Here is a 57671-nt window from a genome sequence, read left to right as displayed (position 1 = left end):
TGGCGCGCGAACTGAGAGACAAGATCCCGTACACCGTCTGGCGCGACCAAGGATTCATACACGCGCCCCAGGGCGAAAATATCAATTACCGGCACGTCGCTCAGACGTTGGCCGAGGACGCCGAGAAGTTCAGCCTGCAGTTGATCGCATACGACCGCTATGCATTCAAACGGTTTGAGGAGGCCGTCGCAGAGATTGGGCTCGCCCTGGAGTTTCTCGAGCACCCACAGGGCGGGACCAAGAAAGGCCAACCCAGCGAGGCGATGAAGAAGGCGGCAGAGGCCAAAAAGGAAAAGCCTGAAGGCCTGTGGATGCCTGGCTCGCTCAGGCTCCTGGAAGACGCGCTGCTGGAGGGCCGGATCAGGCTGAGGCGCAATCCCGTGCTCATCTCCGCAATGATGTCAGCTGTCACGGAAGAGGACAAATGGGGTAACCGCTGGCTCGCGAAAACGCGGTCCATCAACAAGATCGACGCTGCGGTGGCGCTGTGCATGGCATTCGGAGCGGCAAACGCAATCGTGGACAAGCCGCGAAAAAAAGCACCAGCTGATCATCATCTAAACAGGCCCGCCATGTGCGGTCCGCTTCATTCGTTTGGCTGGCCGAGCACCATGAGCCGCCCCAGCTTCCGCGGAGGCTGGTTGGTTTAAGTCACCCATCGGTGCTGTCCTGTAGAGCGTGATCGTATTTTTCGACGCTCCTCATGAGGGAAACGCTTCCCGGCCTCTGTCCTACCTTCCCCGTCGGACATGCCCCACCAGTCGCGTTGGGCGTCTGGCGCGAAATATGCGCAAGGGCACACCGCCCGATTCAACGGAGCGACACATGACCAACATTCAGCCGATGCACCAAGAGCAGGTGGACCACCAACAAGTCCCGGAATCGTCCGAGGAAGGAAAACGCCCGCCCCTGGTCCAGCAATCACCACACGCGGAGGTGCACTTCCCGCCCCATCCCGCGCCCTTCGATCCAGTTGCTGATGAGCTGGACGATCCGGTCGGAGATCGAAGCGGACGCGGCTGAAGATCTCGCGCGCCCCGCTCCCAAGTCCATGAGCCCGCACTGCGCGGGCCTTTTTTCATTCCGGCCCGCCATGAGCGGGCTTTTCTCTTTCTGGAGCTCCGCATGGAACGTGCGTACTCGACCCTTGTTATCAAAGCCCTCAGCGACGAGGGAGGCAAGCGCACCTTCAAGGGTGTTGCTTCAACGCCGACCACCGATCGAACCGGCGACATCGTGGAGCCGAAGGGGGCCCAGTTCAAGTTGCCCATTCCGTTTTTATGGCAGCACGACAGCAACGATCCCATCGGCTGGATCACCGCGGCGCGCGTGACCGAGAAGGGGATCGAGGTCGAAGGCGAGGTGGCCGACGTGGAGGAAAAAGGCCCGCTGAAGGAGCGCCTCGCCACCGCATGGCAGATGCTGAAGGCCAAGCTGGTGCGCGGCCTTTCGGTCGGCCTCAAGCCGCTGGAGGCAGCCCGCATCGAGGGCACCTACGGCATGCGCTACACGAAATGGCTGTGGTTCGAGCTGTCTGCAGTCACGGTGCCGGCCAACGCCGACGCATCGATCACCACCATCAAGTCTCTCGACAACGCGCTGCTGGCCGCGACAGGCCGCAAGCAGGACCGTGTCGTGCGCTTGCTGCCCCCCGGCGTCTCGGGACACCTAGAAGCCCGCAAGGGCGTCGTTTTTCTCAAGTAATCCCGAAAGGACACCCAATGAACCTGCAAGAACAAATCAAACGCCTCATGGAGACGCGCACCGCCAAGGCCCTGGAGCTGGAAGGCGTGCAAAAGAAAGCCCTCGATGAGGGTCGTACCAAGGACGAGAGCGAGCGCGAGGCGTTCAAGGGTTTGACTGCCGACATCTCGCAGATCGACGCCGAACTGGAAGACCTTCGCGCCCTGGAGGCCCTGCAGTTGACCAAGGCTGTGCCCGCTGCTGGCGGCGCTGGCGCGGCACCTGGTTCTGTTGCCCGCGGCGCCATCGCCACCGGCGCCGGCCCAGCCATCCACGTCAACAAGGATGCGGACGAGAAGTTCAAGGGGCAGAACTACACCCGCATCGTCATCGCCAAGGCTTTGTCCCGCCTGAGCGACGGCGACGTGTCGGCGCTCGCCATCGCGGAAGCTCGCTGGGGCAAGACCAATCCCACGCTGATCAACGTCATGAAGGCCGCGGTGCCAGGCGGCGGAACCGGCACGGGCGAGTGGGGCGCCGAGCTGGCTGCCATCGATCAGCGCTACACCGGCGACTTCATCGACTTCCTGTACTCGCAGACCGTGTACGACAAGCTGCCGCTGCGCCAGATCCCTGCGAACGTGCAGATCAAAGGCCAGGACGGCGCGGCGACCGCCTACTGGGTGGGGCAGTCCAAGGCTATCCCTGCGACCACTGCTGACTTCATGAACGTGACGCTGACACCTCTGAAGGTGGCCGCGCTGGCTGTGGTCTCCAACGAGCTGCTGCGCGATTCCAGCACATCGGCCGAGCAACTGGTGCGCGATGCCCTGGTGGAAGCCAGCTCGCAGCGCGTGGACACCACGTTCCTGAGCGCAGCCGCTGGTGTCGCTGGCGTGTCGCCGGCCGGCATTCTGAACGGCGTGACCGGCATCCCATCCGCCGGCACCGATGGCGCGGGCCTGCGGGCCGACATCAAGGCCCTGTACGCGCAGTTCATCGCCGCGAAGAACGTGAACGGCCTGCACCTGGTGACCACGCCGTCGCTGGCGAAGTCTGTCCAGCTGATGACCAACGCTCTCGGCCTGGTGGAGTTCCCTGGGATCAATGCATCCGGCGGCACGCTGTTGGGTGACACCGTGACCACGGGTGACAACGTCGGCGCAGGTCTGCTGATGATGCTGAAGCCCTCGGACATCTACCGCATCGGCGATTCCGGCGTGCAGGTCTCGATCTCTCGCGAGGCAATGATCGAGCAGGACAACGTCCCAACGGGCGCAACCGACACACCCACTGGCGCGTCTGCGAACTTCACGTCGATGTTCCAGAGCGAATCCACCGCCATCAAGGTGGTGCGCTCCATCAACTTCGCCAAGCGCCGCGCATCGGCAGTGGCGGTTATCACCGGGGCCGACTACGGCGCGGTGGACGCAGGCTAAACAGCTGACCCAGTGCCGGGCCTTCGGGCCCGGCACTACCCGAATCCAAGGAGCAGCCATGCGAGAAAACCTGAAAGCTACCAAGTCGTTCACCTACGCCGGCCGAGCGCTGAAAGCAGGAGACGGCTTTCCCGCTTCTCGCGGTGATGCGCGCGTGCTGCAGGCGATCGGCCGGGCTGTTCCTGCTGAGACATACCAGACTGCGGTCGCGACGCCCGAGGTGACGAAGACGGTCAGTCAATCCGCCCCGGCCCAAGCCGCGAACGGTGGCCCCAAGCCTTCCGATGGCCTGAAAGTGGCCGACCTAAAGGCGGCGCTCGCCGCCAAGGCGGTCGAGATCCCTGAAGGTGTGACGCTCAAGGCCGATCTGGCCGAACTGCTGGACGCCGCGTTTGAAAAGGCTGACCACCAATGATTCGCTTTCTTCGAAATCTCGTCGGCCGCGGGGCGACGCCCGCCAGTGACGGCGAGGTGCAGAAGGGCATCGTGACGGCCAAGCCGCGGGGTTTGGTGTCGCCGCATGCCGATGGTGTGTGGCACGACATCACGCCAGCCCAACCGCCTGGCTACTTCCAGATGGACATCAACGTCCGCCCGGAGACCGTGCTGTCGTACCCGGCCGTGTTCTCGTGCTGCTCCTTGATCTACAACGACATCGGCAAGTTGCGCACGCGCCTGATGGAGTTGCAGCCGAGCGGCATCTGGAAGGAGTCCGCCAATCCGGCCTATTCGCCGGTGCTGCGCCGGCCCAACCATTACCAGAACCAGATCCAGTTCAAGCAATGGTGGATCTGCTCGAAGTTGACTTGGGGTAATACCTACGCGCTCAAGGTTCGAGATGGCCGCGGTGTGGTGACAGCCCTTTACATCCTCGACCCGGGTCTGGTGCAGCCGCTGATCTCGCCTGATGGGTCGATCTTCTATCAACTGGGCCAGGACAATCTGTCTGGCCTTCAGGAGTCCACGGTGTACGTGCCGGCCTCCGAGATCATCCACGACCGGATGAATTGCATGTTCCACCCGCTGGTTGGCGTTTCGCCGCTGTTTGCGGCCAGCCTGCCGGCCTCCGGCGGATTGGAAATGTTGCGGGACTCGCGGCGCTTCTTCAACCAGGGCGCCAAGCCCAGCGGCCTCCTGGTTGCTCCCGGTGAGATCGATGATGCCGATGCCAAGCGACTGCAGGCCTACTGGAACGACAACTTCACCGGGCCCAACTCGGGAAAGGTGGCGGTGGTGGGTGACGGGCTCAAGTACGAGCCCATCCGCATGACGGCGTCGGACGCCCAGACGAAAGAGCAGATCACGCTCACCTCCGAGATGGTGGCGCAGGTGTTCCATGTGCCGGCGTTCAAAGTCGGCGGTCCGATCCCCGCCGGCCAGAAGGTCGGCGATCTGAACCAGATCTATTTCAACGACGCACTGCACTCCCTCATCGAGGAGATGGAGTTGTGCTTTGACGACGGGCTTTCACTGCCTGCTGGCTACCGCACGGAGCTGGAGTTGGAAAACCTGCTGCGCATGGACCCTGCCACTAACGCCGAGGTGATCGTGAAACTCGTTGGCGGGGGTGTGAAGACGCCGAACGAAGGCCGCCGCGAATTGAATCTCGCCCCATTGCTGGGTGGGGACACCGTGTACATGCAACAGCAAGACATGCCACTTGACCAAGTGCGTCTCAACCGGGTCGCTTTGGTTGATCCGCCGGCGCCACCTCCCGCGCCTGCGCCGCAGCCAGAGCCTGACGAGATCAGCGAAGACGATGTGAAGGCCCTGACCGAATACATCGAAAAGGGACTGGAATGCGAACTGACCTGAAAGCACTGGCCGATGCCGTAATCCAAATCGTGCGCACCAAGCTGGCACCGCTGGCCAAACGCCTGGACGAAATGGAAACCGCGATCAAGGCACTGCCCGGCTTGGTGACGAAGGAGCTGGATGAGCGGGTCCAGGCCGCCGTGGCTGAGCTGCCGCATCCCAAGGATGGCGAGCCCGGTGCAAGCGTGACCGCTGAAGACCTGGCGCCCATGGTCGCTGAGCAGGTCGCGCAGCAGGTTGCAAAGGCGATCCAGGAGATTCCAGCGCCGAAGGACGGCGCGAGCATCACGCTTGATGATGTGGCACCGATGTTGACCGAGCTGGTGATCAAGGCGGTGGCTGAGATTCCTGCTCCGAAGGACGGAAAAGACGCCGACCCCAAAGAGGTCGCCGCACTTGTCGCCAAGGCTGTGGCTGCGATTCCTCGGCCACAAGATGGCCGCAGCATCACTGCTGACGATGTGGCACCGCTGGTGGCGGCAGAGGTCGCCAAGGCGGTGGCTGAGTTGCCGCGTCCCAAGGACGGCGAATCTGTGCCCGCCGACGAGGTGCAGCGCATGGTGGATGAGGCTGTGACCAAAGCGCTGAGCGCGGTGGTCGCGCCGAAGGACGGCGAGCCGGGCCGCGATGCCCTGCAGCTGGAACTGCAGCCCGCCATCGACTTGGAGAAGACCTACCCCCGCGGCACATACGCGCGGCACGCCGGTGGCCTGTGGCGAGCATTCGAGGCCACGAAGGGGCTGCACGGTTGGGAGTGCGTGGTAGACGGCATCTCGCATCTGCAGATCGAGCAGGATGGCCGCGAATTCACGCTCGTGGCCAAGACATCCAGCGGCGACGAGGTGCGCAAGAGCGTCAAGGTGGCTGCGCTGGTGGACCGGGGCGTGTTCAAAGCGGGGACGGAGTACGAGGCCGGCGACGGGGTGACATGGGGCGGCTCGTTCTTCATCGCCCAGAAGGATGCGCCGCGCGGCCACCCGGGCGAGCCCGGCTGCGATGGCTGGCGCTTGGCGGTGAAGCGCGGCCGCGATGGGACAAAGGGGATTTCGGTATGACTCCATTCGCCACACTGGACGAGGTGAAGCAGCATCTGCGCATCGACGGATCGGACGCCGACGGCGACCTGACGCTCAAGCTGGAGGCGGCATCCGAGCGAATCGCGCTCCACCTCAACGGTGTGTCTCCGTTCCTGCCGGTGGTGGAGGGCACGACCGCCCAGGTGCGACCCATCGTGCGGGCCGCGGTACTGCTGCTGGTCGGCTACCTCTACCGCTACCCGAGCGGCGACGAGAAGAAGGCGTTCGATGACGGCCGGCTGCCGGCGCCTATCACCGCGTTGCTCGCACCGCTGCGCAGAAGGGTTCTCGCATGACGCTCGATGCAGGATCACTCAATCGACGGATCACCATCCAGAAGCCGGGCCAACTGCACGACGAGTGGGGCTCCACAATCCCGGGCTCCGAGAACTGGGTCGAGGTGGCCAAACCCTGGGCCAGCATCAAGAACCTGAGCGGCCTGGGAGCCATCAAGGCCGACGCGCAGGCCTCGGTCGTGAAGACGTCCATCCGCATCCGCTACCGCACCGACATCACCGCCGGCATGCGGGCGCTGCACGGCTCCACGGTGTACGACATCAAGGCGGTGCTGCCCGACGAGGTTCGGCGCGAGCATGTCGATCTGGTTTGCGAGGCGAAGAAATGACGCTCACCGGCGCGAAGACGTTCAGTGCCGCGGTGGATACCGCAGGCCTCGATTCCTTGCTCGATCAGCTGGGTGAAGTGGCAGACGATGCGGTGCGCCCCTCGGCCCAGGCAGGCTCCCAGGTGCTGTACGACGAGGTAAAGCGCAACGTCGCCGGCCTTGGCCGAAAGACCGGCAATCTGGATGCATCGATCTACCAGAAATTCAGCCCGGAGAAGTCTGTGGACGGCAAGGCGGTCTACAACATCAGCTGGAACCACAAGAAGGCGCCGCACGGCCATCTGGTGGAGTACGGCTATCTGCAGCGCTACCGCTACCGGCCGGACGGAATGGGCCCAATGGTCCGGCCGGGCATGGATGGCCGAAAGAAGCCCAGCCGCCGGGCGTCGCAGGCCGAGAAGGACGCGTACTACGTCACGCTGCCGACTCCGAAGCAGGTGTCAGCGAAAGCGTTCGTGCGGCGCGCGCAGAGCGCGTTTGATCGGGCCTATCAGGCAGCAGAAGAAGAACTGGCCCGCCGCCTGGCGGAGAAAGCCGGGGCTGCATGAGCCTTGAAACCGACTTCATCGCCATCCTGCAGGCGCGCTGCCCGCGGGTGCATCTCGGAACTGCACCCTACGACACGCCGACGCCTTACCTGACCTGGCAGCACATCGGAGGTGATTCGCTTCGCTTCCTGGACAACACCGCGCCCAGCACTCGCAATGCCTTCATCCAGCTTAATGCCTGGGCGGCCACGCCGAAGGCGGCGCTGGATCTGCTGCGCCAGATCGAGGACGACCTGTGCGCGGCGACCACGCTGACCGCTTCGCCCCAGGGCGAGCCGGTCGGAGCCTATGACGACGGCGACACGCTGAAGGGCGCGCTGCAGAGCTTTTCCATATGGGGAAACCGATGACTCCACACACCAAGACCCTGCACGAAGCGCTGATACGCCTCGCCAAGGGCGCCATCACAGCGTGGGAAGCCTGGCTGCAAAAGCAGGCCTGATTCCCCCATCTCTCACCCTGCCTCGCAGGTCTGCCACTCCCCCGGGACTCGCAGCCATCACGCCTCGCAGAAATCGGCCCCGCAAGGGGCTTTTTTCATCGCGAAAGGCCCAACATGGCTGTATCTCTCCCCGACGGCGCAACCGTCGCAATCGCAACGGCCTACGGCGCCGTGAAGGCGGTCTCCGCCATCAGCAACGCGGACCCTGGCGTCATCACCTCGCCGGCCCACGGACTCCTGAACGGCGCGTTCTACGAACTGAAGACCGGCTGGCAAAAGATCAGCGAGCGGATCTTCAAGGCCGCCAACGTGGCAGCCAACGTGCTGGACGTGTCTGGCATCAACACCACGGACGCTAATCGCTTCCCGGTGGGTTCTTCGGCGGGCTCCCTGCGCGAGATCATGGCCTGGACGCAGATCCCGCAGATTCTGGAGTTCACGACCAACGGCGGCGACCAGCAGTTCGCGAACTTCTCCTTCCTGGAAGAGGACTACGAACGCCAACTGCCCACCGTGACGAGCGCCCAGTCCATCCAGATCGGCATCGGTGACGACCCCACGCTGCCGGGCTACCAAGCGCTCAAGGCAGCCGGCGAAGCCCGCGCCATCCGCGCGATCAAGATCACGCTGCCCAACGGCTCGGTGATCCTCTACAACGGCTACGTGTCGTTCAACGAAACGCCCACGCTGACCAAGGGCCAAGTGATGCAGGTGCGCGCCACCATCTCGCTGCAGGGCCGTCCCGTCCGCTATCAGGCCGCCTGATCGATTTCGCCACGGGCCCTTCGGGGCCATTCTTCATGCCCCGCCGAACGTAAGCGGCGCGGGTCTTTTTCTCTCCCTCTGAAAGCAAAAAACCATGGCAAAGATCAAGCTGGGCAGCCGTCCGAAGAACTTCAAGAAGACCATTTCCGTCCCGATGCTCGACGGCACCTCGGGCACCATCGAGTGCGTGTTCAAGTACCGCACGCGCAAGGAGTTCGGAGAGTTCGTGGACGGACTCACCGAAGCGGCGCGCGCCCAGGGCAAGGAAGCCGATGCATCTGCTGAGCAGACGGGGGACGCCGAGCCGCAGCCTTTCTCCCTGAAGGACCACCTGGAAAAGATGGTGGGTGCGAACGCCCAGTACATCCTCGAAATCCTGGAGGGTTGGAACCTGGATGTCGAGCTCTCGCGCGAGTCGCTCGAGCAACTCTCCGACGAGCTGCCCGGCGCTACCGCAGCCATCGTGGAGACCTACCGCGCTGCGATCACCGAAGGCCGCCTGGGAAACTGAGGGCCGCCGCGGAGGCCCTGTACAAGCCTCCGCCCGATGCCAAGGAGCTGGCGGCCTGGGGTATGACGCCCGCGGACTACGACCATGAGGTCGTTGAAATCTGGCCGGAGAACTGGGACGCCTTCCACCTGTTTCAGGTCCTCGCCACCCAGTGGCGGGTGGGCATGGGAGGGCCTACCGGACTGGATCACAACGTCCTGTTGGCGCGCCTTGACCGCATGGCGCTTGACCCCGCTGACCGTGACCAGCTGGACGAAGACGTCCGGGTGATGGAACTGGCAGCGTTGGAAGCAATGGCCGAGCACCGCTCCCGCGACAAATGAACTCCGCCCACGTAGTGGGCGATCTACACATGCCCTGCGGCTCACACCGCGGGGCTTTTTCTTTGGGCGATCCGAAATGGCAGATCAAGAGCGCAAAGCGGCACTGGCCTTCGAGGTGGACGCCTCTGGCGTGAAGCCAGGCCTCGATGGCATCAAGCGCGACGTGCGCGACATGGCCCAGGACGTCCAGCAGTCCGGCCAGCAGGCCGCGAAGGGCCTTGCCGCCATTGGGGATGGTGCGCCTGCTGCGTCCCAGAAGGTGGACGGCGCCGCCCGCTCCATCATCGGAAGCATCGAGCGCGCCACCGCCGCTATGAAGGCCGGAGAGAAGGGCAGCGCCTCCTATTACGAGGCGTTGGGCCAGCAGCGCGGCGTGAGCGCAGACGTACTCAAACCGTACATCGACCAGCTACGTCAGGTGGAGCGCGCGCAGCAGGCAGCCAGCGGTTCCTTGAACACCATGGGCGTGTCCGCAAAGCAGACCGCTGCCGCATTGCGCGGCGTGCCTGCGCAGTTCACCGACATCATCACGAGCCTGCAAGGCGGCCAGGCCCCGCTGACGGTGCTGCTTCAGCAGGGCGGGCAATTGAAGGACATGTTTGGTGGTGCCGGCAATGCCGCGCGAGCGCTCGGCGGTTATGTCCTCGGACTGGTCAGCCCATTCACGGTAGCAGCTGCCGCTGTCGCCGGGCTTGGCTTTGCCATGTTCCGCGCGGAAGACTCGCTGCGATCGTCTAACTCCATCGCGATCCAGCTCCAAGCCACTGGACGCTCTGCAGACCTGACGCGCGACCAGATCAAAGCATTGAAGCAGGAACTGACGTTTTTGCCTGATGTGTCCAAGGCAGCAGCTTCCGCCATCATCAATGAGTTCGTGAAGACCCGCGAGGTCGGGGGCAAGCTGTTCCGGGATCTGGCACTGAGCGTGGCCGATTTCGCCGTGGCCACTGGCACCGATGCCCCGACTGCAGCGAAGACGCTCGCTCAAGCGTTCAACGATCCTGCCAAGGGTGCAAAGCAGTTGGACGAGGCTCTGAATGTCCTGACTGCAAGCCAGTATCTCGCTGTGGATGCAATGCTGGCGGTCGGTGACAAGGCGGGCGCTCAGGCGGTGCTATTCGATGCGCTGAAGGCGTCCACCCAGGGCTTGGCGCAGGACTCACTGACCCCGTTGGAAAAGGCCATGAATGGCCTGGGCGACGCGTGGACGCTGACCATTTCGCGCATCAACGATGCGGGTGGGCTGAAGGCCGCCAACGAAATGTTCGCTGGGCTCATCACGAAGGTGTCGACCCTGGTGGAGTGGCTGGGAAGGGCGCGGCTGCCGCCTTGGCTGGAGGACCAGTTCAAGGGTGGCCTCAATGGAGCGGTCTACCGGACATTCGCGTCCGCTCCTGCCTCATCTGTGAACACTGGAGGTGCGGAAGGCTCATGGGCACCCAGCACTGGAGGCGCCACGGGATCTTGGGGCGCTCCCGTCAGCACCTTGGATGACGAGGCGAAGTCTGCTCTGGAGGCCACCAAGAGCTACAAGTCGGTGGCGTCCTCCATGGCGGAAGTGCGGGAGCAGGGCGATCGCCTGCGCACTGTCCTGACCAAGCTGAAAGAAGCGGGGAAGGGCACCAGTTCGGAAGCACAAGAGCTTCAGGCGCGCCTGGATGGCGTGAAGGAGCGGCTCGATGCGCTCAGCAAGAAGGCCAGCGCGGGGCAAATGGTTGGCCAATCCGAACTGGCCGGCATCCGCGCGAAGATCAAGGACGAGGAGTCCTACATTGCTCGCTTGAAGGAGCGAGGCACTGCGGCGGACAAGCTCACAGAGGGAGAGCGCCTTGCCGCCAAGATTCAAGAGGAGTTGAACGGGAAGCTGGATGCCCGCACCCGTGCCGTGAAGCAACTGGAACTGGTAGAGGCCAATCGGCTTGCTGTGGTCCAGAAGGTCCGCATCGAGACGGAAAAGAGCATCAAGAGCCAAGCCGATTCTGAGGCCGGCTTCCAAAAGTTCTTGGAGTCGATCTACAAGGGCGCCGAGGCCACCAACAAGCAGGCCGATGCGCAAGAGGCCGCCAATGCATCCTTCGGGAAGTCGAAGACGGCCATTGCCGAGATGAACCTCGCGCAGGCTGAGCTGGCGCGCTCGATGGAGCAGGACGCTGGCCCGTGGACTGCGGAGCACCTGGCAGCGATGGACGCAGCGATCGATGCGCAAAAGCGCTGGGTGGCATCGCTCCAACAGGGTGACCTGAAGACGATCAACGCCCACACCGACGAGATCCTGCGCAACGCCCAAGAACAGGCCAAGCTATACGAGGATGAGGCACAGTTGGTCGGCCTCACCGCCCTGGAGCGCGAGAAGATCGTGGCGCTACGGCAGGTTGAACTGAAGTACGCCAAGGAGCTGGACAAGATCAACAAGTCCACCCTGTCCGACGACGAAAAGCAGGCGCAACGCGACAAGCTGCAGCAGGCCAAGCGCATCGAGGGTGAGGCCGCGGTTTCGAAGGCGATCCGCGACGACTGGGCGAAGACCACCGACGAGATCAACCGCAGCCTGACCGATGCGCTGCTGCGCGGGTTTGAGTCCGGCAAGGGATTCGCGCAAAACCTGCGGGACACGCTCAAGAACATGTTCGGCACGCTGGTGCTGCGCCCCATCATCAGTGCGATCGTGGCGCCGGTCTCCGGCGTGGTCTCCGGCCTCACCAACGGGCTGATGGGTGGCGGCGCCTCTGGCCTTGGCGGTATCAGCAACATCGGATCGCTGTTGGGCCTGGGCGGTGGATCGTTTGGCATGGGGCTGAATGCCGGGCTTTCGGGGCTGCTTGGAGAGGCGGGGCTGTTCGGCGCGTTGGATGCAGGCGGCGTTGCCCTGGGCGCAGGCGACCTTCTCGGCGGGCTGGGCACGATTGCTGGCGCACTGGGCCCTATTGCCGTTGGCCTGGGCGCGATTGCGGCGCTGGCTGGATCCTTCAAGGGCGAGACGCGGACCGGGGGGCAGTTTGCGGTGGCGTACGACGGCAGCGTGACCAACCAGCGCCGTGGGCAGACGTACACGTACCAAGGCCAGCAGTACGACCGGGATTTCAGCAACGGCCAGCGCATCGGATTGACCGATGGGCAGGCCTACCGGCTGGAGGGCGACCCTGTTGATGCAGCCCAGGAAGACGCGATCCGCAAGGCCGTGTCCGGCACTGCGGCGGGCATCAACGCCATGCTGCAGGCGCTGGGCAGCGCGAGCACAGTCACGGGCTTTTGGGCTGGGCTAGAAACCTCGGAGAAGGGGCGCGGCGGCGTGTTCTCTGGGGGCACGACCTCGGGCGGCAAGACCTTCGGGGAGAGCGGCCAGGGGGACAACTACGCGGGCACGCTGTACGAGCGGTTTTCGACCAACAGCCCGGACTTCAAAACGGCCTTAGAGAATTTCTCGTTGGACTTGAAACAGTCCACGATCCAGGCGCTGCAGAGCGTGAGCGACATCCCCGAGAGCATCAAAAAGATGATCGACGTTGACGCCGAGGCGCTGACCAGCGAAGCGGCGGACGCCCTGCTGGTGGCGATCAACGCGCAGATAGCGGGCGTGACGACGTTCAAGGCGGCGCTCGACGCTATGGGGCTCGACAAGCTGGCCGACCTGACGTTCGACGCGGCTGCCGCGATCGGCGAACTGTCGGGGGGCTTCGACAAGCTGCAGGCCAACCTGGGCACGTACTACGACAAGTTTTTCTCGGAGGATGAGCGCAGGGCCAACCTGAAGACCCAGCTGGAAAAGCAGCTGGGCACGCTGGACATCAAGCTGCCGGACATCGACGCGACGGACGCGCGGGCGCAGTACCGGGCCCTCGTGGAGGCGCAGGACCTGAACACGGATGCCGGCCGCAAGGCCTACGCCCTGCTGTTGCAGTTGGCCGGCGCGTTCGATTCTGTGGCCGTGGCCACGGACAACGCGGCGACGGCTGCGGCCGAGGCAGCGCGCAAGCAGCAGAGCATCACGGACAAGGGCCGGGACCTGGAGCAGCGCCTGCTGATCGCACAGGGCAAGGACCGCGAGGCCCTCGACCTGCGCCGCCTGCAGGAGTACTACGCCCTGCTGGAGTTGAACCCGGCATTGGCGGCGATGGTGATCGAGATCTACAAAGCGGAGGACGCAGCGACGGCGCTGGCCAAGGCTCAGCAGGACAGGGAGGACGCATACACCAAGCTGCAGAACGCCGTCACGCTGGAAAGCGAGCGGCTGAACGCGCAGCTGGAGGCGATCGATGCGCAGCGCACGGCGATTAACAAGCAGCGCGAGCTGTCGCAGGAATCGCTGTCGCTGATCACCGGGGTTTTCGAGCTGGTGCGCAGCAATGCGCGTGAGCTCTACGGCCAGGTGGATTCCACAGCATCGATGCAGGCCGCCCAGGGCTGGGCGTTCGTGGAGAAAGCGCTGTCGAATGCGCAGGTGACCGGCTACCTACCCGACCAGAACGCGCTGCAGGAAGCCATTGCGGCGGCCCGCAGCGGAGTGGAGGCGGGCGCCTACGTGTCGCAGTTTGCGCAGGATCGCGATCGCCTGGTGCTGGCCGGCACGCTGTCGCAGCTCGAAGCCATCAGCGGAGGCCAGAAGACCATCGCCGAGCAGCAGCTGGCGGCGCTGCAAGACCAGTCGGACGCGCTGGACGCCCAGACCGAATCGATCAACCGGCAGTTGAAGGTGCAGCAGGAGCTGCTGGACCACTACCGCCGGCAGATCGACATCGCCAACGGGACGTTCGACGCCACGATCTCGGTCGCGGACGCCGTCAACAACCTCGCGGCGGTGCTGGGCGCGAAGGCGGCGGGCGTGAACACGAAGGCCCCCAGCCAGATCAACAGCGGCGGCGCTTCGTGGGGCGGGAGTGGTAGCACGACGCCTGCGGCCCAGCCAGAGGCCAAGTACCGCCAGGTCATGTCCGCGGGGACGGCAGGCGTCTGGTACGAACCGATCATCGACCAAGACCTGATTGCCAGGCTGGACGCGCTGGCGCCGGTCTACCACGCATACGACGGCACGGGCGACCTGCGCGGCCTGCTGGAGGCGGCGAAGGCTGCGGGCGGAACGATGCAGATGCTTTCCATCCTGAGCGGCTTCTACGAAAGCGACTGGGTGAAAGCTGGCGCCACGGTGGGCATCCCTGCCTTCGCGGTGGGGACCAACTACGTCCAGAGGGACATGCTGGCCCAGATCCACGAGGGCGAGGCCATCGTGCCCAAGGCGTTCAACCCATGGGCCAGCGGAACGGCATGGGGTGGCGCCGCTGATCAAGCGCAGCTGCTGGAGGAAGTCCGCGCGCTGCGCAAGGAGGTGGCCGCCCTGCGCGGCGCTGCCGATCGCACCGCGGACAACACCCAGACGCTGCCGCAGATGGTCGAGCAGTTCGATGACGTGAGCCAGGGCGGCAACAGCCTGCGCATGGAGGAAATGGCGTGAACATCTTGCTACCGACCACGATCACGCCAGCCATGTTCGGCGCGGGGACCACCATCCCCGTGGTCGATGCATCGGTGGGCGAGGTGGCGTGGGTATCAGGCACGAACTACGTGGTGAAAGACCGTCGTGTCTATGACGGCTACACCTATGAATGCGTGAAGGTTCCGACCAACAACACCACACCCCCATCAGACGCAGCCTCGGCGGAGTTCTGGCTGAAAGACGAGACAGCACCCACCAACCGCATGGCGCCCTTCGACGAGTACTTGCTCACGCGGGCCCGGCGGAAGGGTTCGCTGACCTATGTGCTCAAGCCGGGTTTCATCACGGGGCTGGCCCTCTACGGCATCGAGGCGGACTCGCTGCAGGTGACCGTGAAGGCCGGCCCCGGCGGTGCGGACCTGGTGCCCCCGATCAACATGGACCTGTGGGAGCAGGCCTATGGCGAGTTCGAGTACCTGTTCGGCGTGCTGCAGCGGGAGACCAAATTCACGCTGAAGGACATCCCGATCCACCCACTGGCCGAGGTGACCATCAAGCTGACCCGGAACGACCCGAACGTCGAGGCGGCGGTGGGCTTCATCAGCGTGGGCCAGTGGCGCCGGCTGGTGGCGCCCGTTGCGAACATCGGCGCGGTGACCCCCGGTGCGGAGGCTTCCACCAAGAGCTATTCCTACATCAAAGAGAACTCGGACGGCACCTTCGTGCGGCGGCGTGGGCGGCTGTCCACCAACCTGACCTTGAACTGCGTCATCGATGCAGGTCAGGCCAATGCGGCCAAGACGCTGCTGGACCGGATCCTGGACCAGACCGTCGCGATCGAGGCCAGCGGCCTACCGCAGTTCGGCTACCTCTCAACGGTGGGTTCCGTGACCGGCACGGTCCGTGCCGACGGCGGGCCGACCGCATCTGCCTCCATCCAAGTCAAAGGAAACGTATGACGGACATCGTCCCCATCCCTGCGGCACCCACGGTGCCCATTTACCCGCCATTGGGCAGCGCGACGTTCAATGCCGACGCCTACACCTATGGCTCCAGCATGCCGGGCGTTGTGTTCTCCATGAACCTCATGCTGCAGGCCGGCTACACGAACGCCGTCGCCGCAAACGAGCGTGCCGTGGCTGCGAACAGCGCCGCTGGCTCAGCCGTCACGGCCAAGGGCCAGGCCGAGACGGCGGCCGGCACGGCAACCCAGCAAGCGGGCCTTGCGGTCACGGCCAAGGGCCAGGCGGAGACAGCCGCCGGCACTGCGACCCAGCAAGCGGGGCTGGCCACTACCGCGAAGGGCCAGGCTGAGACGGCGGCGGGCACGGCAACCCAGCAGGCCGGGCTGGCGGCCACTGCGCGGCAGGGGTCGGAAGCAGCTCGGGACACGGCCCTGAGCCTGGCCGCTTTCGCCTTCGAGTCCACCAGCACCACCAGCCTGACGATCGGCCTGGGCGCGAAGGTCTTCGCGATCGAGGCGGGTAAGTCCTTCGCGGTGGGGCAGTACGTGTCGGCGGTCAGCACGGCGGACACCTCCATCTGGATGGCCGGGCCTGTGACCGCGCACGACCGCAGCACGGGCCAGATCACCCTGCAGGTCAACGCCACCATGGGCGCGGGCACGCTGGCCAGCTGGCGGCTGGTGCTGGCGGCCAACGGGGCGGCAGCGGGCGTGCAGACCATCGCCGCGGGCACGTACACGGATGCGGACCTCGCGCCGCTCAACAGCGTGACGGTCATCACCGGCGTCAACAGCGCGTTTGCAACCACGCACCTGCCTGTGATCACGGCCAACTCGGCCAGCGCGGGCTGGGGCACGTCTTACGACTGGGTGGTGGAGACGCTGGGTTTCGGGGCGGGCGCGGGCATCCGGGCCAAGCAGACCGCCGTGCCGAGCGTCGTTGGCAATGCTGCGGGGACCGGGCTGGGTTTCGTGCGCCGCCGCGTCGGGGCCACCTGGGGGCGCTGGAAGCCTGCCGGCGCGCTGCCCACGTCCACCCTCACGGTAACCGGGGGCGACATGTACGGCAGCACGTTGCTGGGCCTCAACCGGACCAACCAGATCGCCGTCGCGCTGAACGGATCGGTGGCCTCCTGGAGCTTCCCGGCCACGCCCGAGGACGGCGACCGTTTCCGTGTGGTGACCAACTCGCGGGCCGATAACACGCTGGCCTACAAAGACAAGCCGGTAATCGGAAACGGGTATTCGCTTGCCGCATCAGGGGACAGCGTGCAACTCAATCGCGCGTTTGCCGTATTCGGGTTCACGTACAACCTGTTCAACGATTCATGGATGGCTGATTAATATGGCAACCGTAAAACACAGCGTCTTGAAAGGCGAGGGCGTCAAATATTCGCAGCGCGGCACTTTCTACACAGGGAGCAACGGCACTGGCCAATTCAACATCCCTTTGCCCGCCGCCGTCGAAGTTGCAAAAGCCAGTGTAAAGCTCAATGGGGTTATCGAAAGAATGCTCGACAACTCTTATCTACCAATGGGACGAATTGCGCTCAACGGCACCACCAATCTCCTGCTTGATAGGGCGGCGGTCGCCATCTCTTCGCAGTCCGGTTTGGCTGGTGCCTACGTCGCTTGGGAGGTGGTCGAATATGCGAACGTCACCGTGCTGCGTGGGATGGCTCAAGGGCAGCCAAGCATCAGCACAACGATCTCAAGCTCGATTCCTACTGTCGATCCAGCCCGGTGCCAAGTAAATGTTCTGGGCGTGACGGTTGAGTCGAGTGGCACTTACAGCGGTGGTGACTGCTCGATTATTCCAACACTGAATGCCAATTCGATTGTTTTCAATACTGGAGGCGGGGCGTCCACTGTGAAAATCAATTGGGAAATCGTCATCTTTAACTGAGGATCAGGCCATGCCACACTATATTCAGGTGAATGAGGAGAATGTGGTTATCAGTAATATCACAATCCCCGAAGGTATGGAATGGGATATTTCTCGCATTCCGGGTATGTTCCAAACCCGGAATTATGAAATCAACGCGGCAGGAAAGCGGCTGATTGGCTGGTCGGAGGATGATCCGATGCAGCCGCTTTTTGAGGATATCCAGTGGCGCGATGCGCCGCCGGAGGACGCCCCGTGATCCGCGCAATTCCCAATCCAGCCCAACCCGCTACAGCGGGTTTTTTTACGTCCGAAGGAAAGCCATGACCAAGACCAACACGGCCGGGAGCCTCATGAAATTCGATCCAACGATCAACACCGGCACGATCATCCAAACGCTGGTGTTTGTCATCAGCGTGGCCGTGGCATACGGAGCCTACCGCGAGGACCAGACCAAGCAGGACGGGCGGATCGCGCAGGTCGAAGTGCTGGCCGACAAGGACCGCGAGTCCACCAAGGATGCGCTCAAGGAGATCAAGGTCCAGGTGTCAGACCTCCAGAAGAGCAACCAGGAGATCAAGGAATCCCTGGCCATTCTTCGCGGGCGCGCCGCTGAACCCGGGAGTCGTAAATGACGCAACTCGTCACCTCCGCCGCCTTGCGCGCGGCTGGCGCCACACAGGCTCTGGCTAACAAGTGGGAGCCACACGTCAGCGCTGCCTGCAGTTTGTACGAGATCAACACGCCCGAGCGCGTGGCGGCGTTCTTGGCGCAAGTCGGGCACGAATCGGGCGGCTTCCGCTACACCTCAGAAATCTGGGGGCCGACTCCCGCCCAGCAGGACTACGAGGGGCGCCAGGATCTTGGCAATGTGCAACCGGGGGACGGGTCGCGCTTCCGCGGCCACGGGCTGATCCAGACCACCGGCCGCTACAACCACGCCCGGGTGCGCGACCTACTCCGTGCGCGTCTGGGCGATGAGGTGCCCGACTTTGAGGAGCGGCCGGAACTGCTGGCCACACCAGACTGGGCAGCAGTCAGCGCTGCTGATTACTGGAGCGACAAGGATCTGAACGCCCTGGCCGATGCGGGGCAATTCCAGGCGATCACCAGAAAGATCAACGGCGGATTGAACGGTCAGGCCGACCGCGTAGCTCGCTGGGAGCGTGTCAAACAAGTTCTAGGCGCAGAGCCGCCGCTTGCGCCTGTCGTTGATCTTTCCACCCACGCACAACCTCTTCTTTCACAGGAGCCCCCCATGACCCCATTCGTCGCCGCTGTGCTGCCATCCCTCATCGACTTGGTGCCCAAGCTGGGCAAGTTGTTTTCGAGCGGCTCTGAAACTTCGGAGCGCAACATCAAAGCCGCCGAGATCGTCGTGTCTGCCGCGAAGGAGGCGATTGGCGCCCGCAATGAGCAGGAGCTGATGGAAACTATCAAGGCCGACCCAGAAGCTGCCGCAGCGGCAAAGGCGGCAATCGAAGCGCAGTGGTTCCGGCTGGAAGAGGTTGGCGGGGGCATCACTGCAGCGCGTGAGGCCAATGCAGTCTATCTGCAGCCCAATGCGCCCGGTTTCTGGTTGAATCCCGCGTTCTGGGTAAGCGCCGGTTTCCTGCTGATGCCGCTATTAATCCTGCTGGACATGCTTTTCGTGCACCCCGACGTTTACAACGACACCCTGCGCATCCAGATCGTCACTGCCATCCTGGCGCTGCTAGGTGTGATTGGGGCCTACTGGCTGGGGACGAGCTTTTCCAGCCAGCGTAAGAGCGATTCGAAGATTGCCGGCGGGTGACACTTGACGACTTGTGTGATGTCTTCCCTTGCCGTGAAGTCAGCGCCCGCTGCCGGATCTACCGCTGACGATTCCGCCCGCTACGCCAGCGAGCGAGACACTGCCGCATGGATCGCGATCTGCCGCGCACGGTACGGCGAGGTAAGAATCAATTGAATGAGATTTTGACCATCGAGTATCGTCGGGGCCAAGTGCATACGTCTGCACTGGCGCACTGATTTAAAAGTAGACAGCGGAATTTTTAAGTGTTCGCTATGGTAGAGCAAATTGCTTGTAACAATCTTGGGGCGTGGCTGCCGGCGCGAGGCTTTTGCTTGAAAGTCTTTCTGATATTTCCTATTTTTCATAATATACACTGAAGAGGAGGGTGTTTTTGTGTCTATGAAAGAAACTCGTAGTAGGTTACAGCATCTACTCGAAATGAAAGACAGTAGAGTAATCGCGCTCTCGGGGAAGTGGGGGACGGGAAAAACTCATATGCTTGCCGAATTGAAGGCTTTAAACGTAGTGCCCGATCTTAAAGGTAGCCTGCAGATATCGATTTTTGGGTTAAGCACGATTGACGATTTACAGCTGCGATTCTTTGATCGCGTATTTACACGGGATGGGGGTGAGGCGGAGTTCTTGAAAATTTTCCGTAAGAGCACCGTGCATTTATTTAAAGCCATTACGGAAAAATTTAGAATTTCTAATTCTGCCCAAGCCATGGCTATATTGGCGTTGCCAAGGATGCTTAAGAGTAAACTCTTAATAATCGATGACATCGAGCGTAAGCATGATAAGCTTTCTATTGATGAAATTCTTGGATTTATTGATGAGTTTGTTAATCAGTATAATTGCAGGGTGCTTCTGGTGCTTAATTCGGACAAGCTGCACGACTCATCGCTATGGAATCAGTTTCGGGAAAAAGTTATTGACGATGAGATTCAGCTTAATACAACGCCAGAAGAGGCTTTTGCAATAGCGTGTCCAGATCCTTCGCAAGTAGGTGGGGAAATTATTAGGGAGGCCGCTATACTCTGTGACATTACTAATATACGAATTCTTCGAAAAATTATTCGAGTGGTTAACGGACTGGTGGTGGCGCGCGGAGTTTTAGCCGAGGGCGTTTTAAGGCGTACGATTCCTTCGATTGTGCTCCTGAGTGCAATTTATTATGGGGGTATAGATGGTGGCCCCTCAATGAACTGGGTACTCAAGTACAACGGAAGGGTTGCAGCGTTTTTGCGTCACTCGACAGATGAGGTTGAGGAATCTAGTGAGTCTTTGAAAGAGAGCCAGTGGATAGACTTGCTTATGAAGTTAAAAATTCATAGCTCAGATGATTTTGAATTGTTGGTGGCTGATTTTTTGAGTAAAGGTCTCATTGATAATTCAAAAGTCAAGTCAATAATCAATGCTTATGCAAGTGCAGATCTGTCATTGATTGCAGAGTATGAGTGCAATGTATTTTACAATTGGTGTCAGTGGAATCCTGAGGTTAAGGATGAGGAAGTAATCGAAAATGGGGAGGGTTTGGTTAAGCACGCTCCTTACATTAGTGCTTTTAACGTGACGACCATGGTCGAGCTTTTAGAGGAATATAACGGAGGAAGCCAGGTTGCACTAAAATTTATCAAAGAGTGGGGAGAGGCAAGAAGAAAATACATGGAGCGCCCGGATGCCAAGCCATACCATTTTGACATTGATACTTTTGTCGGTAGGAAAATTGATCCTAGGATAATTGAAATAATTAATGAATTGGAAACGCTCAATAAGCCGAAGAGAGATTTTATGGATGTGCTGTTTGATGTCGTGCGGGCCAGGAATTGGTCATCACCTGAGATCGCAGTAGTGCGTGATGTCTCTTTCGATAGGGTGTTTGAGGCTGTATCAAGTGAGTCCGGTGATAGATTAAAGTCTTTGTTTTCAATTGGCACAGATTTGTATAAACATCGGCATACATACGACCAATTCATTGGGAATTTTCCAATTCATTTTGTAAACGCATGTGCAAATTTTATTGAGCAGAAACCTGAATCAAGGCGCGCCGCGCTGATATTGAGTTGCTTTAAATCTGTGGGGTGTACAGTAGAACGTGTTGACTACACTCAACCGCAAGATTAAGGCTTTTAATCCTATGTCGATGTCTCAGATTGTCCTCGGCTGATTCGTCATTTCAGCGCTGAATTCCTTTCAAGCTCTTACTGCTGGTATCTCATTCCACCGTGTCGTGTAGCGTGGCGTTCGCCGTTCCTGCTTCATGCCCCACTCGCGGCTGCCACCGTCCAAGCCGGTAGCACCCACGTGCAGGGTGCCTTTCCCATACCGGCTGTTGATCGCATCAAGCGCGGTCATCAGTCGCGTTTTGTCTCGGCCGCTCTCGGCCTCTAGAATGAGTTCGTACTGATTGCGGGCTGCAGATCCAACAGCATCTGCCCCACAGACTCCCTTACTCGTGAAGCTTTTCTCCCACCCGCGTGGCGTATTCGCTCACGGGGCGCCGTCTGGAAGGCTGGGAACACGTCTGGGAACTACCCGGGGAACTTGATGGGAATACGTGTCGGTCCCCGGTGGTTGGGCTGCAGGGGGCAACCCGACATGGACCTACCGTAAACCCCTGCGAAAGTGGTTCGAGTCCAATCGCGCCTACCAACTAACCATTGGTAAAAGCCTTCCAAATCATCAATTTGGAAGGCTTTTTTTATTTCCGAAAGAACTTTCGGGCGTCCTGCCGCAAAGTGTCAGCGGGGCAGCGGGGATGCGGCTCTTGCAATTGGTCCCGGGTCTTCGAGGTCGCGCCTCGAATGGTTTGCTCCCGTGGTCTCGGATCGCTTGGATAAACCCCCGCAAAGCCGCCAGAAAAAGCCTTGGCGTGGATGCCAACAAAAAATGCCAGCCAGCGTTGGCTGACTGGCATTCGATGTTGCAGGCTTTGCCTTCCGGAGAAGAGGCCCATTCCAGGGCCCTCTCCAGAAATACCGCTCAGCGCTTGTCCAGCGGCTGCACGTCGCGGCGCTCCGCGCCCACGAACAGTTGGCGGGGGCGGCCGATCTTGTACTCGGGGTCGCCGATCATTTCGTTCAGCTGGGCAATCCAGCCCACGGTGCGGGCCAGCGCGAAGATGCCGGTGAACAGGTTCACCGGAATGCCGATCGCGCGTTGCACGATGCCGGAGTAGAAGTCCACGTTCGGGTAGAGCTTGCGCTGCACGAAGTAGTCATCTTCCAGGGCGATTTTTTCCAGTTCCTTGGCCAGGGCGAACAGCGGGTCCTTTTCGAGGCCCAGTTCGGCCAGCACTTCGTTGCAGGTTTCCTGCATGAGCTTGGCGCGCGGGTCGTAGTTCTTGTACACGCGGTGACCGAAGCCCATCAGCTTCACACCGGAGTTCTTGTCCTTGACCTGCTTGATGAACTCGCCGATCTTCTCCACGCCGCCCTGCGCCTGGATGTCGTGCAGCATGTTCAATGCGGCTTCGTTGGCGCCACCGTGGGCGGGGCCCCAGAGGCAGGCCACACCCGCGGCGATGGCGGCGAACGGGTTGGTGCCCGAGGAGCCGCACAGGCGCACCGTGGAAGTGGAGGCGTTCTGCTCGTGGTCGGCGTGCAGGATGAAGATGCGGTCCAGCGCGCGTTCGAGCACCGGATTGACCTTGTACTCTTCGCACGGCGTGCCGAACATCATGCGCAGGAAGTTGCCGGCATAGCTCAGGTCGTTCTGCGGGTACATGTAGGGCTGGCCCACGCCGTACTTGTATGCCATTGACACCAGCGTCGGCATCTTGGCGATCAGGCGGATGGCCGAGATCTCGCGGTGCTGCGGGTTGTTGATGTCCGTGCTGTCATGGTAGAAGGCCGAGAGCGCGCCCACCAGGCCCGTCAGCACGGCCATCGGGTGGGCGTCACGGCGGAAGCCACGCAGGAAGAACTGCATCTGCTCGTTGACCATCGTGTGCTTGGTCACGCTGTCGCTGAACTCCGTCTTCTGCGCGGGGTTGGGCAGTTCGCCCTTGAGCAGCAGGTAGCAGGTTTCCAGGAAGTCGCACTGCGTGGCAAGCTGCTCGATGGGGTAGCCGCGGTATAGCAGCTCGCCCTTGTCGCCGTCGATGTACGTGATCGAGGACTGGCATGCCGCAGTGGAAAGGAAACCGGGGTCGTAGGTGAACATGCCCGTCTGCGCGTACAGCTTGCGGATGTCGACCACGTCGGGGCCGATACTGCCTTGGTACACGGGAAGTTCCACGCTGGGGCTGCCGTTGCTGAACGATAGCGTTGCCTTGTTGTCTGCCAGTTTCATTTCCAGTTTCCTTCTGTTGTTAGCCCGCAAGCGGTGGAGGGGGTGCTGACGCTCTGCGGCGCAGCTGTTCAAGCACTTCCTTGACGTCCCTGGTATCGATCTCGCCCGTGGGTTCCTTGCGCCGCAGCAGCAGGTCCAGCAGGTCGTTGTCGGAAAGGTCCATCAAGGTCGTGAGACCTTGTGCCTGGCGCTGGGTCAGGCGCGAGCCGTAGGTGGCGAAGAACTGCTCGATGAACAGATCGTTCTCCACCAGGCCGCGGCGGCTGCGCCACTTCAGCTTGGCGGCCTCGCGTTCGTCGAGCAATTCGTCGTCGGCCATGGCGGTCAGATGGCGCGACGCACCATCAGTTCCTTGATCTTGCCGATGGCCTTGGTGGGGTTGAGACCCTTGGGGCACACGTCCACGCAGTTCATGATGGTGTGGCAGCGGAACAGGCGATAGGGGTCTTCGAGGTTGTCCAGACGGGCGCCCGTGGCCTCGTCGCGGCTGTCCGCAATGAAACGGTATGCCTGCAGCAGGCCGGCGGGGCCCACGAACTTGTCGGGGTTCCACCAGAAGCTGGGGCAGCTCGTCGAGCAGCTGGCGCACAGGATGCACTCGTACAGGCCGTTGAGCTCATCGCGCTCTTCCGGGCTCTGCAGGCGTTCCTTCTCGGGCGTGATGCCTTCGGTGATGAGGTACGGCTTGATCGAGTTGTACTGCTTGAAGAACTGCGTCATGTCCACGATCAGGTCGCGGATCACGGGCAGCCCGGGCAGTGGCTTGAGCACGATGGTGCCCTTGAGCGTGTTCATGTTGGTGAGGCACGCCAGGCCGTTCTTGCCGTTGATGTTCATCGCATCGGAACCGCAGACGCCTTCGCGGCACGAACGGCGGAACGAGATGGATGGGTCCTGCGCCTTGAGCTTCACCAGGGCGTCCAGCAGCATGCGCTCGTGGCCGTCGAGTTCGATCTCCACGGTCTGCATGTAGGGCTTGGCGTCCTTGTCCGGATCGTAGCGGTAGATTTGAAAGGTGCGCTTCATGGTGTTCTTTCTCGTGGGCTTGTAGGGTCAGAACGTACGGACCTTGGGAGGCACGCTGTCGACCGTCAAAGGCTTCAGGTTCACGGGCTTGTAGGTCAGGTTGTTGCCTGCGCTGTGCCACAAGGTGTGCTTCATCCACTCTTTGTCGTTGCGGCCCAGCGGGAATTCCGCGTGGTCGGCCGGATGCTCGTAGTCATACACGGTGTGGGCGCCGCGGCATTCCTTGCGGGCGGCGGCGGAGGTCATCGTGGCCTGGGCCACTTCGATGAGGTTGTCCACTTCCAGTGCTTCCATGCGCGCGGTGTTCCAGACCTTGGACTTGTCCTTGAGCGTGACGGAACCCACGCGCTCGCGGATGGCGTTGATCTTGACCACGCCTTCATCCATGCCTTCTTGCGTGCGGAACACGCCGGCGTGCTGCTGCATCGACGCGCGGATGTCGTTGGCGACGTCCTGGGCGTAGGTGCCTTCGTTCGAATCCTGCAGCTGGTTCAGGCGCGCCAGGGTGCGGTCGGCGGCGTCGGCCGGCAGGGGCTTGTGCTCGCCGCTGCCCTTGATCATGTCCACGATGTGGCGGCCTGCGGACTTGCCGAAGACCAGCAGGTCGAGCAGCGAGTTTGTGCCCAGGCGGTTGGCGCCGTGCACCGACACGCACGAGCATTCGCCCACGGCGTACAGGCCGTTGACGACCTGGTTGTGCAAGTCGCCGTTCTGGATCACGACCTGGCCGTTGATGTTGGTCGGAATGCCGCCCATCTGGTAGTGGATGGTGGGCACCACGGGGATCGGTTCCTTCGTGATGTCGACGTTGGCGAAGTTGACACCGATCTCATACACCGCGGGCAGACGCTTGTGGATCGTCTCGGCACCGAGGTGGTCGAGCTTGAGCAGCACGTAGTCCTTGTTGGGACCGCAGCCGCGGCCTTCCTTGATTTCCTGGTCCATGGAGCGCGAGACGAAGTCGCGCGGCGCCAGGTCCTTCAGCGTGGGTGCGTAGCGCTCCATGAAGCGTTCGCCGTTGCTGTTGAGCAAGATGGCGCCTTCGCCGCGGCAGCCTTCGGTCAGCAGCACGCCGGCACCGGCCACGCCGGTGGGGTGGAACTGCCAGAACTCCATGTCCTGCAGCGGGATGCCAGCGCGTGCCGCCATGCCCAGGCCGTCGCCGGTGTTGATGAACGCGTTGGTCGATGCCGCGAAGATGCGGCCCGCACCGCCGGTGGCCAGCAGCACGGCCTTGGCCTGCAGGGCATACAGCTCGCCGGTTTCGAGTTCCAGGGCGGTCACGCCGACCACGTCGCCAGCGGCGTCGCGGATCAGGTCGAGCGCCATCCACTCCACGAAGAAGTTGGTTTTGGCCTTGACGTTCTGCTGGTACAGCGTGTGCAGCATGGCGTGGCCCGTGCGGTCGGCCGCGGCGCAGGCGCGCTGCACCGGCTTTTCACCGTAATTGGCCGTGTGGCCACCGAAGGGGCGCTGGTAGATGGTGCCGTCGGGGTTGCGGTCGAACGGCATGCCGAAGTGTTCGAGCTCGTACACGACCTTGGGGGCTTCGCGGCACATGAACTCGATGGCATCCTGATCGCCCAGCCAGTCCGAGCCCTTGATAGTGTCGTAGAAGTGGTAGTGCCAGTTGTCCTCGCTCATGTTGCCGAGCGACGCGCTCACGCCGCCCTGCGCCGCCACGGTGTGCGAGCGGGTGGGGAATACTTTGGACAGCGAGGCCACGTTCAGGCCGGCGCGGGAGAGTTCGAGGGCGGCGCGCATGCCGGAGCCGCCGGCGCCGACGATGACGACATCGAACTTGCGCGTGGTGATGTTCGCTTTGGTGTAGCTCATTGTTATTTGCCTTCAGTCGCGGGGGATTGGATCAGAGACGCCAGAGGATCTGGATACCCCAGCCGGCGCAGCCGACGAGCCAGAAGATCGCGATGGCTTGCAGGGCGAGGCGCAAGCCCACGGGCTTCACGTAGTCCATCAGCACATCGCGCGTGCCCACCCAGACGTGCCAGGCGAGGGCCACGATGACGGAGAAGGTCAGCACCTTCATCCATTGCGCCGAGAAGATCGAGGCCCAGCGGTCGTAGCCGATGGGACCCTTGGTCAGCAGCACCTGGGCGAGCAGCACCACGGTGAAGAGCGCCATCAGGGCGGCGGTCACGCGCTGGCTCAGCCAGTCGCGCACTCCGTAGTGGGCACCGACGACGATGCGCTTGGAGCCGTAGTTCACGGACATAGAAGATCCTTTTTTTTTTGGGGTTCGTGGGATAAGCCGGCGCGACTCAGTACAGGCCGAACAGCTTGGCGCCGAGCACGACGGTGAGGGCGATGCTGATGACGAGGGTGGCGGTGGCGGATTTGCTGCCGAAATCCTTGTTCACCGCGTCATGGCTCACGTCCATCCACAGGTGGCGCAGGCCGGCAGTGAAGTGATGCAGGTACGACCAGATGAGGGCCAGCACGACGAGCTTGAGGAACCAGCCCGGCACGAAGCCCAGGCCCACCGTGAAGGCGGCCTTGAATTTGCCGAAGGAGATTTCAGAGGACACCGAGGTGTCGAACATCCACAGGATGAAGGGGAGCAGCACCAGCATGATCACGCCGCTGACGCGGTGCAGGATCGACACCCATCCTGCGGCAGGAAGGCGGTAGGTGGGCAGGTCCGTGAGGGCATTGATGTTGCGGAATTCAGGCCGCTTTTTGGCGATCTCGGTCATGGCGGTGCTTTCGTGGATGTAACTGCTTTGTAATTTCGCGCGAACGAAACAACCCAAAATTCTATTGCAATGCAACAACCGCAGTGTTTCGGTACGGCGTAATTTCACCGCGCGGTATCGGCATGGTCGGGCAGTCTCAGCTCAGTTCGTTGTGGTAGTGGTGCGTATCGGTGCGATACAGGCCCTTGCGTAACTCCATAGGAACTTCGTTGTAGGTGTAGGCAATGCGCTCCACGCTAAGCAGCGGCGTACCGGGTGCCACCTGCAGCAGCCGCGCCTGCTCGTCATCGGGCTGTACCGCCCGCAGCTTCTCGTCGGCGCGCACCATTCTGACGCCGAAATCGATTTCGAACATGGCGTAGGTGGGGCCCTGGTAGCTGGACATCTGCTCGGCGGTCAGCCCCTTGAAGGCCTGCCCGGGCAGCCAGATGTCTTCCAGGATGCTGGGAACGTCGCCGAACGACAGGATGCGCCGGGCATGCACCACGGCGTCGCCGCTGCGCAGCGCCAGAGCGCGAGCGATCTCGGCGCTGGCACGGATGCGGCGGCATTCGATGATGTGGCGCTGGGCCGGCCCCTCGACCCGGGCGTCGCCCGAGTCGGGCATGAGCTTGAGGAACCGGTATTGCACGTGCCGCTCGGCATGCGTGGCGACGAAGGTGCCCTTGCCCTGGCGGCGAACGACGAGGTTCTCCGCCGCCAGCTCATCGATGGCCTTGCGCGCCGTGCCCTGGCTCACGCGGAAGCGGGCGGCCAGTTCCATCTCGCTCGGGATCGATTCGCCCGGCTTCCATTCGCCATGCTGCAGGCTGTGCAGGATGAGTCCCTTGATCTGCTGGTACAGCGGGCTGAAGGCCGGCGTGGGTGCGCCCGCGCTTCCTGCGGGGAGCGCAGGGCTGTCGGAGGCGGCAACCGGAAGGGTGGACATGGCGGCGGATCGAGGGGCGGCTGGCGCGCGGGGCAAAGGTGGGGTGTTTTCGCGCGTCGGCGAGGCCGGATCATATCTTATATAAGACATAAGACAAATTGACCGGATCCGGATTTCAGCGGTACACTCGGGAGCTGTTCTGCAGGGCACGGGCTGCTTGGTTTGACTGGCGCTGGTGCATCGACTGCACCGACACCCGTTTTTCCACTTTCTGGAGTTTTTCATGAGCAAGAAGCCCGTCCGCGTTGCTGTTACCGGCGCCGCCGGTCAAATCGGTTACGCCCTGCTGTTCCGCATTGCCTCCGGCGAAATGCTGGGCAAGGACCAGCCCGTCATCCTGCAATTGCTCGAAGTGCCCGTCGAAGGCCCGCAAAAGGCGCTCAAGGGCGTGATGATGGAACTCGACGACTGCGCCTTCCCGCTGCTGGTCGGCATGGAAGCCCACAGCGACCCCATGACGGCATTCAAGGACGCGGACTACGCCCTGCTGGTGGGCTCGCGCCCCCGCGGTCCGGGCATGGAGCGTGCCGAACTGCTGGCTGTCAACGGCGCCATCTTCACTGCCCAGGGCAAGGCGCTGAACGCCGTGGCCAGCCGCAACGTGAAGGTGCTGGTCGTGGGCAACCCTGCCAACACCAACGCCTACATCGCCATGAAGAGCGCGCCGGACCTGCCGCGCAAGAACTTCACCGCCATGCTGCGCCTGGACCACAACCGTGCTGCCAGCCAGATCGCCGCCAAGACCGGCAAGCCCGTGGCCGCCATCGAAAAGCTGGCCGTGTGGGGCAACCACTCGCCCACGATGTATGCCGACTACCGCTTCGCCACCATCGATGGCGAAAGCGTCGCCAAGACGATCAACGACCAGGAATGGAACGCCAACACGTTCCTGCCCACGGTGGGCAAGCGCGGTGCCGCCATCATCGAGGCGCGCGGTTCCTCCTCGGCCGCTTCGGCAGCCAACGCCGCCATTGACCACATGCGTGACTGGGCCCTGGGCACCAATGGCAAGTGGGTCACCATGGGTGTTCCTTCGGATGGCCAATACGGCATTCCGAAGGATGTGATGTTCGGTTTCCCTGTCACCTGCGAAAACGGCGAGTACAAGGTCGTCGAAGGCCTGGAAATCGACGCTTTCAGCCAGGAACGCATCGACAAGACGCTGGCCGAGCTGCAAGGCGAGCAAGACGGCGTGAAGCACCTGCTGTAATTTTTTCGGGTTCCGTTTTTTCATGCTCGACTGGAATCCCGCGCTCTATCGCCGCTACGAGGACGAGCGCACGCGCCCGGCCCAGGAGCTGCTCGCGCGGGTGCCCCATTCCGCGCCGGTCCACGTGGTGGACCTGGGCTGCGGGCCGGGCAATTCCACCGAGCTGCTGGTGCGGCGCTTCCCGCAGGCGCAGGTGACCGGCATCGACAATTCCGAAGCCATGCTGGCCAGCGCGCGCGAGCGCCTGCCCGGCGTGTCCTTCGTGCTGGGCGACATCGCCCGCTGGGTGCCCGACACGGCGCCCGACCTCATTTACGCCAATGCCGCCCTGCAATGGGTGGGAGGGCATGGCGACCTCTTTCCGCGCCTGTTCGACAACCTCGCCCCCGGCGGCGTGCTGGCGATCCAGATGCCCGACAACCGCCAGGAGCCCACGCACCGCCTGATGCGCGAAGTGGCGGCCGAGGCTCCGTGGCGCGAGCCCATCGGCGATGCCGACGCGCTGCGCACCGAGCTTCTGGACATCGGCGGCTACTACGACCTGCTGGCCACGCGCGCCGAGCGCATCGACGTGTGGCACACCGTCTACCAGCATGTGATGGCGTCGCCTGCGGCCATCGTCGAATGGGTGCGCGCCACGGGCCTCAAGCCCTTCATCGATCCGCTGGGCGATGCGTTGCGCGAGAGCTTCCTGGCCGAGTACGAGCGCCGCATCGCCGCGGCCTATGCCGTGCGCAGCGATGGCCGCCGTTTGCTGGCGTTCCCGCGCATGTTCATCGTGGCGCAGCGCCCGTCATGAGCGCGACCGGTGCCCACCCCGCGGCGGTGCTCATGGGCGCCCAGGCCAGTGCCATGCGCTTGCCGGTCTGCGACCATTACAGCGGCGTGGAAGCGCGCATGCGCAAGAGCCTGGAACTGCAAGCCGCCATGGCGGCCGAGCTGGGCCGCTGCGTGTTCGATGTGACCCTCGATTGCGAAGACGGTGCCCCCGTGGGCCGCGAGCGTGAGCATGCCGCCCTCGTGGCGCATTTGGCTCGCACCGCATCCCCCGGTGCCCGGGTGGCCGCGCGCGTGCATGCCGTGGACCACCCCGCCTTCGCCGAAGACATGGCCACCATCGCCGGCGAAGCCGCCACGCGGCTGTGCCACATCATGGTGCCCAAGGTCGAGTCGGTGGACGACGTGCTGCACGCCGAAAAGGCCCTGCTCGCCGCATCGGCAGGGCAGGTGCCGTTGCACGTGCTGCTGGAGTCGCCCGCGGCCATTCAGCGGGCTTTCGAGATCGCCGCCCATCCGCGCGTGCAGTCGATCAGTTTCGGCTTGATGGATTTCGTCTCGGCGCATGCCGGTGCGATTCCCGCGAGTGCCATGGGATCGCAGGGCCAGTTCGAGCACCCACTGGTGGTGCGCGCCAAGCTCGAGATCGCCGCGGCATGCCACGCCCACGGCAAGGTGCCGTCCCACTGCGTGGTGACCGAGTTCAACGATGCCGATGCCCTGCGCACGGCGGCCGGGCGCGCCGCGCGCCAACTGGGCTACACGCGCATGTGGAGCATCCACCCGGCGCAGATCCGCCCCATCCTGGAAGCCTTCGCGCCCGCGCAGGACGAGATCGCGCAGGCGGCCCAGCTTCTTTCCACCGCCGCGCACGCCGACTGGGCCCCCGTCAGCGTCGATGGCGTATTGCACGACCGCGCCAGCTACCGCTATTTCTGGCAGGTGCTGGAGCGTGCGCACCAGACCGGCCGCGCGCTGCCCGCCGCGGCGCAGGCCTGGTTTGCCCAGCCGGCCGCGGGTCCACAGGCCTGAGCCGTCCCACCATCAAGTTCCCCACACCTCCTTTTTCGTCGGAGTTCCCATGAAAACCTTCATCGCTTCTGCCCTGATGCTGCTGGCCCCTGCGCTGGTGATGGCGCAAGACGCCGCTCCCGCCAAGCCCGCACCGGCCAAGAGCACGGCCAAGGCCGCACCTGCCAAGGCCGCCGCCAAGGAGAAGTCCGCCGAGGCCAAGCCCGCGGCCAAGCCAGCTGCCAAGAGCGCGGCAGCCAAGCCGGCCGCGGCCAAGAAGGCCACGAGCAGCCGCACGCAGCTCAAGAGCGCCACCAACCAGGTGGCCACCGGCATCATCGCGGCCGAGGCTGCCCTGACGCCGCAGGAACTGGCCATCGCCGAACGCGTGCACACCGGCCACATTCCCTGCGAACTGGGCGCTTCTGTGCATGTGGAAGCCGATGCCAAGTCGCCGGGCCACTTCCGCATCGACGGCAAGGGCTTCAACTACTACATGTCGCCCATCGCGACCAGCACGGGCGCGGTGCGCCTGGAGGACCAGAAGGCCGGCGCCGTGTGGATCCAGATCGCCAACAAGTCCATGCTCATGAACCAGAAGCTCGGCCAGCGCCTGGCTGACGAGTGCATGAGCCCGCAGCAGGTCGCCGTGACCGAATCCATCAAGAAGAACCCGCAGCCCAGCCTGCTGGAAGCCCTGCCTGCCTCCGCCAACGCACCTGCCACCGTGGCGGCGCCAGCGGCTGCATCCGCACCGGCCCAGTGATTCTTCTTGCCCGGGTGCACCCGCTGCGCCCGGACCGCAGGGCCTGCCATGGCCAGCCCCACACACCAAAAACCCACCGGAGAAAAATATGTTGAAAGCCTACCGTGACCATGTGGCCGAGCGTGCCGCATTGGGCATTCCGCCCCTGCCTCTCACGGCCAAGCAGACCGCCTCGCTGATCGAGCTGCTGAAGGCTCCGCCCGCCGGCGAAGAAGCCACGCTGGTGGACCTGATCACCTACCGCGTGCCGGCCGGTGTGGATGATGCCGCCAAGGTCAAGGCCAGCTACCTGGCGGCCGTGGCCCACGGCACGGAAAAGTGCGCATTGATCGGCCGCGAGAAGGCCACCGAGCTGCTGGGCACCATGCTGGGCGGCTACAACCTCACGCCGCTGATTGACCTGCTGGACGATGCGGCCGTGGCGTCCGTCGCGGCCGAAGGCCTCAAGAAGACGTTGCTGATGTTCGATCAGTTCCATGACGTCAAGGAAAAGGCCGACAAGGGCAACGAATTCGCCAAGGCCGTCCTGCAAAGCTGGGCCGACGCTGAGTGGTTCACCAGCCGCCCCGAAGTGCCGCAGAGCATCAAGCTCACGGTGCTCAAGGTCACCGGCGAAACCAACACCGACGATCTGTCGCCCGCCCCCGATGCCTGGAGCCGTCCCGACATTCCGCTGCATGCGCTGGCCATGCTCAAGAACAAGCGCGACGGCATCACGCCGGAAGAAGACGGCAAGCGCGGCCCGGTGAAGTTCATCGAAGACCTGCGCGCCAAGGGCAACCTCGTGGCCTACGTGGGCGACGTGGTGGGCACGGGTTCCAGCCGCAAGTCGGCCACCAACAGCGTGCTGTGGTTCACCGGCGAAGACATCCCCTACGTGCCGAACAAGCGCTTCGGCGGCGTGTGCCTGGGCTCCAAGATCGCCCCGATCTTCTACAACACCATGGAAGACGCGGGTGCGCTGCCCATCGAGCTGGACGTGAGCCAGATGAACATGGGCGACGAGATCGAACTGCTGCCCTACGCCGGCAAGGCGCTCAAGAACGGCCAGGTCATCGCCGAGTTCGAGGTCAAGAGCGAAGTGCTGTTCGATGAAGTGCGCGCCGGTGGCCGCATTCCGCTGATCGTGGGCCGCGGCCTCACCGCCAAGGCGCGCGAGGCCCTGGGCCTGGCGCCTTCGACGCTGTTCCGCCTGCCGCAGAACCCCGCCGCGACGGGCAAGGGCTTCACGCTGGCGCAAAAGATGGTCGGCCGCGCCTGCGGCCTTCCCGAAGGCGAAGGCGTGGTGCCCGGCACCTACTGCGAACCGCGCATGACCTCGGTCGGCTCGCAGGACACCACCGGCCCGATGACACGCGACGAACTGAAGGACCTGGCCTGCCTGGGCTTCAGCGCCGATCTGGTGATGCAGTCCTTCTGCCACACCGCGGCGTACCCCAAGCCCGTGGACGTGAAGATGCACCACGAACTGCCCGACTTCATCAGCACGCGCGGCGGCATCTCGCTCAAGCCCGGTGACGGCATCATCCACAGCTGGCTCAACCGCATGCTGCTGCCCGACACGGTGGGCACGGGCGGCGATTCGCACACGCGCTTTCCGATCGGCATCAGCTTCCCCGCCGGCTCGGGCCTGGTGGCGTTCGCCGCCGCCACGGGCGTGATGCCGCTCGACATGCCGGAATCGGTGCTGGTGCGCTTCAAGGGCGCGATGCAGCCCGGCGTGACCCTGCGCGACCTGGTGCATGCCATTCCGCTGTACGCCATCAAGGCTGGCCTGCTGACCGTCGAGAAGAAGGGCAAGAAGAACATCTTCTCGGGCCGCATCCTCGAAATCGAAGGCCTGCCGGACATGAAGGTGGAGCAGGCGTTCGAGCTGTCCGACGCCTCGGCCGAGCGCTCGGCCGCCGGCTGCACGGTGCGCCTGAACAAGGAGCCGATCATCGAGTACATCAACTCGAACATCGTGCTGCTCAAGAACATGATCGCCCAGGGCTACGCCGATGCGCGCACCATCACGCGCCGCATCAAGGCCATGGAAGCGTGGCTGGCCAATCCGCAGCTGCTGCAGCCCGACGAAGATGCCGAGTACGCTGCCGTGATCGAGATCGATCTGGCCGAGATCACCGAGCCCATCGTCTGCTGCCCCAACGACCCGGACGACGCCAAGACGCTGTCCGACGTGGCCGGCGCGACGATCGACGAGGTGTTCATCGGCTCGTGCATGACCAACATCGGCCACTTCCGCGCGGCTTCCAAACTGCTGGAAGGCAAGAAGGACATCCCGGTCAAGCTGTGGATGGCGCCGCCCACCAAGATGGACGCGCACCAGCTGACCGAGGAAGGCCACTACGGCGTGTTCGGCGCGGCCGGTGCGCGCATGGAAATGCCGGGCTGCTCGCTGTGCATGGGCAACCAGGCACAGGTCAAGGAAGGCGCCACGGTGATGTCCACCAGCACCCGCAACTTCCCCAACCGCCTGGGCAAGAACACGAACGTGTACCTGGGTTCCGCCGAGCTGTCGGCCATCTGCTCCAAGCTGGGCCGCATTCCGTCCAAGGGAGAGTACCTGGCGGATGTGGGCGTGCTCAACCAGAACGGCGACAAGATCTACAAGTACATGAACTTCGACCAGATCGAGGAGTACAAGGAAGTCGCGGACGGCGTCGCCGCCTGACCGGCGCCTGCCACCCTGAAGAAAAAGCCCGCTTCGGCGGGCTTTTTTTTGCTATTGAAATGATAGCTATATGCCGGCGTTTTTATTGCGCTGGAGGCCTTTTTGATGCTGAACGGTCTGGTGGCGTCTGGATGGCACTTTCTCCCGGCGCTAGGATCGGGCGTAACCGATCGATGGCGCCGCGGAGCGCCGCAGTCAAACCGCGCAGCCGAAAGCCCTCCCGCCATGCCATCCCATCGCCTGACCCTTTTCGCGGATTACCACCAGTTCTACCTTCAGGACGAAGCGGCGCCAGGGGACCTGGCAAGCGCCTGGGACGAGGCCGCGACGCTTCGCATGCTGGCCGTGTCGCAGGGCGTCGTCGGGTTTGGCACTGCTCGGAACATGCCGGTGCCGGTGACCCTGGAGTTGCTTGAGGCCGAGCCGCAGACCGACCTGGCCCGGTTCGACCATGTGGTCGATGGATCGGTGGCCATTGCCACAGGCCCGCTCGTCGTGGCGGGGTGCACGGACTACTTGCCCGATGCGGCCCGGTTCGATGTGCCGCCTGGAGCGTACCGGGTCAGGCTGTCCAGCGCGGGTCTGGATTCGCTGTCTCCCGATGGGCTGGAAGGCGAAGACCGCTATCTCGTGCAGATGTGGCCGGGTGCGCTGTTGGAACCGACGGTGCTCAAGCAGCATGCCGGCTGACCTGAGCGTCAGGGGAGGCTGCCTTTTGGATGGCCCGTGTATTGGCCGCTGAGTGAACGCGCCTGGGGCAACGGCCGGAGCGCCCTGTAGCGGCTTGGCCTGAGCCATTGGGCAAAAGATGGCCGGCCGCATCGACCAGGCGCCCATGGCGTTCCGATTCAGGCCCACCGCCACTCATGGCAGTGCTTCGAGGCGCTCGCAGGGGGCTTCGGCAAGGGTGGGCCGGTCCGGGCTCAGAGCGGCGGCCGAAAGCCCGCGTTCGACGAAATGGTCCGGCAGGCCCCCCGTGAGGACCAGGGAGGCCACGGCTTGTCCCACCGCCGGTGCGATCTGGATGCCGTACCCGCCCAACGCGGCGGCCCAGAAGAAGCCGGGCGCATTCCCGGCGGCCCCGAGCACGGGCGAGCCATCGGCAACAAAGCTGCGAAGGCCTGCCCAGCGGTGGGCCACGCGATGCACCGCCAGGGTGGTGGCCTGTTGCAGCCGATCGACCGCAACGGCCACATCCCACTCCTCGGGCTGCACGTCGCAGGGCGGCATGGGGGTTTCATCGCTGGGGCTGACCAGCAGGCGCCCGGCCTCGGGCTTGAAATAGAAGGTGTCGGCAAGGTCCGTCACCATCGGCCAGGACGCCAGCGCGGGCTGGCCGGGCATGCCGTCGGGCAGGTCCACGATCACGGCGGTGCGCCGCTTGGGCACCAGGTCGATGGTCGCCACGCCGGCCTGGCGCGCGGCCTCGTCGGCCCAGGCGCCTGCGGCGTTCACCAGGCAGGGCGTGTGAAACCGGCCCGCCACCGTGTGGACGGTCCAGTGGCCCGACGCATCGCCCTCGGCCCACTCGACCCCCGCGGCGGTCTGCACGCGGCCGCCGGCGGCCCGGATGCCGCGCAGGTAGCTCTGGTGCAGTGCATCGACGTCGATGTCCATGACCGAGGGGCGCCACACGGCGCAGCGGTAAGGCCTCGGGTCGATGACCGGGCAGCGCGACAGCGCCGCGTCCAGCCCGATCACGCGGGCGGGTTGGTGGGCATGGTGGCCGGCAGCCAGGGCGGTGTCGATGCGGCCGCAGTCCACGTCGTCCTGCGTTGCCAGCGCCACCACGCCGCGCGGCGCCACGAGCGGCACTGAAGCAAAGCCGACAGGGGGTGCTTCGAAAAACGGGCGACTGGCCGCGGTGAGCGCGCGGACCGTCCGGTTACCGAAATACTCTGAAAACAGGGCGGCCGAACGGCCGGTTGCGTGGTAGCCGCAATGCGCCTCGCGCTCCAGCAGCAGCACCCGCCGGTGCTGCGCCAGTGCCCAGGCGCAACTGGCCCCGGCCATGCCCCCGCCCAGGACGATGGCGTCCCAGTGCGACTCGGCGCCCGTGCCGGCAGAGCCGGTGCGGCTCATGCGGTGGCGGCGGTGCGCGCCGCCGAGGGCGGCACCACCAGCCCCGCGGCGATGAGCCGGGAGACGATGCAGTCGGCGGCCTGTTCGGGCGACATGTACGCCGTCTGGATGTGGATGTCCGGCTGCTCCGGCGGCTCGTAGGGCGAGTCGATGCCGGTGAAGTTCTTCAGGGCGCCGCTGCGGGCCTTTCGGTACAGCCCCTTCGGGTCGCGCTGCTCGGCGAGCTCCAGCGGCGCGTCGATGAACACCTCCAGGAACTCGCCAGCCTCCAGCAGCGCGCGCGCTGCACGCCTTTCGGCACGGAACGGCGAGATGAAAGCCACCAGCACGATCAGCCCGGCATCCACCATCAGCCTGGCGACTTCGCCCACCCGGCGGATGTTCTCGACCCGGTCGGCATCGGTGAACCCCAGGTCTTTGTTGAGGCCGTGCCGGACGTTGTCCCCGTCCAGCAGAAAGCTGTGGCAGCCGCGCCGGTGCAACTGCTGCTCCACCCGATTGGCGATGGTCGATTTGCCGGCGCCGGAAAGCCCGGTGAGCCACAGCACGCAGCCTTTCTGGTGCTTGATGGCGGCCCGCTGCGCCTTGCTGACCTGGGTGTGGTGCCAAACGAGGTTGTCGGCATCGCGCAGGGCACGCACGAGCATGCCCGCCCCGGAGGTCTCGTTGTCGATCCGGTCGATCAGCAGGAACCCGCCGGCGTCGCGGTTGAGGTCGTAGGCGTCAAAGGCGATGGGCTGGTCCAGGGTCAGCTCGACCAGGCCCACCGCGTTCATGTCGAGCTGGTCCGCAGGCAGCCGGTCGAAGGTTTCGATGTCCACCCGGTGGACGATGCGCGTGACGGTCGCACCTACGGTGCGGGGGCCGCATTTGAGCCAGTACCCGCGGCCAGGAAAGAGAGGGGTTTCGCTGAACCAGACCATGTCGGCTTCGATGCGGTCGGCCACTTCCGCGGGAGAGGCCGGGTCGGCGATGAGATCGCCGCGCGAGACGTCGAGCTCGGCATCCAGCACCAGGGTGACCGACTGGCCCGCCGTGGCGGCCGGCAGATCCCCATCGTACGTGACGATGCGCTTCACGCGTGCCAGCTGGGCGCGGGGCTGCACCACCACCGCGTCACCCACGCGCACGCTGCCCGCTGCCACCGTGCCTGCCAGGCCCCGAAAGTCTTCGCTCGGCCGGTTCACCCATTGCACCGGAAACCGAAGCGGCTGTCGCGCGGCGCCTGCCTCGTCGACCTCCGTGGCCTCCAGCCACTGTCCGAGCGTGGGCCCCTGGTACCACGGCGTTTGAAGGCTGCGCTCGACCAGGTTGTCCCCTCGCAGTGCCGACATGGGAATGCACACCGGGGCAGGCAGGCCCATCTGCTGCGCCAGCGCGCAGAACTCCGCTTCGATCTCGGCGAAGCGGTCTTCGCGGTAGTCCACCAGGTCCATCTTGTTGACCACCAGGGCCAGGGCCCGGATGCCCAGCAGCGCGGCGATGTAGGCATGCCGCCGGGTCTGGCTGAGCACCCCTTTGCGCGCATCCACCAGCACCATGGCCGCGCCGGCGTTGGAGGCCGCGGTGGCCATGTTGCGCGTGTACTGCAGGTGGCCCGGTGTGTCGGCCAGGATGAATTTGCGCGTGGGCGATGAGAAGTAGCGGTAGGCCACGTCGATGGTGATGCCCTGTTCCCGCTCGGCCACCAGGCCATCGACCAGCAGCGCGAAGTCGAGCGCACCGCCCTGCGTGCCTGACTTGCGGGAGTCGGCGACCAACGCCTGCAACTGGTCCTCGTAGAGGCTCTTGGATTCGTACAGCAGCCGGCCGATCAGCGTGCTCTTGCCGTCGTCCACGCTGCCGCAGGTGATGACGCGCAGCAGGCTGCGCTGCGGCGCGGGAGAGGGTTGGGTGCCGCTCATCAGAAATACCCCGCCTGTTTCTTCAGTTCCATGGAGCCTTTGCCATCGTGGTCGATGGCCCGGCCTTGCCGCTCGGAAGTGTGCGCCGCCAGGGTCTCGGCAATGATCGCCTCCAGCGAATCGGCATCGCTTTCGATGGCGCCGGTGAGCGGGTAGCAGCCCAGCGTGCGAAAGCGCACCCGCCGCATCCGGGGGTGTTCGCCCGGGGCGAGGGGCAGGCGCTCGTCGTCCACCATGAGCAGCATCCCGTTGCGCTCCACCACGGGCCGTTCCTTGGCGAAGTACAGCGGCACGATGGGAATCTGCTCGCGTGCGATGTATTGCCAGATGTCCGCCTCGGTCCAGTTGGAGAGGGGGAATACGCGGATGCTCTCGCCCTGGTGCTTGCGGGTGTTGTAGACCCGCCAGAGCTCGGGCCGCTGTCGCCGCGCATCCCAGCGGTGGTGCACCGACCGCAGCGAGAACACGCGTTCCTTGGCGCGCGATTTTTCTTCGTCGCGGCGCGCTCCGCCGAAGGCGGCGTCGAACCGGTGGTGGTCCAGCGCCTGCTTGAGCGCCTGGGTTTTCATCAGGTCGGTGTGCACCGCCGATCCATGCACGAACGGGTCGATGCCCATCGCGATGCCGTCGGGGTTGCTGTGCACGAGCAACTCCATGCCGGTGTCCCGCGCCCGCTGGTCCCGGAAGGCGATCATCTCGCGGAACTTCCAAAGCGTGTCCACGTGCAGCAGCGGGAATGGCGGCCGTGCGGGGTAGAACGCCTTCATCGCGAGGTGAAGCATCACCGAGCTGTCCTTGCCGATGGAATACAGCATGACGGGGTTGTCCGCCTCCGCCACCGTCTCGCGCAGGATGTGAATGCTCTCGGCTTCCAGCCGCTGCAGATGATCGAGAAACATGTCGTCGGCTCCTTGAAAAAAGAGGTGTCTGAATATGAGGGCGTGGCCGGAGGGTGTGCCTCATGACGGCAGCGATGGCCGCCCGCGAGCGCGCAGCGGCATCCACAGCAGCATCACGCCGACCGTGCTGGCCAGCGTGGCCGCCAGCATCACGCCGTAGATCTCGGCATAGCCGAAGCGGGCCGCAACGAACCCGGCCACCACGCCCCCGGCAGCGATGCCCAGATCCCAGAACGAGGTGAACATGCCGAGCGCGGCGCCGTGGTGGGCCGGCTCGGTCTTCTGGATGACGATCAGTGCCAGCGAGGGGTAGAACAGCGAGAGTCCGAGCCCCATCGCCAGCCCACCCAGCACCGCCACCATGAGGTTGGGCGCGATGGCGAGCAGCAGCAGGCCCACGGCCTCGCCCAATGCCGCCCACAGGGCAACGCGATATGGCCCGAACTGGTCGGGCCAATGGCCAAGAAAAAGCCGTGATCCCACATATGCGAAGCCGAACACGTTGAATGCCAGGATGCCGTTGTCGATGCCCTTGGCCGCCATGTACAGCGAGACGAACGAGGCCAGCGCGGCATACCCCATGGACCCCAGCGCCAGGGTGACGCCGGGAAGGCACGCCGACCGAGGAAAGAGCGCGCTTTTGGCCGCCGCGGGCACCTTTGGGGGCGCGGGCTTGGCCATGACGAAAGCGAAGCCGGCCAGGGGCGCGGCAACGCAGAGCATCCAGACGGCGGAGAACCCGGCTGCCTGCATCAGCGCTGCGCCGGCCAGCGCCCCCAGCGTCACGCCCGACCACATGCTCACCCCGTAGAGCCCGATGATCTTTCCGCGCCGGGCTGTGGGCGCAAGCCCCACCAGCCAGGTGGCCCCGGCGGTGAAGGCGCAACCTTCGCCCATGCCGTGCAGCACCCGTACGGCAGTCAGCACATCCACCCGCTGCGCCATGGCGTAGCCGGCGCCGGCCAGCACGCAAAGGAGGGCGCCCAGCAGCATCAGCGTCCGGTGCCCTATGCGGTCCGACAGCCGGCCGGCGACGGGCCGGGTGAGCACCACCGCCACCGCGATGGCGGCGATGACGGTGCCCACGTCCACATCGCTGCCGCCGAGCGCGTCCTTGACGTAGAAGGGCAGCACCGACAGCGTGGCGCCGATGCCCAGATGGCAAAAGAAAAGGCCGAGGAAGATCGGCATGAAAGGCCGGTAGAAAGCCAGGCCGGTCTGTGGGGCGTTCATGGGGGCGGTCCTTGTCGGTGGGCGCGCGGGCCATCCCGCGCGCGGTGCTGCGGGGCTCAGTCGGCCTTCACGACATGGAAGAAGTGCGTGGGCAGGTGCACTGCCAGCCCTTCGTAGATCTCCGCGCAGACCGCCGTGCCTTCCGTGGCGAAGGTGCCGGCGGGTGGCGTGCCCACGCGGATGACCGACTTGCCCGTGTGCAGGATGCGCGCCGCAACCGCGAAATCGCCGACCAGCGCACAGCCCGGGGCCACCATGCGGGTGCGCACGATCTTCGTGCCGTTTTGCTGCAGGTCGCCCAGGATGCCTTTGCCCAGAAGGCCGTGGTAGTAGTCCACCGGGTTCACGATCATGGCGTGCGCGGTGGCACCGTTTTGCTCGATCGCGTTGCAGGCGGCCATGATGCCGTCGAAGTAGCTGGTGGCGTAGGGCAGCCGCGTTACGCCGGGATGGTTGAGCAGGCCGTGCGGGCCGAAGGTGAGCGCCTGGTTTTCCGCCGTGGCCAGGCGCACGAGAAGCCGGTAGTCGATGAATTCTGCGATGCCGCGCTCGTCGCCCGCCAGTTCCGGCGGCAGCTGGACCCAGGCCGAGATCGGGCGCACGATGCCTTCGCCCATGCCGAAGCGGAAGGTGGCCTCCTGGCGCAAGTCTCCTTCGTGGATGCCGCCGGTCTCCACTTTGGGGGGGCGGCTCTCGGACCAAAAGCGGTTGTGCGTCTCGCTCACCAGACGCTTCCTGAAGAGCTGGCTCACCATCAGGCGGGGCCGGTCCTGCGTGGGCTTGAAGGCCTCGGTGATGGTGAAGTCGAAGTGCACTTCGGTCGTGTCCCCTTTTTTTCAGGTACGCCTGGGCGAACTGTTCGCCGGAGGACAGGGCCTCGACGGGGCGGAGGGGGGCGATGGCATTGGCTTGGATCGACGACATGGTGTTGGCTGCTTTCTCTCGGTTGGGAAGGGGTGAGAACGACGTGAAAGGCGGAACGTGTCTGGAAGGGAACTGGGTGGCAATCGCGCGGACGCGCGAACCTCAAATGGCGTGCTGTACGAGCTGCTGGTAAAACGGGTAGTGGTGATCGAAGTACCCCTTCAGCAGCGGGTTGTTGGCCACGGTGTCCGGGTACGCCTTGGCGGTGGCCGCAAAGCCCGAACTGCGCATCGCGTCCAGATGCCATTGGCGGGTGCGGCTCCATTCCGGCCGATCGCTGGGCTGCCATTGAAGGGCCGAGGCGATGAAAGGCAGGCCGACTTCTTCGCAATAGCGCTGCACCACCGCCTGCGGTGTCTTGACCAGGCGGTCGGCATCGACGAGCACCGGGGCCGACCCCTTGAGCCGGGTGGCCAGCTCGAAGATCTCGAAAAGGTGTTCGTAGCCCACCTCATGCAAGGCGATGGTCGGCTTCATGTGGTACATCGAACTGATCGTCGGCGCAGGGTCGCGCACGATGAAGGTGTGTTCGATGTCCGCCACCTCCTCGGGGTGGTCGAACAGGTACCGGTAGCGGTGCTCCACCGTGTCCTTGAAGAACACGGGCCGATGCGCTGCCAGCGTGCGCAGGTGGTCGAAGAAGGCGCGCTCGGACCGCACCACCACCTGGCCGCCCGAACCATCGGGCAGGGGCACTTCGCCCGTGTCGAGCAGTGTCACCAGGGGCTCATGGATCACGGTGACGTCGTTGCGCTCGATCATCATGCGCAGGAAGGCGGTGGACAGCGCGCGTTGATGCGCCCACAGGGCAATGATCTGTTTCATGCAAGGCTCCGGAAAAAAGGGGGCGAGAGGGGGCTCGGCCGGATGGCCCTTCACTGGGACCACGCGGTGGGCGAGCGGTCCCAGCGGTGCGCGCGCAGCGTCTGCAGCAGCGGAGCCTCCATCCGGCGCCCGTCGCTCACGCTCAGATTGGCCTCGACGTTGCGCAGCTGGCGCATGCCGGGAATCACCGTCGAGACTGCCGGGTGGTGCAGGATGAAACGCAGCGCCATCTCGGGCAATGCCATGCCCTCGGGCAACACCGTGCGCAGCCGCTCGGCGCGGTCCACGGTGGGGCCAAGGTTTTCCGGCCCGAAGTAGGTCGATCGCCAGTCCTCGGCCGGGAACACCGTGTCGTGGGATAGCGTTCCCGTCAGCCCGCCCTCATCGAAAGGCACCCGCGCGATGAGGCCGATGTCCTTCTGAGCAGCCACCTGGAACAGCCGGTCTTCCGGGGCCTGATCGAAGATGTTGTAGATCACCTGGATCACGTCGATCAGCCCGGTGTCGATGGCCCGCAGGCAGTTGTCCGGCTCCCAGCGGTTGACGCTGATGCCGATGCCCTCGATCAGCCCTTCGGCACGCAGGTCCCCCAATGCGCGCTGCCATTCTTCTTCGTCCGCCCAGCGATCTTCCCAGACGTGCAGCTGCATCAGGTCGATGCGATCCGTGCCCAGGTTTTCCAGGCTCTTCATCGTGAACTCGCGGATGTGATCGGCCGGAAACACGTCCTGCAGGCGGTCGCTCGGTCGGGGCGGCCATTCACGGTTCTTCGGCGGGATCTTGGTTGCCACGTACAGCCGGTCGCCCGTGTGCGCACGCAGCAGGCTGCCCAGCATCTGCTCGCTGATGCCGCGCCCGTACACCCAGGCGGTGTCGAAGAAGTTGCAGCCCAGTTCCACCGCGCGCTCCAGGCAGCGCGGCGCCGTTTCGTAGTTGGCGCCAGTGAAGTTGCCCGGACCTCCCGCGATCCCCCACATGCCATAGCCCACTTCGCTCACCTGCCAGCCAAGCCGGCCCATCCGTCGATAGTGCATCGCGCCCACTCCTGTCGATCAAAGAAAAGAAATACGGGAAACCAAAGCAGTCGAGGGGATCAGCGCACGGCCGATGGCGCTGCGGCTCCGGACCGGAGCAACTGCCGCGCGTAGCGGCCGATGGAGGCTGAGAAGTCCCTGCCGTCTTCCGCGGCCATAGCCTGCTCCAGCCCCGCACATTCGTCGCGCCGGAAAAGACGGGGGTTGTCCGTCAGCAGTGCGGACAGGGCGTCGGCGAAGGCCCGTTCATCGCCTGCGGCTGGCAGCAGGCGGCGGACCACGGTGAGTGCCCGCGGGCCGCCCGCTGCCACGGCCGCATCGAGCCGCTCCATCCAGGCCGTGCAGGACACCTGCGGCATCGGGGTGCCGGCGGCTTCGAAGATCGTCGGAAAGGCCATTCGCTGTGGATGCAGCAAATGGAAGGTGCGGCCCCATGCCTGGGGCGAACGCATGGCGAGCACCACGCGGCGCGCCACGTAGTCCGCAGGCGACCAGTCGGAGACGATCTCCGCGGCCGGCCGGACCCCCAGGTGCGCGATGGCCGTCAGCAGAAAGTGGGTCAGCGCGCGCTCATTGGGCCGCTGAAGCAGACCCTCTGCGGCGGCCGGCATGACCTCGCCCAGCCGGTAGATCGATACATGGGCGCCTTGCCTTCGCGCTGCGTCGAGCAGGCGCTCCGCGGCCCACTTGGAGCGGCTGTAGCCACTGGCGGGCCGGACGCCCTGAGCGAGGTCGAAGTCCTCGGCGAGCGGCGAAGCCTGCAGCGCGGCGTGCTGGTCCAGCGTCCCGAGGGTGGAGATGTGGTGCAGCGGCTTGGCCCGGCCCTCCAGGGCCAGGCGCAGCGCCTCCCGGGTGCCCAGAACATTGGTCGCGCGGTGGGCGCCGTAGTCGTACAGAAAGTTGACCATCGCCCCGCAATGCAGCACGGCGTCGCACGATTGCGAGAGCTGGCGCCAGGCGGCCGCTTCCAGGCCGAAGGCCGGCTGGCCCAGATCGCCCGGAACAGCCACCAGCCGGCCTGCAAAGTCCGGCCGCCACAGGCCTCGTTCCTGCAAGTCTTTCTCCATTGCCGACTGTGCGTTGCCGGCATGCCGGCACAGGGCATGCACCGTCGCGGTGGCGTCGCTCGACAGGATTTCGCGAACCAGGTGGCTGCCCACGAAACCGGTGGCACCCGTCATGAAGATGCTGGAAGGCTGCCTTGGTGCGTTGTGATCCGACCGGCGCGCTGCGACCCAGCCGGCGGGCAGCGTGGCATCGCGTTCCATCGCCTGTTCGTCCTGGGGTTCCTGGCTTTCTTCGCGGCCTTCGCAATGGCCCGGGGTGGCGATACGCTGTTTCGCTTCGATGCAGCCAGCGATCTGCCGCGCGGTCGGCTGCGCCATCAGTTCCGCGATGCGCACTGGCACGCCAAAGCGTTTTTCCAGCGACACGATCAGCGACACGGCCTGCAGCGAATCGCCGCCATGGTCGAAAAATGGATCGTCCGCGCCCAGGGCCGGTTGGTGCAACTGACGGCGAAAGACCGCCAGCACGGCATCGGCCAGCGAAATGGCCGCGTCTTGCTGCACGGACGTGTCCGCCGAGGTGTCCAGGGCAGGGCGCTCGAGCTGGCTCAGCAGCGCCTTGCGGTCGAGCTTGCCGTTGTCGGTGGTCGGCATCTCTGCCAGCAGCACGATGTGCCGCGGCACGGTGTGGCGCGGCAATGCCCCGCGCAGGTGGGATTCCAGCGCGTCGCGTGTCAGGCCGGCATCGCCGGCGGCAAACAAGGCCAGTGCCCGGTCGTCACCCTGGCCCACGGTCATCGCTTTGGCGTGGTTCACGCCAGGGCATTGCTCCGCGGCGCTTTCGATTTCGCCCAGTTCGATGCGCACCCCACCGACCTTCACCTGAAAATCCTTGCGACCCGAAAAGCGCAGCCGGCCCAGGCTGTCGAAGTAGCCGAGGTCGCCGGTGCGGTAGAGCTTGGCCCCCGCAATCGAGGCAAAAGGGTTGTCCACGAAGGCGGCCGCCGTGCGCTGTGCATCGTGCAGATAGCCGTTACCGACGCACACGCCGCCCACCAGCAGTTCGCCCCGGGCGCCGGGCGGCAAGGGCCGAAGCGCCGAGTCCACGACGACGACATTGCAGTTGTCGATCGGCCGTCCCAGCGGGATCGACAGTCCGTCGGCATCCTCGACCGGGTGGAACACCATTCCGATCGAGGTTTCCGTCGGACCATACGCATTGGTGATGCGCAGCGCTGGCAGGATGGCACGCAGCCGGTGCACCATTTGCGGCGTGATCTCTTCGCCACCTACCACCAGTTCACGCAGCGTGGCGAGCCGACGGCGGATGTCATGGCTGTGCTCTGCCAGCACCACCAGTTGGTTGAACACGCTGGGCACGAAATCCGTCATGTCGACGCCGTGCTGTGCAATCGTCTCTACCGTGCCTTCGAGGTCGAGGTGGGCCCCCTCCTGCGGAATCACGGTGCTGCCCCCGGCCGTCAGCGGCCAAAACAACTGCCATACCGACGAATCGAAGGTGTGCCGCGTGTTCTGCAGCACGCACCGTATGCCGCCGTCGCGGTGGAAATAGCGCGTCATGAACTGGAACCGGTTGGTCAGTCCCGCATGGTTGTTCATGGCGCATTTGGGCCGTCCGGTCGTTCCAGAAGTGAAGATGCCGTAGATGGCCTGTTCAGGGGCAATAGGAGCCTGGATGCGGGCGGCCGAGGTGCCGTCGAGAAGGGCGACGTCGACCGCCACCGCACGGTTCCGGTGGCTGGCCGGTACGTTGGAAGCGTCGGTGCACAGCACCGTGTGGCTGTTCAGCGCCTCCAGGGCTTGCTCGCGACGCTCCATCGGCCAGCCCGGGTCCAGAGGAACGAACGCAGCGCCCAGCTTCATCAGCGCGAAGTAGCAGACGGGCAGCTCCAGGCTGTTGCCCAGCAGCACCGGAACGGGCGTGGCCGACCCGGTTCCCCGGGCTGCCAGCAGGCCGGCCAAAGCGTTGGCTTTGCCGTTGAAGTCCCGGTAACTGAGCGCTGAATTGCCGAAAAAGTACGCTACCTTGTCCCTGTGGCGATCCGCCGATTGTTCCAGCCAATCGGGAATCGAAAGAAACGGTCCATATTCGTGTGAATGGCCGGAGAGCATATTGATTGCATATTGAAGCGATGCAACTCCAATGCCCGCTGCCTGCGACGCGGATATATTCTTGTCCCCCATCATGGTGCACAGGATTTCCAGGTACATCTCGGCAATGGCATTGCAGGCCGGTGCTGCAAAATCGCGGGCATTGGCAATCACCACGGCGGACGCTATTTCATTTTCCAGTTGGCAGTGGATCAGAATTTTGGCGGATCCGATTTCAATGGGAGTGGTGTGGTCCGCCAGTTGCACCATGAGTGCACCATTTTCGGGAATTTTTCTGGATAAATCGATGAATGCACCAACTTGGTTGGCAGGGCATTTTCTCCATTGGGCATCGGTATTGGCAGGCCACAAGGCACGGAACATCGGTTGATGCACTGCCGGCCGCACCTCGAAGCCCGACGTGCGTGGCACGCGGCTGCGCCAGAAGTCCAGCACCGCGACGGGGATTTGCAGGTCGAGCCGGTCGCAGAGCTCGAATGCGGCCACGGCAGCCAATGCCCTGAAGTCCATCCGCGCTTCGCCGTCCGGCACAACCTCTGCCCGACGCGAGTACTGCCCCAGAACATGGCTGCCGAGGGCGTAGGTGCCACCGGATATTTCTTTTTCTGTGGGATTTTCTGAAGGCTGCCTTGGTGCTTGGGGCTTCGCGCTGTTCACCGTTTCAGGAGCGATCGAAAAATGGCTTGAATCCACCCGCATTGGAATTCCCCTGTTTGTTTTCCATGTTCGCAACCCCATGCCTGCAGTGCTTTCGCAATGGGTGAATACCCATTGCGAAAGCAAAAGACAAAGCTTCGCCCAACTGGATAAATCCAGCGGATTAAAGCGATTCCTTTTTCTGAAGATCCCCGATCCCGTGCTTTTGGTCGATCTGAATTTTTTCGGGGGTTTTTGTTGCGGATTCAGTTTCTAAAAAAACAGGTTTGTTTGTCGATGCCTTTTTTGATCTTTATTTGTATGGTGTGTAAATTATTGTTTCTGTAACTGCTTTTTAATTCGCATTTTTATATTTCGGATAAAAGCCCGGCTGCTTTGCCGCATTAACCGTGGTTTTTTGGGGTTTTTTTAGAGGATTTGAAGCCGTGCGTTCGCTTTGCTTGCGTTATCTGCTCAGCCACGCCGCTTGCTGGCGAAGCTAAAAACACTCGCATCGATATTGGTTCATGGCGGCCTGCAGGATCGCCTTCCCCTCGGCTGAGCAGACGGATTTGGGCATGGGTGGGCCTGGGAAACCGCTTTTGGGAGCCTTTGAACTCAGGAATGGACGGCCGCGACGCGCATGGAAGAGGCGCAAGCGCTCCGCTTTCGATGGAGCGGCTTGGGATGAACCTGCTGAAGCGGCGTCGGGCAACGCGCAGATGGCTGCCGCTCCGGCTGCTGGTGCCGCGCGTGCGAACGTGTGAGTGGGGCGCCTCGTCGATTCCAGGGCGCTGGGCGGGCGACTCAGGGCGATGGCATTCCGGTGCCAGATCAGGACCCACGGCCCTTGGACAGATCTGCCCCGGGGGCAGATGGATCGGTGGTGGCTAAGGCTTTGCCTCGGCGGCAGGGGATCGCGCCGCCGGTGCCAGCGGGTAGCGGATCGCATCAGGGGGACCGAGCACCGCCATCTGGTCGATCACCGTGACCACATCGGCCGTCTCTGCCAGTTGTTTCACGAATGCCTCCCGGTCGAAGTCGGCGGCCACGCAGCCCTGTACGTAGATGATGCGTCGCTGGAGCATGAGCCACAGGGTCGACTTGCGGTCCCATTGCGTCTGCTCCGCGATGTGGGTAAGTCGCCGTTTCACGGCCTCGCTGATTTCGCCGTCGTACCGATAGCCGCTGGACAGGCGGCAAGTGCCCTGGATGTAGCAGCTGTTGCCGCGTTCAGCGCGGTAGTGTTCCTCGCGCTGCCATTCCTGCCGGGTCAGCAGCGGCCCCAGGGGTTGCGGGCAGTCCGCCACGGCATGGGAGATCTGAAAGAAAGGGTCGTTGCCCCAATTGCGCAGGTCTTGGTCTGCGTGTGCGGGCGCAATGAAAGCCAGAGCCAGCATGGCGCTGGCAGCCCAACGCGCCTTTTCGGATTGCCGCATGGTGTTTGTTCTCCCTTGGTGTCGATGAGCCTCGCCGGCCTTCAGCGGCGGCCTGCGCTCTCCTGCCTGCGCCAGATTTGGCGAAGGCCCCGCTGTCAGGTCAGCGTGAGCGTACCAATGCTTCCGATCGGTGTCGATGCTTGTACAGGCAGGCATGGCCGGCATCCCTCTGCGCGGGGTGCCCGGTGGAGCGGGACTCAGTTCACGCGCCGCTTGTCCAGCTTGCGTGCCAGGGTGCGCCGGTGCATGCCGAGGCGCCGCGCGGTTTCCGAAATGTTGAAGCCGGTTTCGGCCAGCACCTCGTGGATGCGCTCCCATTCCAGCGTCTTGATCGAGCTGGAGCGGTTGGTCAGCTCCACTTCGATATTGCCCTCGGTCAGGCCGAAGGCGGCCTCGATGTCGTCGGTGTTGGAAGGCTTGGCGAGGTAGTGGCATGCGCCGAGCTTCACGGCCTCCACGGCCGTGGCGATGCTGGCGAAGCCCGTCAGCACGACGATCAGCATGTCTTCGTTGGCGGAGTGGAGCTTCTGCACGCAGGCCAGGCCCGAGGCCTCGCCCTTGAGCTTCAGGTCCACCACGGCGTAGCCCGGCGTGTGCCCGTCCAGCAGCGCCTCCACCTCGGGCAGGTTGGCCGCATGCAGCACGTGGTAGCCGCGCCGTTCGAACGAGCGCGCCAGCGTGCGTGCGAAGGCCTCGTCGTCCTCCACGATCAGCAACAGGCGGTCAGCGTCCATGGTCCGGGGTCTCCTGCAGCGCGACGGCTGCCAGCGGAAGGGTAATGGTGACGGCGGCGCCGCCGGCCGCGCGGTTGCGCGCGGTGATGGTGCCCCCGAGGGTGCGCGCCACGTTGGTGGCCAGGTAAAGCCCCAACCCACCGCCCGGCCGGCCCTTGCTGGACTGGTAGGGCTTGCCGAACTGCTCCAGCATGGCCGGGGCGAAACCGGGGCCGGCATCGGTGACGGTGATGAGCAGGGCATCGGCCTCCTGCTCAGCTGCCAGACCCACCCAATGCGGCGACGCATCCCGTGCATTGTCCAACACGTTGAAGACCATCTGCTGCAGGGTGACATCCGAGACCATGGGGCGGTCTTCGCCGAACTGGTTGTCGTAGGCGAACGTGCCCACGGGCCGCGTGCTGCGCCACTCCTCGGCCAGTTGGTCGAGGAAGGTGCACACGGTGGTCTGCATCGATTCCTCGCCCCGGGTTTCTCCAGCCGACAGCAGGATGCCGCTCACGATGGTCTTGCAGCGCCGCACCTGGGCCTGCATCTCGGCGATCTCGGCCTGCAGCTCGGCATCCTGCGCCAGGGCCGGCATGCGGCGCCAGTCGCCCAGGATCACGGCCAGGGTGGACAGCGGCGTGCCCAACTCGTGCGCCGCGCCAGAGGCCAGCAGCCCAGTGCGCACGATGTGGTCTTCTTCCGCGGCGCGCTGGCGCATGGTGGCCAGCCGGGCGTCGCGCTGGCGCAGGTTGCGGCCGATGCGCGTGATGAAGATCACCAGCAGCACGGCGTTCAGCATGAAGCACACCAGCATGCCCAGCACGTAGGGGCTGTACAGCCCCCGGTCGTGGTCCAGCGGCAGGGCGAGCGGGCGGCTGAACAGGGCCAGCCCGCACAGGCAGGCCACCGTCATGGCGACGATGGTCCAGGTGTAGCCCGCGCGCAGCAGCACGGCGGCCAGCGTGACCTGCAGCAGGTACAGGAAGACAAACGGGTTGGTGGTGCCGCCGCTCAGGTAGAGCTGGGCGGTGAGCATGGCCACGTCCACCACCATGGCGAAGAACAGCTCCACGTTGCGCACGCGGCGGCCGATGCGCCAGCGCAGCAGGCTGGCCGTGTTGAACACCACCAAGGCGCCCAGCACCATCAGCATGGCCTGCAGCGGCAGGATGATGCCCAGGCTGTAGTGCACCACCTCGATGGTGAAAAGCTGCCCGATCACGGCGATCCAGCGCAGCTGGATCAGCTGCTGCAGGTTCTTGAGCCCGGTGGAGTCCGCTACTGCCGCCCGCGTGCGCGGCGCGGGCCGTTCGGCCGGGGCGTCAGGGGACAGCGGCATCGGTGGCGGGCGAAGCGTGGTGCTGGCGGCGCCTGCGGTCGTCGCGCCATACGTACCAGGCACCCGCGGCCACCATCAGGGCCAGCGTGTACCAGGTGATGGCATAGACCAGGTGGCTGTTGGGGAAACGCACCACCGTCAGGCCGCCGACGGGCCACTGGAGGGCGTCCGCTGACGTGCCCGTGGTGGCGGTGGGTGCGGCGGAGCGGGGGGCGGCGTCCTCGTCCACGAAATAGGGCGCGATGCCGGCCACGCCGCGCGCGGCGGCAATGGCGGCCACATCTCGGGAGAACCAGCGGTCGGCGGTGGGGTCGTTGTGCCGCAAAAACCCACCTACGGGCTCGCTCAGTCGCAGCAGGCCGGTCACCTCGGTCTCGCCCTGGGGCGCGGGGGCGGCGCGTGCGGCGGGATCGCGGGCCTGCGGCGGCACGAATCCCCGGTTGACCAGCACGGCCGTGCCATCGGCCTGCCGCAGCGGCGTCACCACCCAGAAGCCGGCGCCCAGCGTGGTGTTGGCCTGTACCAGTGCCTCCTTGGCGTGGTCGAAGGTGCCGCGAAGGCGCACATGGCGGTACTCGGCGTCGCGCGCCGCATCGGGGCTGCGCTGCCATTCGGCGGGGGAGGGGGGGGCGGTGGGAGCGGCATGGATGCGTTTCTCCACGCGCTCGATGAGATCCAGTTTCCAGGCGCGGCGTGCCACTTGCCAGCTGCCCAGCGCCACGAGCGTGGCAAACACCAGCAGCGCGCACACCCCCATCGCGGCCAGTCCGGCCCGGGAGCGGGGCGGGGCGGGCCTGTCCACGCCCATGGCGGGCGCGGGAGAGGATGCAGTCGCGCTGCCGGAGATCGGGGTCAAGGCATGTTCTTCATGTCGTGGATCGACATGGGCATCATGTTGTGGTTGAGGTGGAACATCACCCACAGCGAGCCCGCCAGCGTGATGACCACGAGCACGACGGTGAAGACCAGTGCCAGCATGTTCCAGCCGCCTTCGGACTTGGTGTTCATGTGCAGGAAGTACACCATGTGCACCACGATCTGCACCGCGGCGAAGCCCAGGATCACCAGGGCCGTGGTGCTCGACTGCTCGAACACCTTGCCCATCACGAGCCAGAACGGAATGGCGGTCAGGATGACCGATGCGACGAAGCCGATCACGTAGTCGCGCATGGAGCCGTGGCTGGCGCCATCGTCTTCATGGTGGTGATCGTGGTGGTCGTCGTGGCCGTGGTGGCCATCGTGGGTGTCGGTGAGGTTCTGGTGGTTGTGGGGGGTGCTCATGGCAGGACTCCCATCAGGTAGACGAAGGTGAAGACGCCGATCCAGACCACGTCCAGAAAGTGCCAGAACATGGACAGGCACAGCAGGCGGCGGCGGTTGGCGGGGGTCAGGCCGTGCTTCTTGAGCTGGAACAGCAGCACGACGAGCCAGATGATGCCGAAGGTGACGTGCAGGCCGTGCGTGCCCACCAGGCCGAAGAAGGCCGACAGGAACGCGCTGCGCTGCGGACCGGCGCCTTCGTGGATCAGGTGGTTGAACTCGTACAGCTCCAGGCCGATGAAGGCCGCGCCCAGCAGGCCGGTGATGGCCAGCCACACGATGGTGCGGTTGACCTTCTTCTTTTGCATCTCCAGCATGGCAAAGCCATACGTGATGGACGACAGCAGCAGCATGGACGTGTTCAGCGCCACCAGCGGCAGGTCGAACAGGTCGGCGCCGGACGGGCCGGCGGCGTAGCTGCGGCCCAGCACGCCGTAGACGGCGAACAGGCAGGCGAAGATGAGGCAGTCGCTCATCAGGTAGATCCAGAAGCCCAGCAGGGTGCCGTTCTGCGGATGGTGTTCTTCCGTGAGGTGGAAGACCGGTTTCGCCGGGGCGCCCGAGGCGCCGGGGTGGTGGAGTGCGGTGGTATCAGACATGGCTGGCCAGGAGACGGGTGCGATCGGCTTCGGTGCGGGCAACGGTGTCCGCATCGATGTAGTAGTCGCGTTGGTAGTTGAAGGTGTGGGCGATGCTCACGACCAGCAGGGCGGCGAACGACACGCCGGCCAGCAGCCACATGTGCCAGATCAGCGCGAAGCCCAGCACCGTGCAAATGCCGGCGATGACCACGCCAGCGGCCGTGTTCTTGGGCATGTGCACCGGGATGAAGCCGCTCAGCGGACGCTCGTAGCCGCGCTGCTTCATGTCGTGCCAGGCATCGTTGTCATGCACTTGCGGCGTGAACGCGAAGTTGTAGGCAGGTGGCGGTGACGACGTGGACCATTCCAGCGTGCGGCCACCCCATGGATCACCCGTCGTGTCGCGCAGGGCTTCGCGGTTGCGCCAGCTGACCACCAGCTGGATCAGGAAGCTGCCGATGCCCAGGGCGATCAGCACGGCGCCGAAGGCGGCGATCTGGAACCAGATCTGCAGCGACATGTCCTCGAAGTGGCTCATGCGGCGCGTGACGCCCATCAGGCCCAGCACGTACAGCGGCATGAAGGCCATCCAGAAGCCGATCAGCCAGAACCAGAACGAGCACTTGCCCCAGAACGGGTCGAGCTTGTAGCCGAAGGCCTTGGGATACCAGTAGTTGATGCCGGCGAACAGGCCGAACACCACGCCGCCGATGATCACGTTGTGAAAGTGGGCGATCAGGAACAGGCTGTTGTGCAGCACGAAGTCGGCCGGTGGCACCGCCAGCAGCACGCCGGTCATCCCGCCGATCACGAAGGTCACCATGAAGCCGATGGTCCACAGCATGGGCACCTCGAACTTGATGCGGCCCTTGTACATGGTGAACAGCCAGTTGAAGATCTTCGCCCCGGTCGGGATCGAGATGATCATGGTCGTGATGCCGAAGAACGAGTTCACGCTGGCGCCCGAGCCCATCGTGAAGAAGTGGTGCAGCCACACCAGGTACGACAGGATGGTGATCACCACCGTGGCATAGACCATGGAGGCGTAGCCGAACAGCTTCTTGCGGCTGAACGTGGAGACGACTTCGGAGAACACGCCGAACAGAGGCAGGATCAGGATGTAGACCTCAGGGTGGCCCCAGATCCAGATCAGGTTCACGTACATCATCGAGTTGCCGCCGAAGTCGTTCGTGAAGAAGTTGAAACCGGCGTAGCGGTCCAGCGACAGCAGCGCCAGCACGGCCGTCAGCACCGGGAAGGCGGCGACGATCAGCACGTTGGTGCACAGCGAGGTCCACGTGAACACGGGCATCTTCATGAGGCTCATGCCGGGCGCGCGCATCTTCACGATGGTCACCAGCAGGTTGACCCCTGACAGCAGCGTGCCCACCCCCGCGATCTGCAGCGACCAGATGTAGTAGTCCACCCCCACATCCGGACTGTGCAGGATGCCCGAGAGCGGCGGATACGCCAGCCAGCCGGTCTTGGCGAACTCGCCCACGAACAGCGAGGCCATCACCAGCACGGCGCCGCTGGTGGTCATCCAGAAGCTGAAGTTGTTGAGGAACGGGAAGGCCACGTCGCGCGCGCCGATCTGCAGCGGCACCACGTAGTTCATCAGGCCCGTGACCAGCGGCATCGCCACGAAGAAGATCATGATCACGCCGTGGGCAGTGAAGATCTGGTCGTAGTGGTGCGGCGGCAGGAAGCCGGGGTTGTCACCGAAGGCGATGGCCTGCTGCATCCGCATCATGATCGCGTCGGCGAAGCCGCGCAGCAGCATCACCAGCCCGAGGATGATGTACATGATGCCGATCTTCTTGTGGTCGATGCTGGTGAACCACTCGCGCCACAGGTAGCCCCATAGCTTGAAGTACGTCAGCGCACCGAGCACGGCGATGCCGCCGAGCACGACGGCGGCGAACGTCGCGATCAGGATCGGTTCGTGCAGTGGGATGGCCTCCCAGGAGAGGCGGCCAAAGATAAGTCGGGTGAGGTCTGTAGGATCGGACATCGGAGGTCGCGTGCCGTTGGCGCGTGAAAAGTGAGGGGTCTGAACGCGTGCCGCTTAGATCGGCTGCGTGGCAGGGGCCGGGGAGGCCGTCGCGGCGCCCTCGGGGTTCGTGACGGTGCACATGGCGCCCACGTAGCTGCGGGCGGGCGTGTCGGCCAGGCCCAGGCGCGAGCGGGTGGCGTCGTCCAGCGAGGCCACGTTGAACGAACCGGGCTTGCCCAGGCCGCCATTGGCATCGATCGCCATCATGTCCTTCATGCACATGCGGTTGGCTTCCACGCAGCGGTTCAGGATGGCGTCATACAGGCCGGGGGCCACGGTGGCCCAGCGGCGCACGGGGTCGCGTTCGCTGGGCTTTTCCAGCTGCAGGTAGCCGTCGCGGCCCAGTTCGCCGCCGGCGTCCTTGGCCTGCTTGACCCACTGGTCGAAGCCCGCCTGGTCCACGCCATGGAAACGGAAGCGCATGCCCGAGAAGCCCGCACCGCTGTAGTTGGCGGAGAAGCCCTCGAAGTTGCCCTGCGCGTTGATCACGGCGTGCAGCTTGGTTTCCATGCCCGGCATGGCGTAGATCTGGCCGGCCAGGGCCGGGATGTAGAACGAGTTCATGACCGTCGAGGCGGTGATCTTGAACTGGATCGGGCGGTCCACCGGCGCTGCGATCTCGTTCACCGTGGCGATGCCTTGCTCGGGATACAGGAACAGCCACTTCCAGTCCAGCGCGACGACCTCGATCACCAGGGGCTTGGCGCCTTCCGGCACGGCACGACCTTCGCTGATGCGGTCCAGGGGGCGGTAGGGGTCCAGTTTGTGGGTGCTGACCCAGGTGATGGCCCCCAGGGCGATGATGATCGCCAGCGGCGCCGACCAGATGATGAGTTCCAGCCCTGTGGAGTGGTCCCAGTCCGGCTGGTACTCGGCCTCGGTGTTGGCCTGGCGATAGCGCCAGGCGAACAGGAAGGTGAGGAAGATCACCGGCACGATGATCAGCAGCATCAGGACGGTCGAGACGATGATCAGATCGCGCTGCTGTGCGGCGATGTCGCCGGAGGGGCTGAGCACGACGGCATTGCAGCCGGCGAGCAGCGCGGCCGCGGGCACTGCGAGCAGTCCGCGAAGTCGATGGGTGGAGGGCATACCGGGCAAGAAAGGTGGAAGGCGGCACGGATGGCCGCGGGAAGGCGTCGAATCTACGTGAAAACCATTGTGGTGTGAATGGGACGTTTTGTCCTACAGTGGGTTGCGGCTGCCAGAGACAGTTCACTGGCCCGCCAAAGCAAAAACTGCTGGTGCATTCAAAAAGGAGCACGCCGATGACCACATTGACACAGCATTTTCCCGGATCTTCATCGCGCGCCACCACGGAAGAAGACTCCCGGCCCGTACAGAACGGACACTCCCCCGTCGCTCCCGAGGAGATAGCGATCGGCGTGGTGATCGGCCGCGCTTCCGAGTATTTCGACTTCTTCGTATACGGCATCGCCTCGGTGCTGGTCTTTCCCACCGTGTTCTTTCCCTTCGTGGACCGGCTGCAGGGCACGCTCTACGCCTTCGCCGTCTTCTCGCTGGCCTTCGTCGCACGCCCCTTCGGCACCGCGCTGTTCATGGCCATGCAGCGCCGCTGGGGCCGTGGCACCAAGCTGACGGCCGCGCTGTTCCTGCTGGGTTTTTCCACAGCCGGCATGGCCTTCCTGCCCGGGTATGAAAGCCTGGGGGCCTATTCCATCGTGCTGCTGGCCCTGTTCCGCATCCTGCAGGGGGTGGCGATGGGTGGTTCGTGGGACGGGCTGCCCTCGCTGCTGGCGCTGAACGCGCCGGCCAGCCGCCGCGGCTGGTATGCCATGCTGGGCCAGCTGGGCGCGCCCACCGGCTTCATCATCGCCAGTGCCCTGTTCCTGTTCCTGCATGCCAGCCTGTCGGCGGAAGACTTCATCTCCTGGGGTTGGCGCTATCCGTTCTATGTGGCCTTCGCCATCAACGTGGTCGCGCTGTTCGCCCGCCTGCGCCTGGTCGTGACGGACGAGTACACCAAGCTGCTGGAGGAGCGCGAACTGGAACCCACGCCCATCGGCGAGATGGTGCGCACGCAGGGATACAACGTCTTCATCGGCGGCTTCGCGGCGCTGGCCAGCTACGCGCTGTTCCACCTGGTGACCGTGTTTCCCCTGTCCTGGGCGGCCCTGTACCCCGAGCAGCCGATCAATGACGTGTTGTTCGTCCAGCTGATCGGCGGCGTGCTGGCCATCGGCAGCATGATCGCGTCAGGCGTGATCGCCGACCGCCTGGGCCGGCGCACCACGCTGGGCGTGCTGGCGGTGATGATCGCCGTCTACAGCGGTTTCGCGCCCACGCTGATCGGTGGCGGCGCCGTGGCGCTGGATGCGTTCATCCTGATCGGTTTCGTGCTGCTGGGCCTGTCGTACGGCCAGGCGGCCGGCGCGGTGACCGCCAATTTCGCGTCCAAGTACCGCTATACCGGCGCGGCCTTCACCGCCGACCTGGCCTGGCTGGTGGGCGCGGCATTCGCACCGCTGGTGGCGCTCGGCCTGTCCGCACACTTCGGCCTGTTTGCGGTGAGCCTGTACCTGCTGTCCGCAGCGGCCTGCACGCTGGGGGCCTTGAGCGTCAACCGCATGATCGAACGGCGCGACTGAGATCGGGACCGGGCGGAAGGCGGGCCGGCGCACGGCGCCGGCCGCCACCTTGGGTTGGCGGTATTTGCTATTGAAAAAATAGCAAAATGCCCTATAAGAATATGGGTTTCAAGCCATTTCGGCTTGAAACCCTTTTTTGTTGCGGCTTGCCTGGTCGCTTTGGCTGGGGCTGGATGGCCAGTGGCCGTCGGCGCGCGCGCCTGAAGAGCATCCCGGGCGACCGGCAACCGGCAACCGGCAACCGGCAA

Annotated in this window: 52 protein-coding genes and 1 pseudogene (1 of these 53 running past the window's edge); 29 read left to right on the top strand and 24 right to left on the bottom strand. The window is 64.2% G+C overall.

The genetic code is table 11. From position 1 onward, the window contains the following. The 22 genes from AC27KI_RS00265 to AC27KI_RS00160 form a co-directional block, all read left to right on the top strand. Positions 1-650: the final stretch of a terminase large subunit gene (locus AC27KI_RS00265; RefSeq protein WP_487112050.1), read on the top strand. The gene continues 1282 nt to the left of window position 1, outside the view; 650 of the gene's 1932 nt are visible here — the last part of the coding sequence; the start codon falls outside the window, past its left edge; it ends in the stop codon at positions 648-650. Positions 651-825: 175 nt separating this feature from the next. Then, positions 826-1023, top strand: a complete 198-nt coding sequence (locus AC27KI_RS00260) for a hypothetical protein (RefSeq protein ID WP_487112048.1) — start codon at positions 826-828, stop codon at positions 1021-1023. A gap of 102 nt (positions 1024-1125) precedes the next feature. Beyond that, a complete protein-coding gene (locus tag AC27KI_RS00255) occupies positions 1126-1704 on the top strand; it encodes an HK97 family phage prohead protease (RefSeq protein ID WP_487112046.1) in 579 nt (192 codons plus the stop codon). Between the two features lie 17 nt (positions 1705-1721). Continuing rightward, positions 1722-3122 carry a phage major capsid protein gene (locus tag AC27KI_RS00250; protein WP_487112044.1) on the top strand — a complete coding sequence of 467 codons (1401 nt, stop codon included), beginning with the start codon at positions 1722-1724 and terminating at the stop codon, positions 3120-3122. A gap of 58 nt (positions 3123-3180) precedes the next feature. Further along, positions 3181-3537, top strand: coding sequence for a hypothetical protein (locus tag AC27KI_RS00245; protein WP_487112042.1), 357 nt, complete (start codon positions 3181-3183; stop codon positions 3535-3537). Further along, a complete protein-coding gene (locus AC27KI_RS00240; protein ID WP_487112040.1) occupies positions 3534-4937 on the top strand; it encodes a phage portal protein in 1404 nt (467 codons plus the stop codon). The genes AC27KI_RS00245 and AC27KI_RS00240 overlap by 4 nt, the downstream gene beginning before the upstream one ends. Further along, on the top strand, positions 4922-5992 hold the full coding sequence (locus AC27KI_RS00235; protein ID WP_487112038.1) for a phage portal protein: 1071 nt from the start codon (positions 4922-4924) through the stop codon (positions 5990-5992). The genes AC27KI_RS00240 and AC27KI_RS00235 overlap by 16 nt, the downstream gene beginning before the upstream one ends. Further along, a complete protein-coding gene (locus AC27KI_RS00230) occupies positions 5989-6309 on the top strand; it encodes a head-tail connector protein (RefSeq protein ID WP_487112036.1) in 321 nt (106 codons plus the stop codon). Before AC27KI_RS00235 ends, AC27KI_RS00230 begins: the two co-directional genes overlap by 4 nt. Then, positions 6306-6638: a phage head closure protein gene (locus AC27KI_RS00225; RefSeq protein ID WP_487112034.1), complete on the top strand. Its 333-nt coding sequence runs from the start codon at positions 6306-6308 to the stop codon at positions 6636-6638. The genes AC27KI_RS00230 and AC27KI_RS00225 overlap by 4 nt, the downstream gene beginning before the upstream one ends. Continuing rightward, positions 6635-7186 carry an HK97 gp10 family phage protein gene (locus AC27KI_RS00220; protein WP_487112032.1) on the top strand — a complete coding sequence of 184 codons (552 nt, stop codon included), beginning with the start codon at positions 6635-6637 and terminating at the stop codon, positions 7184-7186. The genes AC27KI_RS00225 and AC27KI_RS00220 overlap by 4 nt, the downstream gene beginning before the upstream one ends. Beyond that, positions 7183-7536, top strand: coding sequence for a tail completion protein gp17 (gene gp17, locus AC27KI_RS00215; RefSeq protein WP_487112030.1), 354 nt, complete (start codon positions 7183-7185; stop codon positions 7534-7536). Before AC27KI_RS00220 ends, gp17 begins: the two co-directional genes overlap by 4 nt. A gap of 206 nt (positions 7537-7742) precedes the next feature. Further along, on the top strand, positions 7743-8393 hold the full coding sequence (locus AC27KI_RS00210) for a phage tail protein (protein ID WP_487112028.1): 651 nt from the start codon (positions 7743-7745) through the stop codon (positions 8391-8393). 94 nt (positions 8394-8487) lie between these two features. Continuing rightward, on the top strand, positions 8488-8904 hold the full coding sequence (locus tag AC27KI_RS00205; protein WP_487112026.1) for a phage tail assembly chaperone: 417 nt from the start codon (positions 8488-8490) through the stop codon (positions 8902-8904). Positions 8905-8966: 62 nt separating this feature from the next. Further along, positions 8967-9227, top strand: coding sequence for a DUF1799 domain-containing protein (locus AC27KI_RS00200; protein ID WP_487112024.1), 261 nt, complete (start codon positions 8967-8969; stop codon positions 9225-9227). Positions 9228-9303: 76 nt separating this feature from the next. After that, entirely contained in the window at positions 9304-14673 is a 5370-nt protein-coding gene (locus AC27KI_RS00195) for a phage tail length tape measure family protein (protein WP_487112022.1), read from the top strand. After that, positions 14670-15614 (top strand): hypothetical protein, encoded by a 945-nt coding sequence (locus AC27KI_RS00190; RefSeq protein ID WP_487112020.1) that lies wholly within the window; start codon positions 14670-14672, stop codon positions 15612-15614. Before AC27KI_RS00195 ends, AC27KI_RS00190 begins: the two co-directional genes overlap by 4 nt. Further along, on the top strand, positions 15611-16963 hold the full coding sequence (locus tag AC27KI_RS00185; RefSeq protein ID WP_487112018.1) for a hypothetical protein: 1353 nt from the start codon (positions 15611-15613) through the stop codon (positions 16961-16963). The genes AC27KI_RS00190 and AC27KI_RS00185 overlap by 4 nt, the downstream gene beginning before the upstream one ends. Before the next feature lies 1 nt (position 16964). After that, on the top strand, positions 16965-17525 hold the full coding sequence (locus AC27KI_RS00180; protein WP_487112016.1) for a hypothetical protein: 561 nt from the start codon (positions 16965-16967) through the stop codon (positions 17523-17525). A 10-nt stretch (positions 17526-17535) separates the two neighbouring features. Continuing rightward, positions 17536-17763, top strand: coding sequence for a hypothetical protein (locus AC27KI_RS00175; protein ID WP_487112014.1), 228 nt, complete (start codon positions 17536-17538; stop codon positions 17761-17763). 64 nt (positions 17764-17827) lie between these two features. Then, on the top strand, positions 17828-18139 hold the full coding sequence (locus AC27KI_RS00170) for a hypothetical protein (RefSeq protein ID WP_487112012.1): 312 nt from the start codon (positions 17828-17830) through the stop codon (positions 18137-18139). Further along, on the top strand, positions 18136-19299 hold the full coding sequence (locus AC27KI_RS00165; RefSeq protein ID WP_487112010.1) for a glycoside hydrolase family 19 protein: 1164 nt from the start codon (positions 18136-18138) through the stop codon (positions 19297-19299). Before AC27KI_RS00170 ends, AC27KI_RS00165 begins: the two co-directional genes overlap by 4 nt. A 381-nt stretch (positions 19300-19680) precedes the next feature. Beyond that, on the top strand, positions 19681-21405 hold the full coding sequence (locus tag AC27KI_RS00160) for a P-loop NTPase fold protein (protein ID WP_487112008.1): 1725 nt from the start codon (positions 19681-19683) through the stop codon (positions 21403-21405). Positions 21406-21474: 69 nt separating this feature from the next. Here AC27KI_RS00160 and AC27KI_RS00155 read toward each other — a convergent pair whose 3' ends face one another. The 8 genes from AC27KI_RS00155 to AC27KI_RS00120 form a co-directional block, all read right to left on the bottom strand. After that, entirely contained in the window at positions 21475-21636 is a 162-nt protein-coding gene (locus tag AC27KI_RS00155; RefSeq protein WP_487112006.1) for a DUF4113 domain-containing protein, read from the bottom strand. A gap of 627 nt (positions 21637-22263) precedes the next feature. Further along, positions 22264-23574, bottom strand: coding sequence for a citrate synthase (locus AC27KI_RS00150; RefSeq protein WP_284399417.1), 1311 nt, complete (start codon positions 23572-23574; stop codon positions 22264-22266). 19 nt (positions 23575-23593) lie between these two features. Then, entirely contained in the window at positions 23594-23893 is a 300-nt protein-coding gene (locus AC27KI_RS00145; RefSeq protein WP_284403346.1) for a succinate dehydrogenase assembly factor 2, read from the bottom strand. Between the two features lie 5 nt (positions 23894-23898). Then, entirely contained in the window at positions 23899-24600 is a 702-nt protein-coding gene (locus AC27KI_RS00140) for a succinate dehydrogenase iron-sulfur subunit (RefSeq protein ID WP_272548188.1), read from the bottom strand. A gap of 27 nt (positions 24601-24627) precedes the next feature. Continuing rightward, the gene (gene sdhA, locus AC27KI_RS00135; protein ID WP_487112004.1) at positions 24628-26436 is read right to left on the bottom strand and encodes a succinate dehydrogenase flavoprotein subunit; all 1809 of its coding nucleotides are present in this window, start codon (positions 26434-26436) and stop codon (positions 24628-24630) included. Positions 26437-26467: 31 nt separating this feature from the next. Then, positions 26468-26833 (bottom strand): succinate dehydrogenase, hydrophobic membrane anchor protein, encoded by a 366-nt coding sequence (gene sdhD, locus AC27KI_RS00130; protein ID WP_272564085.1) that lies wholly within the window; start codon positions 26831-26833, stop codon positions 26468-26470. A gap of 46 nt (positions 26834-26879) precedes the next feature. After that, entirely contained in the window at positions 26880-27314 is a 435-nt protein-coding gene (gene sdhC / locus AC27KI_RS00125) for a succinate dehydrogenase, cytochrome b556 subunit (RefSeq protein WP_284399427.1), read from the bottom strand. 136 nt (positions 27315-27450) lie between these two features. Then, positions 27451-28242: a GntR family transcriptional regulator gene (locus tag AC27KI_RS00120; RefSeq protein WP_487112002.1), complete on the bottom strand. Its 792-nt coding sequence runs from the start codon at positions 28240-28242 to the stop codon at positions 27451-27453. 223 nt (positions 28243-28465) lie between these two features. Here AC27KI_RS00120 and AC27KI_RS00115 point away from each other — a divergent pair, with 223 nt between their 5' ends. The 6 genes from AC27KI_RS00115 (at position 28466) to AC27KI_RS00090 (ending at position 35370) form a co-directional block, all read left to right on the top strand. Beyond that, entirely contained in the window at positions 28466-29452 is a 987-nt protein-coding gene (locus tag AC27KI_RS00115) for a malate dehydrogenase (protein ID WP_284399433.1), read from the top strand. 22 nt (positions 29453-29474) lie between these two features. Further along, positions 29475-30251: a trans-aconitate 2-methyltransferase gene (gene tam, locus AC27KI_RS00110; RefSeq protein WP_487087984.1), complete on the top strand. Its 777-nt coding sequence runs from the start codon at positions 29475-29477 to the stop codon at positions 30249-30251. Next, positions 30248-31261: an HpcH/HpaI aldolase/citrate lyase family protein gene (locus AC27KI_RS00105; RefSeq protein ID WP_317353971.1), complete on the top strand. Its 1014-nt coding sequence runs from the start codon at positions 30248-30250 to the stop codon at positions 31259-31261. Before tam ends, AC27KI_RS00105 begins: the two co-directional genes overlap by 4 nt. Positions 31262-31310: 49 nt before the next feature. After that, on the top strand, positions 31311-32006 hold the full coding sequence (locus AC27KI_RS00100) for a hypothetical protein (protein WP_284428820.1): 696 nt from the start codon (positions 31311-31313) through the stop codon (positions 32004-32006). An 88-nt stretch (positions 32007-32094) separates the two neighbouring features. Continuing rightward, positions 32095-34680, top strand: coding sequence for a bifunctional aconitate hydratase 2/2-methylisocitrate dehydratase (gene acnB, locus AC27KI_RS00095; RefSeq protein ID WP_487112000.1), 2586 nt, complete (start codon positions 32095-32097; stop codon positions 34678-34680). 225 nt (positions 34681-34905) lie between these two features. Beyond that, positions 34906-35370, top strand: a complete 465-nt coding sequence (locus tag AC27KI_RS00090; protein ID WP_487087987.1) for a hypothetical protein — start codon at positions 34906-34908, stop codon at positions 35368-35370. A 174-nt stretch (positions 35371-35544) separates the two neighbouring features. Here AC27KI_RS00090 and AC27KI_RS00085 read toward each other — a convergent pair whose 3' ends face one another. From AC27KI_RS00085 to cyoA, 16 genes and pseudogenes are all read right to left on the bottom strand, one after another. Continuing rightward, entirely contained in the window at positions 35545-36762 is a 1218-nt protein-coding gene (locus tag AC27KI_RS00085) for an NAD(P)/FAD-dependent oxidoreductase (protein ID WP_487087989.1), read from the bottom strand. Further along, the gene (gene cysN, locus AC27KI_RS00080) at positions 36759-38666 is read right to left on the bottom strand and encodes a sulfate adenylyltransferase subunit CysN (protein ID WP_487111998.1); all 1908 of its coding nucleotides are present in this window, start codon (positions 38664-38666) and stop codon (positions 36759-36761) included. Before cysN ends, AC27KI_RS00085 begins: the two co-directional genes overlap by 4 nt. Continuing rightward, a complete protein-coding gene (gene cysD, locus AC27KI_RS00075) occupies positions 38666-39565 on the bottom strand; it encodes a sulfate adenylyltransferase subunit CysD (protein WP_487087991.1) in 900 nt (299 codons plus the stop codon). The genes cysN and cysD overlap by 1 nt, the downstream gene beginning before the upstream one ends. A gap of 60 nt (positions 39566-39625) precedes the next feature. Next, positions 39626-40798: an MFS transporter gene (locus tag AC27KI_RS00070; protein WP_284403366.1), complete on the bottom strand. Its 1173-nt coding sequence runs from the start codon at positions 40796-40798 to the stop codon at positions 39626-39628. Between the two features lie 56 nt (positions 40799-40854). Further along, positions 40855-41619 (bottom strand): annotated as a pseudogene (locus AC27KI_RS00065) (family 3 encapsulin nanocompartment shell protein); the annotation flags it as partial. A gap of 205 nt (positions 41620-41824) precedes the next feature. Then, positions 41825-42547, bottom strand: a complete 723-nt coding sequence (locus tag AC27KI_RS00060) for a sulfotransferase-like domain-containing protein (protein WP_487087993.1) — start codon at positions 42545-42547, stop codon at positions 41825-41827. 50 nt (positions 42548-42597) lie between these two features. Beyond that, a complete protein-coding gene (locus AC27KI_RS00055) occupies positions 42598-43581 on the bottom strand; it encodes an aldo/keto reductase (RefSeq protein WP_284409042.1) in 984 nt (327 codons plus the stop codon). Positions 43582-43640: 59 nt separating this feature from the next. Further along, a complete protein-coding gene (locus tag AC27KI_RS00050; protein ID WP_487111996.1) occupies positions 43641-47504 on the bottom strand; it encodes a non-ribosomal peptide synthetase in 3864 nt (1287 codons plus the stop codon). A 743-nt stretch (positions 47505-48247) separates the two neighbouring features. After that, complete coding sequence (locus tag AC27KI_RS00045) at positions 48248-48796, bottom strand: BON domain-containing protein (RefSeq protein WP_487087999.1); 549 nt, start codon at positions 48794-48796, stop codon at positions 48248-48250. A gap of 197 nt (positions 48797-48993) precedes the next feature. After that, a complete protein-coding gene (locus tag AC27KI_RS00040; protein ID WP_284399448.1) occupies positions 48994-49530 on the bottom strand; it encodes a response regulator transcription factor in 537 nt (178 codons plus the stop codon). Further along, positions 49520-50857, bottom strand: a complete 1338-nt coding sequence (locus AC27KI_RS00035) for an ATP-binding protein (RefSeq protein WP_284428813.1) — start codon at positions 50855-50857, stop codon at positions 49520-49522. Before AC27KI_RS00035 ends, AC27KI_RS00040 begins: the two co-directional genes overlap by 11 nt. After that, positions 50841-51665: an SURF1 family protein gene (locus AC27KI_RS00030; RefSeq protein ID WP_487088009.1), complete on the bottom strand. Its 825-nt coding sequence runs from the start codon at positions 51663-51665 to the stop codon at positions 50841-50843. The genes AC27KI_RS00035 and AC27KI_RS00030 overlap by 17 nt, the downstream gene beginning before the upstream one ends. Positions 51666-51709: 44 nt before the next feature. Then, positions 51710-52138 carry a cytochrome o ubiquinol oxidase subunit IV gene (cyoD, locus tag AC27KI_RS00025; RefSeq protein ID WP_272564074.1) on the bottom strand — a complete coding sequence of 143 codons (429 nt, stop codon included), beginning with the start codon at positions 52136-52138 and terminating at the stop codon, positions 51710-51712. After that, the gene (cyoC, locus tag AC27KI_RS00020) at positions 52135-52776 is read right to left on the bottom strand and encodes a cytochrome o ubiquinol oxidase subunit III (RefSeq protein WP_284403380.1); all 642 of its coding nucleotides are present in this window, start codon (positions 52774-52776) and stop codon (positions 52135-52137) included. The genes cyoD and cyoC overlap by 4 nt, the downstream gene beginning before the upstream one ends. Then, positions 52769-54772, bottom strand: coding sequence for a cytochrome o ubiquinol oxidase subunit I (cyoB, locus tag AC27KI_RS00015; protein ID WP_284428811.1), 2004 nt, complete (start codon positions 54770-54772; stop codon positions 52769-52771). Before cyoB ends, cyoC begins: the two co-directional genes overlap by 8 nt. 54 nt (positions 54773-54826) lie before the next feature. Next, positions 54827-55906 carry a ubiquinol oxidase subunit II gene (cyoA, locus tag AC27KI_RS00010; RefSeq protein WP_272564071.1) on the bottom strand — a complete coding sequence of 360 codons (1080 nt, stop codon included), beginning with the start codon at positions 55904-55906 and terminating at the stop codon, positions 54827-54829. A gap of 176 nt (positions 55907-56082) precedes the next feature. Between cyoA and AC27KI_RS00005 the strand changes: the two genes are divergently transcribed. Next, positions 56083-57423, top strand: a complete 1341-nt coding sequence (locus AC27KI_RS00005; protein WP_284428810.1) for an MFS transporter — start codon at positions 56083-56085, stop codon at positions 57421-57423. The last annotated feature ends 248 nt before the right edge of the window (positions 57424-57671 follow it).

Source organism: Acidovorax sp. KPB24-03, assembly GCF_057546605.1.
This window is presented reverse-complemented; position numbering and strand designations above follow the sequence as displayed.

Coding starts and splice junctions, on each gene's coding strand:
- AC27KI_RS00085 (WP_487087989.1), bottom strand. CDS start 36,762: ATGAGCCGCACCGGCTCTGCCGGCACGGGCGCCGAGTCGCACTGGGAC.
- AC27KI_RS00200 (WP_487112024.1), top strand. CDS start 8,967: ATGACGCCCGCGGACTACGACCATGAGGTCGTTGAAATCTGGCCGGAG.
- AC27KI_RS00030 (WP_487088009.1), bottom strand. CDS start 51,665: ATGGGCGTGGACAGGCCCGCCCCGCCCCGCTCCCGGGCCGGACTGGCC.
- AC27KI_RS00140 (WP_272548188.1), bottom strand. CDS start 24,600: ATGAAGCGCACCTTTCAAATCTACCGCTACGATCCGGACAAGGACGCC.
- cyoC (WP_284403380.1), bottom strand. CDS start 52,776: ATGTCTGATACCACCGCACTCCACCACCCCGGCGCCTCGGGCGCCCCG.
- AC27KI_RS00160 (WP_487112008.1), top strand. CDS start 19,681: ATGAAAGAAACTCGTAGTAGGTTACAGCATCTACTCGAAATGAAAGAC.
- AC27KI_RS00225 (WP_487112034.1), top strand. CDS start 6,306: ATGACGCTCGATGCAGGATCACTCAATCGACGGATCACCATCCAGAAG.
- AC27KI_RS00060 (WP_487087993.1), bottom strand. CDS start 42,547: ATGAAACAGATCATTGCCCTGTGGGCGCATCAACGCGCGCTGTCCACC.
- AC27KI_RS00260 (WP_487112048.1), top strand. CDS start 826: ATGACCAACATTCAGCCGATGCACCAAGAGCAGGTGGACCACCAACAA.
- AC27KI_RS00035 (WP_284428813.1), bottom strand. CDS start 50,857: ATGCCGCTGTCCCCTGACGCCCCGGCCGAACGGCCCGCGCCGCGCACG.
- AC27KI_RS00045 (WP_487087999.1), bottom strand. CDS start 48,796: ATGCGGCAATCCGAAAAGGCGCGTTGGGCTGCCAGCGCCATGCTGGCT.
- AC27KI_RS00220 (WP_487112032.1), top strand. CDS start 6,635: ATGACGCTCACCGGCGCGAAGACGTTCAGTGCCGCGGTGGATACCGCA.
- AC27KI_RS00195 (WP_487112022.1), top strand. CDS start 9,304: ATGGCAGATCAAGAGCGCAAAGCGGCACTGGCCTTCGAGGTGGACGCC.
- AC27KI_RS00090 (WP_487087987.1), top strand. CDS start 34,906: ATGCCATCCCATCGCCTGACCCTTTTCGCGGATTACCACCAGTTCTAC.
- AC27KI_RS00175 (WP_487112014.1), top strand. CDS start 17,536: ATGCCACACTATATTCAGGTGAATGAGGAGAATGTGGTTATCAGTAAT.
- AC27KI_RS00145 (WP_284403346.1), bottom strand. CDS start 23,893: ATGGCCGACGACGAATTGCTCGACGAACGCGAGGCCGCCAAGCTGAAG.
- AC27KI_RS00115 (WP_284399433.1), top strand. CDS start 28,466: ATGAGCAAGAAGCCCGTCCGCGTTGCTGTTACCGGCGCCGCCGGTCAA.
- AC27KI_RS00070 (WP_284403366.1), bottom strand. CDS start 40,798: ATGAACGCCCCACAGACCGGCCTGGCTTTCTACCGGCCTTTCATGCCG.
- AC27KI_RS00150 (WP_284399417.1), bottom strand. CDS start 23,574: ATGAAACTGGCAGACAACAAGGCAACGCTATCGTTCAGCAACGGCAGC.
- gp17 (WP_487112030.1), top strand. CDS start 7,183: ATGAGCCTTGAAACCGACTTCATCGCCATCCTGCAGGCGCGCTGCCCG.
- AC27KI_RS00185 (WP_487112018.1), top strand. CDS start 15,611: ATGACGGACATCGTCCCCATCCCTGCGGCACCCACGGTGCCCATTTAC.
- AC27KI_RS00005 (WP_284428810.1), top strand. CDS start 56,083: ATGACCACATTGACACAGCATTTTCCCGGATCTTCATCGCGCGCCACC.
- AC27KI_RS00100 (WP_284428820.1), top strand. CDS start 31,311: ATGAAAACCTTCATCGCTTCTGCCCTGATGCTGCTGGCCCCTGCGCTG.
- sdhC (WP_284399427.1), bottom strand. CDS start 27,314: ATGACCGAGATCGCCAAAAAGCGGCCTGAATTCCGCAACATCAATGCC.
- AC27KI_RS00055 (WP_284409042.1), bottom strand. CDS start 43,581: ATGCACTATCGACGGATGGGCCGGCTTGGCTGGCAGGTGAGCGAAGTG.
- AC27KI_RS00165 (WP_487112010.1), top strand. CDS start 18,136: ATGACGCAACTCGTCACCTCCGCCGCCTTGCGCGCGGCTGGCGCCACA.
- AC27KI_RS00040 (WP_284399448.1), bottom strand. CDS start 49,530: ATGGACGCTGACCGCCTGTTGCTGATCGTGGAGGACGACGAGGCCTTC.
- AC27KI_RS00255 (WP_487112046.1), top strand. CDS start 1,126: ATGGAACGTGCGTACTCGACCCTTGTTATCAAAGCCCTCAGCGACGAG.
- AC27KI_RS00170 (WP_487112012.1), top strand. CDS start 17,828: ATGACCAAGACCAACACGGCCGGGAGCCTCATGAAATTCGATCCAACG.
- AC27KI_RS00105 (WP_317353971.1), top strand. CDS start 30,248: ATGAGCGCGACCGGTGCCCACCCCGCGGCGGTGCTCATGGGCGCCCAG.
- cyoD (WP_272564074.1), bottom strand. CDS start 52,138: ATGAGCACCCCCCACAACCACCAGAACCTCACCGACACCCACGATGGC.
- AC27KI_RS00155 (WP_487112006.1), bottom strand. CDS start 21,636: ATGACCGCGCTTGATGCGATCAACAGCCGGTATGGGAAAGGCACCCTG.
- AC27KI_RS00120 (WP_487112002.1), bottom strand. CDS start 28,242: ATGTCCACCCTTCCGGTTGCCGCCTCCGACAGCCCTGCGCTCCCCGCA.
- tam (WP_487087984.1), top strand. CDS start 29,475: ATGCTCGACTGGAATCCCGCGCTCTATCGCCGCTACGAGGACGAGCGC.
- AC27KI_RS00235 (WP_487112038.1), top strand. CDS start 4,922: ATGCGAACTGACCTGAAAGCACTGGCCGATGCCGTAATCCAAATCGTG.
- sdhD (WP_272564085.1), bottom strand. CDS start 26,833: ATGTCCGTGAACTACGGCTCCAAGCGCATCGTCGTCGGTGCCCACTAC.
- AC27KI_RS00245 (WP_487112042.1), top strand. CDS start 3,181: ATGCGAGAAAACCTGAAAGCTACCAAGTCGTTCACCTACGCCGGCCGA.
- AC27KI_RS00240 (WP_487112040.1), top strand. CDS start 3,534: ATGATTCGCTTTCTTCGAAATCTCGTCGGCCGCGGGGCGACGCCCGCC.
- cysD (WP_487087991.1), bottom strand. CDS start 39,565: ATGTTTCTCGATCATCTGCAGCGGCTGGAAGCCGAGAGCATTCACATC.
- acnB (WP_487112000.1), top strand. CDS start 32,095: ATGTTGAAAGCCTACCGTGACCATGTGGCCGAGCGTGCCGCATTGGGC.
- AC27KI_RS00230 (WP_487112036.1), top strand. CDS start 5,989: ATGACTCCATTCGCCACACTGGACGAGGTGAAGCAGCATCTGCGCATC.
- cyoA (WP_272564071.1), bottom strand. CDS start 55,906: ATGCCCTCCACCCATCGACTTCGCGGACTGCTCGCAGTGCCCGCGGCC.
- AC27KI_RS00250 (WP_487112044.1), top strand. CDS start 1,722: ATGAACCTGCAAGAACAAATCAAACGCCTCATGGAGACGCGCACCGCC.
- AC27KI_RS00180 (WP_487112016.1), top strand. CDS start 16,965: ATGGCAACCGTAAAACACAGCGTCTTGAAAGGCGAGGGCGTCAAATAT.
- AC27KI_RS00205 (WP_487112026.1), top strand. CDS start 8,488: ATGGCAAAGATCAAGCTGGGCAGCCGTCCGAAGAACTTCAAGAAGACC.
- sdhA (WP_487112004.1), bottom strand. CDS start 26,436: ATGAGCTACACCAAAGCGAACATCACCACGCGCAAGTTCGATGTCGTC.
- AC27KI_RS00210 (WP_487112028.1), top strand. CDS start 7,743: ATGGCTGTATCTCTCCCCGACGGCGCAACCGTCGCAATCGCAACGGCC.
- cysN (WP_487111998.1), bottom strand. CDS start 38,666: ATGAGCGGCACCCAACCCTCTCCCGCGCCGCAGCGCAGCCTGCTGCGC.
- cyoB (WP_284428811.1), bottom strand. CDS start 54,772: ATGTCCGATCCTACAGACCTCACCCGACTTATCTTTGGCCGCCTCTCC.